We start from the raw sequence: 40745 nt of genomic DNA on the forward strand, positions 1-40745 counted from the left end.
GACACTCTGTTTGTCATGCAGTTTTCAAGGTTCAACTATATCTGAAATGCATTTTTGCAATTCATTTAAAAACCTTTCATTTTAGACTTGACTTTTAATAGTTAGTCTTTCTCCGAGTGCTGCTAATGTTCCGTCTGCTTTCAGCTCTTTCAAAACGGTATTCACTTCATCACGCAGCTGTTCATGGTCATATGCAAATAAATAGTATGCATAATTATTTTCCGCAATCATTTCCGTATCTTCGGGACTTACGTCTGTCGCCTGAAGATCAAAGTTATAGACATCCTGATATGCTTTGAACATCGCATAATCAATGATGACATAATCCACACTTCCATCTTCAATCTGTTGTAAAGTCACCGGTGTTTCCTGCTCGGAATAAGTCAAATTCGTCTGTTTATCCGGATTTTCTTCATTCCATTTTTCTTCCGCAAGGGTAATGGAAACACCGGATGAAACAACTGTTGTCTTGCCTGCTGCCGTTTCAAAAGAATTGATGGAATCATTTCCCTTTTTCGTAACCCATACATAGGAAATCTCATCGTATGGATAGCTGTATAAATAGCTTTTGGAACGCTTTTCACTGTACGAGAAGTTATTGACTGCAATATCGTAAGAACCACTCAATGTCCCTTCAAACATCGAACCGAAATCCGTTGTCACAAACTCTAAGTTATATTGCGGAAGTTTTTTAAATACAGCCTTTAACACATCTATATCATATCCTGTGTTTTCCCCATCATCTCCGATGGTGGTATACGGATTGGTTGTTCCGCTAGTAGCAACTTTAATGGTTGTTTTATCTGTTGCTTCCTGTTTTGCATTGTTACCGCAGCCAGCCAATATTGTTGCTGCAAGTCCTACTGCTAATACTGATTTTAATAAACTTCTTTTCTTCATAATCTGTTCTGCTCCCCCTTTTTTATAATTACTTTTTATTTTTTCTTAAAAACTTTTCTTCCGGCGTTCTGGATAAAAATCTTCTTGTCTGTGGTGTCGACCATAGCTCCTCGAAATCAATCTGATCTACAAATTTGGCGTTATAGGAATTAAAAATCGTACTGTTTTTAGGCTCTCTTGAAAAATCCTTGAAATATGTATTGTTTTTAAATGCAGGAATTTCATATAAATCTCTTGCATAAGCCCAAATGTTTCTGTACTCTGTCATTCGTTTTTTCTGAGGACCTAAATTTCTGTAATAGTAAGAATCCCATCTTGCCAATGTCACAAAGAAACGGACATCGCTATCTGTCACATAATCTCCAAACAGGAAACGGTTATATTCCAGTCTTTCCTCCAGCTTATCCATAGCATTGAAAAAGTCATCATACGCTTCGTTATATGCCGCCAGGCTTTGACTAAATGCCATTCTATAGTGCGCATTATTGATGTTCGGGAACAGCCAGTCGTTCAAGATATCAATTTCTTTTCTCAAATGTTCAGGGTATAAATCCGGCGCATCTTCTGCCTGCCAAGGTTCAAATGCCACTTCAAAATAATTGGTCAGTCTGTGGTAGTCATTGTTCACAATCTTATTCGTCGTTGTATCCACAAGTGATGGAACCGTTGCCCTTCCGTCATAATCCGGATCTGCATTGAAATAAAACTCACTTAGGAATTTTGCTTTTGTTACCGGATCCTCGTGATTTGGCTGATCTTCAAATCCCCATCCGTATTTATTGCTCTGTCCGGTACTCGTCACAATCTGTACACTGATGGCATCCTCCAGCCCTAACAGCTCTCGCACAATAGATGCTCTGTTTGACCAGTGGCACCCCTTTGCCCAAAACAGTCGATATCGTCCCTTTTCCGCTTTTAATTCTCCTTCTTTATCACCAAACGGTGTTCTAAAACGATTTGGTTGTCGGACAAAAGCACCTCTGTTATCAATTTCTGATTTTGTTTCCTGTGGTCTTGGTCTGACATTTCTTTCTTTGGCTTCCAGCTCAATTTCTTCATCTGTCCATACTACTGAATTGTTTTCTACTCCACTCATAATATCATCCTCCTGAAATTAATTTTATGTTTGCAGTATACTCGCAATTTTTCTACTTGTATAATACATAAAATATAAGACCGGTTATAGAGAATAGCTAATGCCCCTATGTTCCATAATTATATCTAATTTTCGATTATCTTTATAAATACTATACTTTCAAGCATTTTAAAGGATAGAAAACACCCATTTTCCCACGAATTTACCACAACTGAATGAGCCTTGATATGATATTAAAAGTCAAAAAAGAAGACCAGATTACTTACTGAAATATCCGGTCTTCTTTTCGATGCTTTAACGAAATCAAATTTAAAACACATTTGTTTTATTTGTAATAATATACCATTTTATAATGATAACCACTTGGTTTTTTCGCCCAATATGTACCGTAATATTGAGGCTGTTTTACATGAATGCTTGTCCATGTTACTTTAAAAGTATGTTTGTCATATAATCTATAAGCTTTCAGTTCGGCTCTTTTAACTTTTCTACCATTGTATGTACTCGGAACTTTTTTTGAACCTGAATGCCCTATTGTATAACTTTTACTAAAACTAAAACCTAATGTTGCTTGAGCTTTTTCTTTTACATTCCACGCAACATTTGAACTTGCAGAAAAGGATGTCGCTTTCATTTGGCTTAAAGAAATAGTTACACCAGGTTCTCCTGAAACAGACTGTCCTGTATATGCTCCTATTTCACTTGAACAATTTAATTTTGTTACTTTATATGTAATATGGCTTCTTGTTTGAATATCAGGTATTTCTTCTGTTTCATCAATAATATTTGTATCAAAAACATCAAATTCTTCAACTACTTCACTATCAGGTAAGTTTTCTTGTTTCGTTTTTGCATGAACACTTAAAGTGTTTCCAGTTAATATTATAGCAACTGCTAACAATAATGATATCGTTTTCTTCATAAATCAGTTCCTCTTTCTGTCAAAAATAAAATACATAGATAACATAAGACACGCAATTCTAATGCTCCATGAATAATTAGAAATTCTGCTTATAGCATATTCAGTAGTAGTTATATCTATACAATCCGAAATAATAGTCGCTATTGGTGTAGAGAGTAAACATATACATACTAATATCACTATTTTTTTCAAATTTCTATTTTGCATTAAAATCCTCCCTTCCTAATTTTCAAGTTAGTTTTATCTAACTACAGATTAATAAAACCAGAACTATTTGTCAACATTTTTCTCTTGACTACCCAATCACAAAAAAGAAAAAGCCTCTTTGAGCTGCTCCAAAGCCTGCTTGAGGATTTTTCTCGGACATGCCACATTAAATCTCTGAAATCCCCTTCCGACATCCCCGAAAATGCACCCGCTATCCAGCCATAGATTTGCTTTTTTCACAACCAGATCTTCTAACTCTTCGTCCGTCAGTCCAAGACCGCTGCAATCTACCCAGACAAGATAGGTTGCCTCTGGATAAATCATTTTTATCTGCGGAATGTTTTCTTTTAAATAGGACATCATAAATTCAATATTGCTTTGAATATATTTTTTGACAGCCTCATACCACTCTTCCCCAGATTGATACGCAGTCTTACAGGCAATCAGTCCGGCTGCATTCAGCTGACTATATCCTGAAGCATCCAATGCCGCCTGAAACTTTTGTCGCAGCTGCTTATTCTTTATCACCAGATTAGATACCTGCAGTCCTGCCAGATTAAATGTTTTACTTGGGGCTGTTGCTGTCACGGCAATCTGCTCAAATCCCCCTTTTGCGGTAAGAAATGCCTGATGTTTTCCTTTCCAGACAAAATCAGCATGAATCTCATCACTGAAAACAATTACTCCATGTTTACTGCAGATTTCCCCAATTTGAATCAGTTCTTCCCTATTCCATGCCCGTCCTACCGGATTATGAGGATTACAAAGCAAAAACAATTTCACTCTGTTTTCCACAATCTTTTTTTCAAAATCGGCAAAGTCAATATGATAGGTCAGATTTTCTTTGTCATATACCAGATCATTGCTGACAAGTTCTCGTTTGTTGTCCAGGATCACACTGCTAAACGGATAATAAACCGGCTGCTGGATTAATACGGCATCACCTGGTCTGGTAAAAGCCTGTATCGCCATACTGATCGCATATACAACACCGGGAGTCTTAACGATTTCCTCTTCCAAAACGTTGTATCCATAATGATTGCCAAGCCATTTGTTTACTGCCTGATAATATTCATCCAAGGTATCTGTATATCCGTAAATCCCATGTTCTACCTGTTCAAAAAGAGCCTCCTGAATATAGGACGAAATCCGGAAGTCCATATCCGCAACCCACAAAGGAAGGACACCTTCCGGCAAACCTCTTTTGGAAGCAAAATCATATTTCAGACAATCGGTTCCGCGTCGTTCAATTACCTGTTCAAAATTCAAATTCTTCTCCGCCATAAAAAGCCTCCTCCAAATCCGCAATTAAGTCCCCTACATTCTCGATTCCCACCGACATACGGAGTGTCCTTTCGGTAATTCCATTCTTTTCCAAAACATCTTTTGGCACATCTGCATGTGTCTGTGTGATCGGATACGTCAACAGCGTCTCCGTACCTCCAAGACTCTCGGCAAACCGGATCAACTGCACGTTTTTAAGCAGTCTTTGAGCGATTTCTTTGTCTTTTACATCAAACGTGAGCATTGCGCCAAATCCCCGTGCCTGTTTTTTCATCACATCATATCCTGGATGCTCTTTTAATCCGGGATATAGCACCTTCGTTACCTCGTCCCGACTCAACAGCCATTCAGAAAGCTTTTGCGCATTTTCCTGAGCTCTATCCATTCTGACAGCAAGTGTCTGGATTCCTCTTAACAAAAGCCAGCTGTCAAACGGTGACAATCCGGCGCCGGTCGTCTTATAAAGAAATCGAAGCCGATCACTCAATTCGTTATCACTCACAATTACAAATCCCGCAATCGTATCATTATGCCCAGACAAATATTTGGTGCCACTGTGTACCACAATATCCGCCCCAAGCGTCAATGGATTTTGCAGATAAGGTGATAAAAATGTATTATCCACAATTAGCAGCAAATGGTTTTCTTTCGTTATCTCTGCCAGTGCTTCAATATCCGTTATATTCATCATAGGATTGGTTGGCGTCTCTATGAAAACCGCCTTCGTATTTTCTCTGATATAAGCCTTCACATCATCTCTACTGCAATTGACATATGTAATCTCGATACCGTTCTTTCGGCTGATATGATCAAACAGTCGGATTGTTCCACCATAAAGATCCGCATCCGCAATCAGATGATCTCCCGGTTTAAACAGCTCCATTACGGTAGTGATCGCTGCCATTCCGGATGAAAAAGCTATACAGTCGCATCCTTTTTCCAAGGCAGCCACCGTCTTTTCTAAATGTTCCCTTGTCGGATTTTGCATGCGCGTATAATCATAACCGGTACTCTCTCCTAATCCCGGATGCGAAAATGTTGCCGTCTGGTAAATTGGAAAACTGATAGCTCCAAAACGGTTTTCTCCATGATCATGTTCCAAATGTATACATCGACTTTCAATACTTAAATCCATTCCTATCTCCTCGCTCTCTTTTCCGATCGTTTCAATCGGATTTATTCTAAAAGCAGTATAACATTCAGGTTATGGAAAAAGCCAATACATATAAACAACCGCCTGTTATAGCCAAAAACTATTACAGACACAGGATTTGTACTATATTTCCCTTATTCCTGTGAAATCAGTGCGCCTACTAACTCTGCTCCTTTTATCAGATCTTCAAGCTCTATATACTCGTTGACTGAATGTGCATTGTTCATTCCGCACGAAAGCACCACTCCCTCTATTCCTTTATTGACAATCACATTATTATCACTTCCGCCAAATGTTTCCGTCAATTCAGCTTCTATCTCGATTTTTTTACATGCATTGCAAAACTTTTGTACTACAGTGGAATTTTCAGCTACCGCATAGGCCTTTATATTGACTTCATGTGAAAAAAACAATTCTGCATCCTTATCCTGTCCCTGTGCATTTTCAATGACATTTTGAAATACATTGTTTATTTTTCCCAGCAGTTCCATAACCTGCTCGTGATGATAACCACGGATTTCTCCTTCACAAACACAGTTTTCAGATACAATATTGGTCATACTTCCCCCACGAATCAAACCAATATTCAGAGTTGTGTCATCTTCCATTCTGCCCTGCCTGATTTTTGAAATGCCCTCTGCCATCAGTGCAATGGCATTGATCCCTTTTTCCGGTGCAAATCCTGCATGTGAAGCCTTCCCTCGGATTTCTATTTTAAAAGAAACAATGGACGGCGCACGCAGCGCTGCCTTCCCGACATGCCCGCTTAAATCCAATACGTATGCCTGTTTTGCCTTTATGTTTGAAAAGTCAAAAGCCTTACTGCCCTTATCATATAATTCTTCTGCGATTGGAAATAAAATCTCAACATCTCCATACGGAATATTGTGCTCCTGAATATAACGGATTCCTTCTATAATCTCTACAATTCCTGCAACATCATCACTTCCCAATATTGTACTTCCATCAGAAGTGATTCTCCCATTTTTATGGAAAACTGCTTTTTTGGATATTCCCGGCTGCACGGTATCCATGTGAGCCACAAACAATGTTGCAGGTCCCGGCACCGTTCCCTTTAAAAATCCATATACATTTCCCGCATTTCCTCCATAAAGTTCTCCGGCGCAATCCTCCATCACTTCAAAACCAGTCTCTCTAAGAATTTCTTTTAAACGATCAGCCATATTTCGCTCCGAAAAGCTTATCGAATCAATAGAAACCAGTTCTGTAAATAGTTCCTTTATCCGTTGTTCATTTGCTCTGATTGTCTGCATAATCTGCTCCTTCCCATTTACAATACGATTACGATAAGTTCATGATGCAACTTTGCGATTAGATCAGCGCCTTATCCTTAAATTTCAGAATTTCTTCCAAATATTTCTGACCCAGTGGGCTGATATTCATTCCCTTACGAATCAGATATCCCACTGTCATAATTTCATCTGAATCCAGTTTCACCGCACAATAGCTCGATCCGTTCAAATCCTCACACAAGATTCCGGAGCAAAGAGTATATCCTTTTAGACCAACCATCAAATTTAACAAGGTTGCCCTGTCATTGGCGCGGATTAACTGTTTGTATTCGTACGTAGATAACACTTCTTCAGCAAAATAAAATGAATTATTGCTGCCCTGATCAAAAGCAAGACACGGATAGTCATTAAGCTGCTCCAGACTGACCAGCTTCTCATTTGCAAGCGGATGTTTTTTCCACATATAAGCATAGATACCACAGTTTAACAGTGCATGAAATTCCAGATTATTCTCCGAAAAAAGCTTGGACAATACATTTCTGTTAAAATCATTCAAATATAAAATTCCAATCTCACTCCTAAAATTTTTGACATCCTCAATCACATCATAGGTTCTTGTTTCATGTATCGCAAATTCATATTCCTCCATACCAAACTGCTTGACCATCTCCGCAAAAGCATTGACCGCAAAGGCGTAATGTTGAGTAGAAACACTGAACTTCTTTTTCAATTCTTTTTTACTGACATACTTCGCTTCCATCAGCTCATACTGCTGTACAGTCTGCTTTGCATATCCGACAAATTCTTTTCCTTCCGGAGTTATCGTAATACCGCGATTCGTTCTTCGAAACAACTCAATCCCAATTTCATTCTCCAATTCTTTAATAGATGCAGATAAACTCGGCTGTGAAATAAACAGTTTTCCAGCCGCTTCGTTCATAGAATTAGATTCCGCAACCGTAATCACATATTTTAATTGTGTAATTGTCATACCATTCTCCTCATCTGATAATAAAAATACCGTTTTCAAAAGCTCCTGCTTCCTGCGTGAAACTGTGGCTGATTATTCAAGCACATGATTTTGATGCAAAACCTTTAAAACCTGCTCTGCAAACACTGCATGACCCGCTTCGTCCATATGTTCTCTGTCCTCGTCACTTGGATTCACAAAATCGGATGCAGCCAAAAAGTGTACCTGCTTTTGTTTTGCAATTTTTTGATATTCCTTTTTCAATCCCTTTGAAATCTCAACCGATTTCTGATCAAATTCGGGATCAAACTGCTCTTCCCACACATCTTCTCCCAAATGAATCGGCGAGACAATTACAATTTTTTCCGGCTCTATGTAATGCAGCAATTCGTCCACACACTGTTCCAATCCCTTGGCAATGATATAAGGCGAATTATGATAACAGGCTTTGCAATCATTGGTTCCAAGCATCAGGACAGCGGCATCAATCGGACATTGCGATTCCAAAACAAGCGGAAGCGTTGCAATCCCTTTTCTGCCTTTTCTGTAGTAGTCCTCAAACACGGTTGTCCTTCCGCACAATCCCTCTTCAATCACATGTACATCTGCATTTCCCAGTTTTTCCTGTAAAATACTGGTCCATCGGATCCCCCACGGATAACGTTCCTTAGTTCCCGGAATTAATCCCCATGTATTTGAATCTCCATAACATAACAACTGCTTCATACCTATTTCCCGCCTTTAAAACTTTTTCTCCAAATTAGTGTTCTCATCTAAATTCAATTTACACTATTTTTTAGTTAAAGGCAACTATATGATTTTTTGAGCTGGTTATAGGTTTTTATTATATCAGAGTATCTATATTTTTTGTTTTTCCCTATGGTAGAAATATAGCCAATGCATTCAGGATTCCCATTTGCGCCTCGATTACCGCATTTTTTATGCGTTTTTTAAATTTTGTATTCTATATCAAGAATAATTTCTGTATGAGGAAGATATGTAACCGTAACCGTTTGCTCAATTTCTTCCAACAGATTATTTTCAGAACGATATCTTTTTTTATTTATATCAAAACTATATTGCTTACCATCCTTGTCATTTCCGCACAGATGATAAAAATTCCGCTTACCTCCACGGTTTACAGTCATATAAGCATTTTCCAACTGTGTCGTTTTCGGATTATCTAAATACCATAAATCTGAAACAGGATTGCGAAATGTAAAAAATACAATAAGTAGCACCACAAATATTAAACCACCTCGTAATATTTTATTTTTTACTACTTTCTTGTATAGAATTACAGGTATCGAAAGCATGCATAAACAATATGCAATTCTTGTTAAAAACGTTCCGATCAATAGCCCGGACATTCCCTCTTGAAAACGTCCATAACTTGACATAACTGCAGCCCCAAAACTCAAAACTACAAGCGTAATTATGGAACCAAACATAAGAATAAGAAGAATTGTATTGAATTTATCCCTTGCCGGACTTACAGGAATATTGGATTTTTTAGAAGATTTTTTATAATTCATTTTTTCTTATATAATCCATTATCATTTTTGATGGATTCTTCTCCTTTCCTTTGAATCTCTTGGGAGTCTATATTTATATATCTACACCCCTTTCTCCATATAATCAAGTGTTTTTTACTGCATAGGATTCCAAAGGATTTTTCTATGTAAAAAGAGTGAAGATAATGTCTCTACCTCTCATCATCTTCACTCTTCTTCAGCGTTCCCTGCGAGAATCGAACTCACAACTAGTGTCTAGAAGCACCATGCTGTCCTGTCAATCCTCGCCAGGAACTGATATACTTTCCAACTTCGTATCCATTTTGATACAAAAGCAATAAAGTCAGTAGTCTGCTCATTCTTTCGTTTTCGTTATTAAATGGATGGATACAAAGGAAATAACAAATCTTTGCTAAATCAATGTCTGAAAGCATACGCTCTTCAATAAAATAATTGATTAGCTCTTTCTTTTGATGATTAATCATATAAATCAAATACCAAATTCCACTACGACTTCATCTGCCTCCGGAATAATCACTATACCCGCGGCTGTTTCTTCTACTTTGGCGGCGCCAGTCACGTTACTTACATTTGTTACATTTTCCAGAACATATCTCATATTCTGATTTTCTCCGGTACTTGTCAATGTTAACTTACTATTCTCGCGGAAAGCTTCCACTGTCAATGCTGTCTGTCCTTTCTGATCTGGCACCAGACAGGAGGTCTTGCATCCATCCTTTACTTCATAAACACGTATCTCCACGCCGTTTGTGAACTCATAATCCGCTGTTTTTTCGTTATTTCCGAGTGCAAGAAGTGTGTTGTCTCTTACATACACTGGAAGTGACATGAAATCATAATTTTCTTTATACCATCTTCCGCCCTGTTTTACTTCCCTACTTAGGAGATGGGTCCATGTACCTTCCGGAAGGTAGTATTCTACATCTCCGTCTGCTGAAAATACCGGTGCAACCAAAATGTTGTCTCCAAGCATATATTGCATATCCAGATACTTAGTTGCCGGATCATCTTCAAATTCCATAACCATAGAACGCATTGTCGGAATTCCTGTATGATGAGAATTTACCGCCATTTGATAAATATATGGCATTAGGCGAAGTTTCAGTTTTGTAAATTTTCGACACACATCTACAGCTTCATCATCAAACAGCCACGGCACTCTGTAACTTTTTGAACCATGCAGGCGGCTGTGAGAAGATAGCAGACCGAACTGTAACCATCTCTTATATACATCAGGGCTTGCTGTCAGCTCAAATCCTCCCATATCATGACTCCAGAATGAGAAACCTGACATTGTAAAGGAAAGTCCGCCTCTTAAACTTTCTGCCATAGATGCATAGGATGCCGAGCTGTCACCGCCCCAGTGTACTGGGAATTGCTGTCCTCCAACTGTAGCACTTCTTGCAAATAATACGGCTTCTCCTTCGCCTTTTTCCTCTTCCAAAAGTTTAAATACAGCCTGGTTATATAACTGTGTATAATAATTGTGCATACACCCAGGATCTGAACCGTCAAAGTACTCTACATCAACAGGAATTCTTTCGCCAAAGTCTGTCTTAAAACAGTCAACACCCATATCCAGCAGTGTACGCAGTTTATCTGTATACCACTTGGTTGCGTCAGGATTTGTAAAATCTACAAGTCCCATTCCAGGCTGCCAGTTATCTACCTGCTTAATGCCCATGCCATCTGCTCTTTTTAACAGATAACCCTTTTCGAGACCTTCACGGAAAAATTCTGTTCCCTGTGCAATATATGGATTGATCCATACACAAATCTTCAGTCCTTTTTCTTTATATCTTTGTAACATTCCCTTTGCATCCGGGAAGATGCGGTTATCCCATTCGAAATCACACCAGTGGAATTCTTTCATCCAGAAACAGTCAAAGTGGAATACTTCTAGTGGAAGATCTCTCTTAGCCATTCCGTTAATGAATGAACTTGTTGTTTTTTCATCATAGTTTGTTGTAAATGAAGTTGTAAGCCAAAGTCCGAATGACCATGTCGGTGGAAGGGCCGGTTTTCCAGTCAGATCTGTATAATTGCGGATTACCTCTTTCATTGTATCCCCATATATCAGATGGAAACGGATTTCCTCTCCCTTTACGGAAAATCCTACATACTCTACTTTCTCGCTTGCGACTTCAAATGATACGTTATCTGTGTGATCCACCAGTACGCCGTAATTCTTATTTGTCATATAGAACGGAATATTTTTATAAGAAATCTGTGACGCAGTTCCACCATCTTCATTCCAGCAATCTACTACTTGACCGTTTTTTACGAAAGAAGTAAATCTCTCTCCCAGACCATAGACACATTCTCCTGGTGCCAGTGACAACTCTGTGGACATATATGGAGTATATTTGGCTGCCATATAATTTTCCTGTGGGAATTTTGTCAGGCATTCTCTGTCATACTGCATATATCCAAGATTGCGGAATCCGCAAGTTGTAAGTTCTTTCCCATCTGCCATATATGTAATCCTGAATTCTTCTCTGTCTATAAGAACCTGCATTCTTCCGGCTGTCATTACCGCTTCTTTTTCATTTATTTCAACGGTCACATCCTGCACATCTGTATTCAGCTGAAATCTTGGTTCTTTCTTCTTATATCCTTCAAAATGCCAGCTTCTTACACTGATGATGTCTTTTCTTGTCGCTGTAAATTCTGTTGTGATTGTTCCTACATCCAACGCACCTGCACGGTCAGTGATTTTATGAAATGGAGCTATCATACGCATACCATTTGGAATCTCTTCTACGATAAATGCCTGCATAGCATGAGAAGCATTGGCGCGTTCACTCTTTTCCCAATATCCTTCTGTAAATTTCATGATTTTTTATCTCCTTAATTCTATAATCGGTATTTCTCAATTGGTATAATTATCTTTATGCTTCTTTTGCACCTTTTCCATTTTTAAGATCTTCGACAATTCCGTCGTATTCTTTATCCAGTTTGTAGAACAACATGATTACAATCTGAAAAATAGCAACTGCAACCGGAATATAAATGAACAGTGCCTTGATTGCCATAACAGAAGATGCACTCTGTACGGAAGCATTTTCCGCATAATTTCCGAGTGCAAGGATCCATCCAAGCATTGCAGATCCAAGACCATTTCCAACTTTGAAGCCAAAACTTGATGCACTATTGATCAAACCTTCTGTACGATATCCGGTCTTCCATTCTCCGTATTCGATCGTATCGGATACAATAGCGAACATACAAGACGAAATACCAGCATTACCAATCCCCTTTAATGCTGATGCAAACATAATTCCAAAATAACTTGTTCCAACGAACTGAAACATTCCAAATCCAAGTCCATATATGATTACGCCTATGATCAGCATATTTTTTTTACCAATACGTTTGATAATAAAAGCTGTGAAGAACATCGCAATAATCTGAACCACACTTGCCACAAGGTTCATCGGTCCAACCAATTTTTCATTGTGAAGAACAACTTTTGCATAATAAACGGCTGCGCCGCCATTTAACGAATATTGGATAAAGATACATACTAGTGTCAGTGTGATCATCATCCAGTACTTATTACAGAATAACACTTTGATTCCCTTAAGGAATGGAAGTTTTTCGTGTTTGCTCTTAGCGGATGGTTTTACTCTTTCTTTCGTTCCTGTAAATGTAATCAGAAAGATTACGATTGACAGCACCCCAAACACAGCAAATGTCTTCGTCCATGCAGATAAATTATCTCCAAAGAACTCTACCAATGGAAGAGTCAGGTTTGTAATAAGCAGTGTTCCTGTTGTTGCAAGCGTCATACGGAAGATACTGAGAACTGATCTTTCGTACTGATCCTGTGTAATCAATGCATTCAATGTTGAATACGGTACGTTGATTGCCGTATATACAACGGATGATACCAGGTTGTATGTAATAAATATGTATACGATTTTTGCCTTATCCCCTAATCCGGAAGGAACTGAGAATAATAGCACTGCTGCGATTGCGAATGGAATCGCCATTCTTAAGATCCATGGACGACATTTTCCAAATCTGGACTTTGTTCTGTCTACGATTACTCCCATAATCAAGTCTGTTACACCGTCAAATAATCTCGAGATCAGCATGATTGTTCCAATTGTCAATGCACTGACTTTTACATAGTCTGTGTAATAAAACAAAAGAAATGAGGACATTGCTGAATAGATAATATTACAGCCAAGGTCCCCACAACCATATGCAAATCGTTCTTTGATACTAATCTTTGTAGTTTCCATTACTTTACTCCTTTGTTTTTTGATAGGTACATTCTATCAGATGTTCTTTGCTCGTATTAGGGGTATAAACTACTATTATTAGGTACATTTCCGACTTTTTATTTAATTACATATTTTTCTGTATTCACAACAACTTCCATTTTGTCAAGTCTCTGCCTGCGAAGCTGGGATGGAGTATAGTGATAACGTCTTTTAAACCACCGCATAGCCACCTTATAATTTGTACATCCATGTCTGGTAAATATCTCACTGACGTAGTCTTCTGTATTCATCAGATCTTGATATACATAATTCATCCGAACTTCATATAGATACTCCATTGTAGTCAGTCCAATCTGTTGCCTCAACATTCTAGAAAGATAGTCTGGGTTATAACCGAATTCTTCTGCGGTCTCCTGTACAGTTATCTGATGTGCATGATTCCTGTCCAGATAACGCAGAATCTGCTTAATCTGCTCACGATTCTTGTTATTTCTGTTTACTTCTTTTTCTATCATTTTCACAGAATATGAATGGATGAGCATGTATAGCAAATCATACAACAGACTTTTAAATTTAAAAAGGTATCCCTCTGGCCGCACCTCATATATCACATACATGTCGTAGCATACTTTTTTCAGCCATTCCAGCTTTGTATTTTCTGTCTCTTTTCCAGGATGCGGATCTACATGAAATTTTACAAGTTCATAGTCTGATATATATTTTTCCAGGAGTTTTTCCGGGACTTGTAATACCAGAGATTTATTCGGAGTACTCCAGAAAGAATGAATCTCTCTTGAATTAATCAGACTGATATCTCCTGCCTGTACGTCCATCTCTTTATTCTCGCACTTTACCTTCATACTGCCTTCCAGCATATATATAATCTCCAGACTGTTATGCCAGTGCGGAGCAACATAGCTTCCCTCATCTACTGACAGATAGAATCTAACATCTACATCGTAATTACTCGATACAATCTCATGCCGGGTTCCGTTTTCCATTATTATTTTCTTCTCATATGCTGTCATGTTCTTTATTTCATCGCCTTCTTTTTGTACTATCATAGCATGAAACACTTTTTTTGTCTATTTTCCACGCAGCCGTCAGAAAATTGTATGATTGAAGATTTAGTTCGCCATGTGTTACATTTCATTCATAAAGGTGGTGAATACTGTGTAGGGATTGGATCGGATTTCGGAATAATCACTATACCCGCGGCTATTTCTTCTTCTTTAGCAACGCTCTTTAGTTATTATACAACGTTCCGGATTAAAGTCGAACTCCTATTTCAAATTTCTAAAAACTATTTGGTGATGTATATAGTCGCTTCTTAGGAGTCCCCGAATGCGGTGTTAATTCCTTGCATAACGTTAACAATTATTTCCTTCTAATATTCCGCATGGAACATCTGAAATCACATCAATTCCGCTGGATTCTCCCAGGTTTTCTGCCTGATGCAACATGTTAATTAAAGTCGTTTTCCCTGTAGCACTATCGCCTTGAATAATTGTAATATTTCTCTTAATCTCAAATTCATAATGCAGACGATTATTTTTTACGACAATTTTATGTTTTCCCTTCATTTATCTCACCTATACATACTCTCCTGCAATATTAACAAATTCCAACATATTATAAACAATATCACCTGCATTGAGAATTTCCATTTCAAAATCTTCTTCTCCAAAATCCATAATATGTCTCAGATTTATTGTTAAATCCTTTGTCTTTGCTATAGACAGAATCCATTTTGCACAATTGTCTCCACATGCGGATGCATTAAATACCTTTCCAGATTGATCAAATGCCATTAGCATTAATGTCTTTACACCACCTCTGATTTATCAACATCTTTAATCATCTTAATTGATAATTCATTTGTAATCCATTCATCCTCATATTGATTATCAAAATAAGTCGGTGGATGAATTTTGCATTAGTTTGTTGTTGTAATAACAGCGGTCATAATAAGAATCATACAAATCTCCATAGCAATAACAAGTGCTAATGTTGAGTTCAGCAAGGCTTGATGGCTTCTAGCGGCTGGTGGTATATGTGTATCCATTACCATAAGTGCTGCATACATTCGTCTTCTTTTCTCTCCCATCGTAAAGTTTCCAAATCCTTTTTTTGTCTTTAAATAGTCATCGGCTTCAATAATTTCTTCTACAATCTGCTCTACCGAACACTCTAACATTGACATTGTCCCCAAAATTGCCAGTTCATATCCTGTACCGAACTTATGCTTTCTCTCTTTTAATGTTGCAAAGATGTCTTGAATACGATTGCATTTCACAACTGTTTTTGACGGATCAATTGCTAATACGTGACTTAAAGACTGAGATGCATTCTTATCAGGAAATGTTTTGATTATCATTTGATAACAGGCCTCCATTTCCTCTATGAGCTGATCAGTGTCTAGATCTGAAACTGCTAGCATTGCCGCAAACGGAAGGTCTTCATCTGAAGTCAACCAAGGGTGGGTTTCTTTCATACCATGAAAAATATTCGTCATCTTATCTATAATAGCGGGTATTGCAAATGAATCCTCATGATCTTGAATTATCATGGCTGCAAGTACTTTATACTCCCCATTCATCCACCTCAAATGTTTCATTTGCTCCACAATACGCTGAACAGATATCAAATAATCTTGTGGCTCTTTGGCAATAGCCATTTTACAAAGAACTGGAATTCTCACATTTCCACGAAACTCTGAAAGCATCTTTGTGTTCTTTTTCAATATCTGTTCACAGTACTTTATCTTGTCTGCATCTGCTTCCACATCTATGCCGACATAAAAAGAACTGCCCGCGAGCATCATCATATCTCCGTCTAATCTAAAAACCTGACGGAGTGTATCTTTATTTTTGATTAGTAAATCGCATTTTTCTCGTACAATTGTGTTCATTTCAAACCTCCCACAATAATCAATCTTTTTAGGATTTATTGGAATTTCCAATTAATATGAATAAATATGATACAAAATGCTCGTTTAAGCTAGACTTTACTTTATGTCTAGCCCAAACGAGCAACCAATTTTTCAACCGTTCCCTGCGAGAATCGAACTCACAACTAGTGCTTAGGAGGCACTTGTTATATCCATTTAACTAAGGGAACATTTTTATTTTCAACATCTCTCATTCTACCACGAATGAGAGATGTTGTGAAGTGTTTTTAAAAATTGATTTTTCCTTGAAGCCAGATATTTCCTTTGAATCGTCTTCCAACTTCCGGAACTCCCATAACTTCTTTTTCAGGAATACACACATCAAATTGTAATTCATTCACATCCAATGTCATTATGTAGAGCGTTTCCTGCGTTACTTTGTTCTGTGTTTTGCGCAAATCTATGATTTCTCCCAAAATCGAATACTCGTCGCATTCCACACCATACGGCATGAAATATGTCTCTACAATCGTAAAAATATCTTCTGTAATCAATCGCTTTGATACTTTGGAATAGGTATCAATGTCATCCAAAGTGAGACTTTCCATTGCCTCCTGATCGCCATTTCTAGCTGCACTCAAAAGCATCATGCGATTGCGCTCCTCTTCTTTTCTTGTCTTTTCCAAATGTTCATCTTTTGAAATCGGGAAAAGAATCATTCCGGAAGATCCAAGTCCGGATAGCGTCACGGATGTTGTTTTCTTTGCAAGTCCGCCAAGCTGCTTTTCTTTCATATACTCAATTGCATTTTGTATATGGAAAATAATACTTGCTCCCACCTTTACATCCTCGCAGATTCCGACATACATCTCTTTTTCAATGCGTCGCTCCACAAGCACATCCGCATAAGTTGTGATTCCTGAGCCTTCAAAATATGGCACATAATATTCCCTCTCGAAGATTTTATCCTGATCCATCTCTCCGTACACAGAAATCCCTACATTGTCACCATATTGTTTTTTTAACTCACAAAATTCTGATGTTCCATCCAAAGATACTGCCCGTTGCGAATCAAATTTGTCTGCGGTCTGCTTTAGTATCTCTCGAATCTCCTGCTTTTTCTTTAACTCTGTAAAACCGATTGCTTTTAAATACTTATGCACGTTTTTACCTTTCTATTATCTAATCTCTGTTTTTCCACCCATGTATGGCTGTAATGCAGCTGGAATCTTTACAGAACCATCTTCCTGTAAATTATTTTCCAAAAATGCAATCAACATTCTCGGCGGAGCAACTACTGTATTATTAAGTGTATGAGCAAAATACTTGCCATCTTTCCCTTTTACACGAATATTTAACCTTCTTGCCTGTGCATCTCCAAGATTTGAGCAGCTTCCTACTTCAAAATACTTTTGCTGTCTTGGTGACCATGCTTCTACATCGACAGATTTCACTTTTAAATCTGCCAAATCTCCTGAACAGCACTCTAAAGTACGAACTGGAATATCTAATGAACGGAACAGATCCACTGTATTCTGCCACATTTTATCATACCATTCCATGCTCTCTTCTGGTTTACACACAACGATCATTTCTTGTTTTTCGAACTGGTGAATACGATATACACCACGTTCTTCAATACCATGAGCACCTTTTTCTTTACGGAAACATGGTGAATATGATGTCAATGTTTTAGGAAGAGTCTCTTCTTCTAACATTGTATCAATAAATTTACCAATCATAGAATGTTCACTTGTTCCAATCAGATACAAATCTTCTCCTTCAATTTTATACATCATGGAATCCATTTCTGCAAAGCTCATAACGCCTGTAACAACGTTACTTCTGATCATATATGGAGGAATACAGTACGTAAATCCTCTGTCAATCATGAAATCACGTGCGTAAGAAATCACTGCTGAATGCAATCTTGCGATATCTCCCATTAAATAGTAGAAACCGTTTCCAGCTACTTTTCCAGCTGCTTCAAGATCAATACCATTAAATTTTTCCATAATTTCTGTATGATATGGGATTTCAAAATCCGGAACAACCGGTTCTCCATATTTCTGCAATTCCACATTTTCGCTGTCATCTTTTCCGATTGGAACAGACGGATCAATAATATTTGGAATTGTCATCATAATTGTTTTGATCTTTTCTTCCACTTCTTTTTCTTCTACAGAAAGCTGTTCAATCTTTTGTCCATCTTCAGCAATACGCTTTTTGACTTCTTCTGCTTCTTCTTTTTTTCCCTGAGCCATCAACGCACCAATTTGTTTTGACACCTTGTTTTTTTCTGCTCTCAGCGCTTCTACTTCCTGTTTGATTTCTCTGTTTCTCAAATCCAGTTCAATCACTTCATCCACAAGTGGTAATTTACTGTCCTGAAATTTATTCTTAATATTTTGTTTTACAATTTCCGGGTTTGCTCTTAAAAATTTAATATCTAACATGTTTTTTCTCCTCTACTCTCTACTTTTTGATATTTTTTAAATCAAGTCCAAATGTTTCTTGATACATTGCTTTTTCCAATGATTCTGCTTCTTCTTCTGACAGTTCGATATAGCTTTGTCCGTTTACAATCTCTTTTACATAATTGTAACAGCCATCTCTGCTATGCATAGAATTTAAAATAAATCCATTATCTTTTCCATCCAACAATGTAATTGTAAAGCTTAGCTTTCCCCCCATCTCATTAAAGGCATCATACTTCACAATTCCCATTTTTTGATAATTTCCTCTGACCTTTTTGTTAAGTTCTCGAATATCTTTATTATTTTTTTCAACAGTCTCTGACATATTATCTAGTTCACTAAACTTCTCAAAAATGCTATCTTCTAAAGTTTTACCATCTTTTCCACGCATAAACGCTACGTAACTGGCTTTTAATCGATTATATTTCATACTAGTGCTAATTGCAATAAAAAATAATACAATTATAAAAAGGCACATCACAATTAAAATAATACCGGGATCAATCCCTATTGTTTCTAATAACTTACTTTCCATATTACAAATTTCCTCTTTTACCCTTATGAATTATTTGTAACAGTCATAATTAACTCGAATATACGTTCGAGCTCTTCATCCGAATAATATTCAATTTCGATTTTTCCTTTTCCCTTTGTTTTTGGATTGACATGAACTTTTGTTCCCATGACTGTTTTCATTCTCTCTTCTAAATCTTTATAAATAAAATCATGTTCTATGACTTTTTTTTCTTTTTCTTTTTTTGGATTTTTTAGCTCCTTAATTAATTTTTCTGTCTCTCGCACACTTAATTTTTCATCAAAAATTTTATTTGACAGATTATATTGTTCTTCATGATCTTCAATTGCAAGCAATGTTCTCGCATGTCCTGTAGAAATCATATCATCTACAATCATCTGTTGAACTCTTTCATCCAACTTTAAAAGACGCATAGAATTTGTAACTGTTGTTCTGCTTTTTGAAACACGCTCTGCTACTTCATCTTGTTTGAGCGAAAATTCTGTCAAAAGTCGTTTGAACGCCATTGCCTCTTCAATTGGATTCAAATTTTCTCTTTGAATATTTTCAATTAAAGCAATCTCAACTGCCTCTCTTTTCGTATATTCTTTAATAATTACCGGAATTTCTTTTATTCCAGCCATTTTTGCAGCTCTCCAACGTCTTTCACCTGCAATAATTTCATAATAATCATGTCTTTTTTGAACAATCAAAGGCTGTAGCACACCAAACTGCTTAATAGAATCAGCAAGTTCCAACAACGAATCTTCTTCAAAATTTCTTCTTGGTTGTTCATGGTTTGGCTCTATTTTATTGATATTAATAAGCTGTTCGCCTTCTTTTTTTTCTTCTACTTCTTGCTTTTTCCTTTCAGTTGTTTTTACGGTCTTATGGTCTGGAATCAGACTATCTAGTCCTTTTCCTAGTCCTCCACGCTTTACTGCCATTATTCTTCTCCTTTATTAATTACCTCTTCTGCCAATAATATATAGCTTTCTGCACCTGCAGACTTTGGGTCATACAAATTAATTGGTAATCCATGACTCGGTGCTTCAGCAAGACGGATATTTCTAGGGATAATTGTTTTATAAATCGCTTGTTGTAAATTGTCTTTTACATTTTCCACTACTTGCAAAGATAAATTTGTTCTGGCATCATACATTGTAAATACAACACCTTCTATTTTTAGTTCTGGATTCAAACGTTCCTTTACCAAATCAATTGTATGTATCAATTGACTTAATCCTTCTAATGCATAATATTCACATTGAATGGGCACCAATACACTATTAGCAGTAGTCATTGCATTAATTGTGAGCATACTTAATGAAGGTGGACAATCAATTATTATAAAATCATAGTTTTCTCTAATTTTATCCACTTCTTTTCGAATAATAAATTCTTTTTCTTCTACTCCTATTAATTCAATTTCTGCAGCTGATAAATCTATATTTGTCGGTAAGATATCAAGATTTTCCAGAGCATTTTTACAGATAACTTTTTTAATATCAACTTGTCCAAGAATTAAATCATAAACAGTATATTTCACCTCATTTTTATCAATCCCTAAACCACTTGTCATATTCCCCTGCGGATCCATGTCTATAGCTAATACTTTTTTTCCCAATGAAGCCAAACATGAAGATAGGTTAATTGCAGTTGTTGTTTTTCCCACACCACCCTTTTGATTGGCTACAGCTATTATTCTTCCCATTTTTTCAGCTACCCCTTTCTGTCCTCAGATAATTATACCACCTTTTTAAATTATAATCTACACAAAATGTTTCACGTGAAACAAAAAAACGGAAAATATTAAATTTGCTGTGAACTGTAACATTAAAAATGTTTCACGTGAAACATTTACTCCATTGTTGTATTGATTTCCTTTGTGTAGTATAATAAAAGAAAAGTATTTATAAGAAAGGTAGGTGCTTTATGAACTGGAAGAAGAAACTGGCAACTTATGCTTCTTTAACTATTTTAGCAACCTTTATCATCCACATTATCAATAAACTTATTTATTTTATGTCCACTATTGATAATTTGCTCGGCAAAAAAGAAGGTCTTTATTATGAATGGAGATTTGGAAAAATTTTCTATACAAAAGAGGGCACTGGCAAACCAATTTTATTAATTCACGATCTTTCAGCGTGCAGTTCAGAATACGAGTGGAATCGAATTGTTTCTGATCTTTCTAAGACAAATACCGTATATACATTAGACTTGTTAGGATGTGGAAAATCTGATAAACCTAATTTTACCTACACAAACTTTTTATATGTGCAATTAGTCACAGACTTTATTAACAATGTTATTGGTGAAAAGGCAGATATCATTGTTACTGGAAACTCTTGTTCTTTTGTATTAATGGCTTGCCATAATAATGACGAAATAATAGATAAAATACTATTGATTAATCCTCCTAGTATTTCCTCTATTTCAAAAGTTCCTACAAAACGAACAAAAATGTTAAAATTTATTATTAACATTCCTTTTATTGGAACTCTTCTGTTCAATCTTTTGCATAGCAAAGACAGTATTGAACAAACTTTTATGACCGAATACTTCTACACTCCTCAATTTGTTGATGATGAAATAGTTAAGACTTACTGTGAATCCGCTCAGATTTCAAAAACGCAATCTAAATATCTATTTGCAAGTATCAAGGGAAAATATACAACTGCAAATATCACAGAATGTTTAACTCATATTGATAATAGTATTTTTATTTTAGTTGGAAGTGGAAACCCTACTTACAAAGAATATGCGCAACAATATCAGTCTTATACTCCTGCAATTGAAGTGCAAACAATTAAAAAAGCAAAATATTTGCCACAATTAGAGGTACCAGAAAAAGTGCTCGAACAGATAAAAATTCTATTTGAATTATAATTATACATAAAAAATCAGCATATCATCTTAGATGATATGCTGATTTTTTATGCTATTGGCTCCTTCGCAGGTAACCCCGCTTTTCTCGGATATTTTTTCGGTGTGTTTTGATATTTTTTTATCTTTACAAAAGAACGACCAATTTCAGTTCCCGGAAGTTGAAACTTCACCACATCCTCAATTTTTCCACCAAGCACATGCACTGCTTTTTTTGCCCCAGTCACCTCTTCCTCAATTTCTCCAGACTTGTAGGGGATAAATCTTCCATCAGTGTGGATATATGGCATGCAATACTCAGAAAGTGTGGATAAGTTTGCCACTGCTCTTGACACACAAAGATCAAATTGTTCCCGATATTCTCCCTTTTTTGCAAAATCTTCTGCTCTTCCGTGAATTGTTTCTATGTCAATCAATCCAAGTTCCTCAATTACTGTATTCAAAAATTTAATTCTTTTATTTAATGAGTCCAACAATACTACTTTCAGATGAGGAAATGCAATCTTTAACGGAATTCCCGGAAAACCAGCCCCCGTTCCAATATCAATCAAGTTATCCACACAATTCATGTCAATCGCCTTTGTTATCGACAAACTATCCACAAAATGTTTTTCATTTACCTCTTCATATTCGGTAATACCAGTCAGATTCATGACCTTATTCCATTCCACCAAGAGTTCATAAAAAGAATCAAATTGACGTTTCTGCTCATCATTTAATACAATGCCAAGCTCTTTTAACTTATTCTCAAATATCTGACTCATTCACAACTACCTCGTTTCATTCTTTCCACTCAAATATACTAACAATACAGAAATATCTGCAGGTGATACTCCTGAAATTCTAGATGCCTGCCCAATGGACAAAGGACGATACTGCTTCAATTTTTGTACTGCCTCGATACGAAGACTCTTAATCACATCATAGTCGATATCTTCTGGAATTCTTTTCTTTTCCAACTTTTTAAACTGCTCTACTTGCTTTTGCTGTCTCTTAATATATCCATCATATTTAATATTGATATTTACTTGCTCTACAACTTCCTGACACAATTTATCTACATTTTCAGGATATTTTTCCGCACATTTTTGTACGATATTTCTTCTCTTATCAATCGGCTCTAATACTTCATAAGAAAGTTCTGGTCTGCGAATCAATTCTGCAAGTGTTGTTCCTGAGTTCAAAGGTGTACTTCCATATTTCACAAGTAAATCCTGTACTTCCTGTGCTGCACCGATATTTGTATGTTCTAATCGTTCTACCTCAAATGCAATAATTCTTTCTTTTTCCAAAAGATACTCGTAACGCTCATCTGAAATCAATCCAATCTCATGTCCAATCTTCGTCAAACGCTGGTCTGCATTATCCTGACGGAGCAACAGACGATATTCCGCACGGGACGTCATCATGCGGTAAGGCTCATGGCTCTCTTTTGTAACCAAATCATCAATCAAAACGCCGATATAAGCCTGCGAACGGTCCAAGACGATCTGTTGCCTGCCTAAGATCTTTAAAGCCGCATTTATCCCCGCTACAAGCCCTTGTGCGGCAGCTTCCTCATATCCGGAACTTCCATTGAATTGTCCTCCACTGTACAAACCTCCAACGTTCTTAAACTCCAATGTTGGGTAGAGCTGTCTGGCATCGATACAGTCGTACTCAATCGCATATGCGTTTCTCACGATTTTTGCATGTTCAAGCCCCGGTACACTGCGGTACATAGCATACTGGACATCCTCCGGCAGCGAGCTTGACATTCCTCCCACATACATCTCATTTGTATCCAGACCTTCCGGCTCAATAAATACCTGATGCTTATTTTTATCCGCAAATTTCACTACCTTATCTTCAATAGATGGACAATATCTCGGTCCGGTTCCTTCTATCATCCCTGAAAATAATGGGGAACGGTCTAGATTTGCCCGAATAATCTCATGTGTCTTTTCGTTTGTGTAAGTCAGCCAACAAGAGGCCTGCTCAATCTGAACATCTTCCGGATTTGTCGTAAAGGAAAACGGAACAACTCTCTCATCACCGAATTGTTCCTCCATCTTTGAAAAATCAATGGATTTTTTATCAATTCTTGCCGGTGTTCCTGTTTTAAAGCGATACATCTCGATTTCGAGTTTTTTCAAGGAATCTGTCAGATAAGTCGCTGCCTGAAGTCCGTTTGGTCCTGTCTCCTGACTGATTTCTCCATAAATACATCTCGCTTTCAAATACGTTCCTGTACACAAAATAACAGCTTTACATTTATAAACTGCTCCGGAGTAGGTCTGCACTCCCTCAATTTTTCCGTCTTTCGTAAGAATATCTGTCACTTCCGCCTGTTTGATTTCAAGATTTTCCTGATTTTCCAAAACCATGCGCATCGTCTTGCTGTAATTTGCTTTATCTGCCTGTGCTCTCAACGAATGTACTGCCGGTCCCTTTGACTTATTTAACATTTTTGACTGGATAAATGTCTGATCGATCACTTTTCCCATCTCACCGCCGAGCGCGTCTACTTCCTTTACCAAATGTCCTTTCGAGCTTCCGCCGATATTTGGATTACAAGGCATCAAAGCAATACTATCCACACTCACTGTAAAAATAATTGTTTTTATTCCCAGTCGTGCACAGGCAAGCGCCGCTTCACAGCCTGCATGCCCTGCTCCGACTACAACTACATCATATTCATCTTTATTTTCCCATACAGAATTTACTGAATATTTCATTTACCAAATCTTCTCCTATCGTCTCGCCGGTAATGCTTCCAAGAGATTCGTACGCATCCAACAAATCAATGGAATAAAAATCCTCCGGCATATTATTTTTTATACTCATATTTACTTTTTCCAAACTATCATAAGCATCCTGAATTGCCGCCTTATGACGAATATTTGTAATATAAACCTCATCATTAAAAGAAATATCTCCATGGAAAAACATATCCTTTAATGTCTCTTCCAACTCTTTGATTCCACTCTCTTCTTTTGCAGATATCTCAATCATCGGCTTTTCAATATATGATTTTAACATATCTTTTGATACAACAGTAGCAAGATCTGATTTATTTAATAAAATCACTGCCTTTTTATCCTGAATCATCTGAATGATCTCCATATCATTCTCATCCAGATTTCTAGATGCATCTACAACATAAATAATTAAATCAGCCTCATTCGCATGCTCTTTTGCTTTGTCCACACCGATTTTTTCCACTATATCCTCTGTATTGCGGATTCCTGCGGTATCCATGATATTCAGACTGATTCCCTGAAGCTGAATGGATTCCTCCAAAACATCTCTCGTTGTCCCTTCAATATCTGTCACAATCGCACGGTCTTCACCGACCAATACATTTAAAAGCGAGGACTTTCCTGCATTTGGTTTTCCGACAATAACCGTCTTAATTCCTTCTTTGATAATCCGTCCATTGTCAGAACTTATCAACAATGCCTTCAGTTCTTCCAGTAGTTTATCCACAACCACCTTCAGTTCTCCACCATATCCATCCACACTGATATGCTCCGGATCATCTAGGGCTGTCTCAATAAACGCAGTGTGATATAAAATTTCTTCTCTTATTTTCTTTATTTTCTGATGAACCGTTCCTTTTAACTGGCTCACAGAACTTTTCAGTGCATACTCATTTTTGGAATGAATGACATCAATGACTGCCTCTGCCTGAGACAAATCCATTCTCCCATTTAAAAATGCACGCTTTGTAAATTCACCTGGATCGGCAGGTCGCGCTCCATATTTGATCACAGTTTCCAAAATACGTTTCATCACATAAACACCGCCATGACAATTGATCTCCACAGTATCTTCACCTGTAAAGCTATGTGGTCCCCGCATGATCATCACAAGCACCTCATCAATTGTCTCTTCACCATCTACAATATATCCATAATGTATTGTGTAACCTTTTTCTTCCTGAAAATATTTTTCTTTTTTTCCTTTATAAATCTTCTGGATAATTTCAAATGCTTCATCACCACTCATTCTGACAATTCCGATTCCTGAATTCGTCATGGCTGTCGCAATTGCTGCAATTGTATCTGTTTTCATATTTTTTCCTCCAAGTGTAACTAAGGACGGGGATGATATGATATCACCCCCGTCCCCAATTCACATTTATTTTCTTGCCAATGTCACTACTACTCTTCTATAAGGTTCTTCACCTTCACTGTGTGTAGACACATATTTATCCGCTTGAAGTGCTGAATGAATAATTCTTCTTTCATAAGGATTCATAGGCTCCAATGAAACAGGTTTCTTTGTTCTCTTTACTTTGTAAGCAATGTTTTTTGCAAGATTTTCTAATGTCTCTTTTCTTCTCTGACGGTAATTTTCTGTATCTAGTTTGACACGCACATAACCATCCTGCATTTTATTCGCTACACGATTTGTCAAATACTGAAGAGAATCCAGAGTCTGTCCACGTTTTCCGATGAGAATTCCCATATGCTCACCCTGCATCTCGATACACAAAGCGCCATCCTGATCAATACTTGAAATAATCTCAACTTCCATTCCCATTGTTTTTAAGACATCATGCAGGAATTTTTCACAAGCTTCTTTTGTATTTTCCTGTACTTCAGAAAGTTTTTCTTCTCTTTTTATAACTTCTTTGACATGTTCTTTTTTAACATGTTCTGTCTTTTTTACATCTTTATAAGGTTCTGTAATGCTTTTTATCTTTTCAGTCTGTTGTTCTGATGAAGTTTTTTTCTCATGCTGAACCTCTGTTCTTATCTCTTCTACAGATTCTTCCTTTACTTTTTTCCAAGCTCTGATAACCGCCTGCTTACTTCCGATTCCTAAAAAACCGGCGCTTCCTTTTTCAATTACCTCATATTCTAATTCACTGCTTGTAACCCCAAGCTGAATACTTGCCTCTGTAATTGCATCACTCACATTTTTTGCTGATACTCTAATCTCATTCATCTTAAACCCTCCTTGACATTCTTATCTTCCTAAAATAAGAATTTTGGTTTAGCCTATTTTTTGTTTTTATTAAAATCGCTTACCATATTCGCTTTTGATGCCAAACTTCCTGGTTTTGCATTTTGCTTATAAGAATCAATATTATTGCTGCTTGTTGTTTTTCTCTTTGGCTCCTCAATGTTCTTTACATTTTTGTGTGCCATCGCATTGATTTCTCTTCCGGAAACGGCATCTTTTTTCTCACGTTTCTTAGCTGCTTTTTTCACATTCTCTTCAATCAGCTCATCCATTGATTTCTTGCTTAAGAATTTATTGATTATAAGCTGCTGAATCGTTCTTACTACCGCACTGGCAATCCAGTAGATACCAAGACCTGCCGGCATTGAGAAACACATAAACACAGAAATCAACGGCATAACATTCATCATTGTCTTCATCTGCGCCGCCATCGGGTTATCATCATCATTTCCTGTTGATGTCGCCTGCTGCATCAGTTTTGCACTGATCCACTGTGAAAGTCCGGATAATACCGGAATTGCAAGTGCAACGATAATCAGACCGATAGAAAAGTTCTTTGTTGCTGTCATAAACATAGATCCCGGTGTCTCTGCAATATTGATTCCAAGAAATGTATTCAAATGTGTTAAACTGTTTTTTGTAGAATCAATTAAATTTGTCAAGTCCGGAAATTTATCTGCAAGTGTATCCCAAGTTCCCGGTCTGAATTTGTATAATACGTCAACGAGTGTATTTGCTTTGCTATAATCATATGTTTCAGGATTGATCATGATCGGACTTGCTTTTCCGATCCCTTCCATGATTTTCTGGTAACCGTCTGTCGCCATAATCTGGTTAACCAAAGGCATATATGCATCTTTAATGCTTGTTACATATGCTGGAATATTTTGAATAACCGGCCATAATGCAAACAAAATAGGGAACTGAATCAGTGAACCAAGACACCCGCCAGTCGGCGATGTTCCATATTTTTCATAAACCAGCTTCGTCTCTTCCTGCATCTTCATCATAGATGCCTGATCTTTTTTATTTTTATATTTTTTCTGAATTTTCTGAATCTCCGGATTCATGACAGCCGACATTCTTGAAAATTTCTGCTGCTTAATCGTCATCGGAATCATCAATGTATATACAATGACTGTAAATATAATGATACTAAGACCAATATTCTCAATACCAATATAACTCAACGCATTAAAAATTCCATTCATGATAAATCCGAGCAGTTTTGCAATACTTCCAATAATAAAAGTATTCGACTGCGTCAATACAATACCCATATTTTTCTCCTCCAAATGTTATTCTTAAGGCACCGGATCATACCCGCCTTTTGAAAATGGATTACAACGTAAAATTCTCCACACTGTAAGCAGTCCACCCTTTAATGCGCCGTATTTTTCAATCGCTTCCAGTCCATACTGGGAACAAGTCGGAAAATATTTGCAGCAACTTGCTGTTTTCAGTCCGGATAAATATTTTCTATAAAACTTAATGAGTCCTATAAATATTCTTTTCAATTTTTACATCTCCAAATGTGAATCTATAATATTATGAAGTTTTCCCAAATGAATCAGTGCACTCTCTATCTCTTTATATGTTCTACCTTTTGCACCTGCTCTCGCAATAATAACAATATCCAATCCATCCTGGAATTTATCTTCTTGTAGTCTATAGCTTTCTCTAATTAATCTTGTTAGCCTGTGTCTTACTACACTATTGCCAACCTTTTTGCTCACTGAAATACCCAAACGATTTCTTTCACTCTGATTCTGATAAATATACATGACCAGATACTTATTAGCATAAGACTGTCCTTTTCTATAAACAATCTGAAAGTCTTTATTTTTTTTCAATGATTCGGAAAAATGCATTCTTCTCTCTCCACTTTTTACATAGAAGAAAAGGCCACATATATGCGGCCTACGCTGATAACTGTTTTCTTCCTTTTGCTCTTCTAGCTGCTAAAACTTTTCTTCCACCAGCTGTGCTCATTCTTGCTCTAAATCCATGAACTTTTGATCTAGATCTCTTTTTTGGTTGGAATGTCATTTTCATTGATATCCACCTCCTTGACTCAAACCTATATATAATTAATATAAGTACATATTTTTTTAGACATCGCACTTAATTATAGTCAATAAATCCCTCTACGTCAAGGGATTCTGGATATATTTTTTTGAGATTTTTTTTATATTTTTAACGACAGTTCATGGCTGAACTGTTTTACAAAGTTTTCCACAAGTTTTCCACATTTTGTGGATAACTTGTGGATTTCCTGTGGATAAACTGTTAATTTAAAATTTATTTTTCTTCTTTTTTACGATTTTACTTTATTTTTTGCTGTCTAAAAAGTTTTCCACATGGATTAGTCATTGCTTATCTACTTATTTTGATGTAGAATAGTGTAGAGATATACTCTGGAGTAGGTATACCTTAAATGTAAAGATTAGGAGTTAACGGAATGAATATTGTAGCAGAAAAATGGGCTGAGATTATCCACAAATTGAAGATCGAATATGGACTTTCTAACGTTTCTTTCCGAACCTGGATTGAACCTTTAGAAGTCTACAATGTATCAGATTCTACGGTTTATATTCTTGTGCCTTTGAAGTCAAGTGTGGATTATATTAGTCAAAAATATCTTTTGCCTTTTCAAGTCTGCATTGCAGAAATAACTGAACAGGAATTTGAAGTAAAATTTATTACAGTTGATGATTCTCAGAATATTAATGTGAAAAATCAAGATGATACTTATAAAAAAAATGTAACTCAAAATAGTATTTTTGAGCAGGCGAATCTGAATCCTAAATATACTTTTGATACATTTGTAGTTGGTGGAAACAACAATTTTGCCCACGCTGCTTCTTTGGCTGTATCAGAATCTCCTGGAGAGATTTATAATCCTCTCTTTTTGTACGGAGGTGTTGGACTTGGAAAGACCCATCTGATGCATTCCATTGCACATTTTATATTAGAAAAAGATCCGACAAAAAAAGTATTGTATGTCACAAGCGAGACCTTTACAAATGAATTGATCGAAGCATTGAAAAGTGGTAAGACAAGCGGTGGCAATGAACTTGCAATGACTGCTTTTCGTGAAAAGTACCGTAACATTGACGTTTTGCTGATCGATGACGTTCAATTTATTATCGGAAAAGAAAGTACACAGGAAGAATTTTTCCATACCTTTAATCATTTACATGTATCAGGTAAACAGATTATTATCTCAAGTGATAAGCCTCCAAAGGATATCGAGACTTTAGAAGCAAGACTTCGAACCCGTTTTGAATGGGGATTGATTGCCGACATTTCTTCACCTGATTATGAGACAAGGATGGCCATTCTTCGAAAAAAAGAAGAGTTAGACGGACTTCAAAAATATCATATTTCAAATGAAGTTATGCAGTATATTGCTACTAATGTCAAATCGAACATCCGTGAGTTGGAAGGTTCACTGAATAAATTGATTGCTCTTCATAAATTAAAAAATGAAGAGATTAATATTATGCTTGCTGCAGAGGCTTTAAAAGATATTGTATCACCAAATAAAAACAGACAGATCACTCCGGAACTGATATTAGAGGTTGTTTCCGAGCATTTTTCTGTCTCTATTGCAGACTTAAAAAGTGGAAAACGTAATGCGAACATTGCAAACTCAAGGCAGATTGCAATGTATTTGTGTCGTACAATGACAGATACTCCTTTAAAATCAATTGGAATTATGCTCGGAGGACGTGACCATTCTACCGTCAGTCATGGAGTAGATAAAGTTACTGAAGATATTAAGACCAATGAAGCATTGAATAATACGATTGAGATTATTAAAAAGAAAATTAATCCTGTTTAAGATTTGTTTATAAGTCGTATAAAGAACGTGAATAAACTGTTGATAACTTGTTCTCAGAATGTGGATAAAAAAATAACCGATTTTTCGTAAAAAGTTGTCCATCTTCTGTCAACGTAAACTTTTTTATTTATCAACACAGTTTTCCTGTCCTTAAATTTCGTTAAAATCGGGGTTTTCTAGGGTTATACACATATCCACACCCCCTAAGACGGATACGGCGGATAACTTTTAATAAATATATACACAAAACAACCCGAAAGGAGTTATACACATGAAAATCATTTGTACAAAATCAAACCTTGTAAAGGGAGTTAATATTGTATCAAAAGCAGTCCCTTCAAAAACAACAATGCCTATTCTTGAATGTATTCTTATAGATGCAACAACAGATATTATTAAGTTGACAGCCAACGATATGGAATTAGGAATTGATACCATTATTGAAGGAGACATTATTCAAAAAGGTGTTATTGCGATAGATGCAAAGATTTTTTCTGAAATTGTCAGAAAACTCCCTGATAATGAGATTACAATTGAATCAGACAGCAATCTTCAGACAATGATTACCTGTGAAAAGGCAAAATTTAGTATTTCTGCCAAATCAGGAGAAGATTTTTCTTATCTTCCATATATTGAAAAAGCAGAATCCATCACTTTATCACAGTTTACATTAAAAGAATTGATTCGTCAGACAATTTTCTCAATTGCAGACAACGATAGCAACAAGTTAATGACCGGTGAATTGTTTGAAATTGATGAAAATATTCTGAAAGTAGTATCGCTTGACGGACACCGTATTTCGATCAGAAAGACAGAATTGACAAAAAAATATCAAACCGGAAAAGTTGTCGTTCCTGGAAAGACATTGGTGGAAGTAAGCAAAATTTTATCAGGTGAGGCTGATAGTACAGTATGTCTGTCGTTCACGGACAACCATGTTATATTTGAATTTGACAATACAGTGGTTGTGTCACGTTTGATTGAAGGAGAGTATTTCCGTATTGATCAGATGTTGTCCAGCGACTATGAAACAAAGGTAAAAATCAATAAAAAAGAACTTTTAAGTTGTATTGACAGAGCAACGCTTCTGGTAAAAGAAGGAGATAAAAAACCAATTATCATCAATATCATGGACGAAATTATGGAATTGAAAATCCAATCTCAGCTAGGTTCTATGAACGAAGAGATTATGATTTCCAAAGAAGGAAAAGATCTTTTGATTGGATTTAATCCAAAATTCTTAATCGATGCACTTCGTGTGATCGAGGATGAGGAAGTTACAATTTATCTTATGAATGCGAAAGCACCATGCTTTATCAGAGATGAGAAAGAAAGCTACGTGTATTTGATTTTGCCGGTTAACTTTAATGCAGGAGTTTAAGAAATGGAAATTATAAAATTAAGAGAAGAATTTATTAAACTTGGTCAGGCTTTGAAAGCGGCAGGACTTGTGGAATCCGGAGTGGAAGCAAAAGAAGTGATTCAGGATGGTTTTGTAAAAGTCAATGGAGAAGTCGATACAAGAAGAGGAAAGAAACTTTATGATGGAGACATCGTATTTTTTGATGGAACAGAGATAAAGATTGAAAAATAGAACATGAATAGTTGGTGTAAGGATGATAGTAAAGTCTTTAAAATTGAAAAATTTTAGAAATTATAATTTGTTAAACATAGAGTTTGATGCAGCTACCAATATTTTTTGTGGAGATAATGCACAGGGAAAAACTAACATTCTCGAATCCATCTATTTATCAGGGACGACGAAATCTCATCGTGGGACAAAAGACCGCGATATGATACAGTTTGGACATGACGAGGCTCATATTGAGACTGTAGTAGAAAAGAATGGAGTTCCTTTTCAGATTGACATGCATTTGAAAAAAAACAGTCCGAAAGGAATTGCAATTAACAAAATTCCAATTCGCAAAGCAAGTGAGTTATTTGGAATTATTAATATCGTGTTTTTCTCGCCGGAAGATTTGAATATTATCAAAAATGGTCCGGCAGAGAGAAGACGATTTATTGATTTGGAACTTGCACAGCTTGATAAATTATATCTCAGCGACCTGTCGAACTATAATCGAATTATTAACCAGAGAAATAAATTGTTAAAAGATGTCTATAACAGGAATGATTTGCTTGAAACGCTTGAAATATGGGATCTTCAGCTTATTCAGTATGGAAATAAGATTATTGAGAGACGAAAGAAGTTTATAGGACAGGTGAATGATATTATTTCAGAAGTACATAAAAAGTTGACTGGTGGGAAAGAAGAGCTAAAGCTTTACTATGAGCCGGGAATCGGAAATTTAGAATTTGAAAAGGCACTTTTAAAAAACAGAGAGCGGGATATCCGGATGAAAAGTACTTCCGTCGGACCTCACAGAGATGATATTTGTTTTATGACGAATGATTTGGATATTCGTAAATTTGGCTCTCAGGGTCAGCAGAGGACGGCGGCGTTATCATTGAAACTATCAGAGATAGAACTTGTAAAAGAGATTATAAAAGATACGCCAATATTATTATTGGATGATGTTTTGTCTGAATTGGATAAACACAGGCAAAACTATTTATTAGACAGCATTCGCGATGTGCAGACTCTAATCACGTGTACAGGATTAGACGATTTTGTGAATCATCGTTTTTCTATAAATAAAGTTTTATATGTAAAACAAGGCGAAGTAAAAGTTCTGAACGAATCGAAAATATAGGAGGATTTATATGAGTGCAGAATATGGTGCAGATCAAATCCAGATACTAGAAGGATTAGAAGCAGTAAGAAAAAGACCGGGAATGTATATTGGAAGTACCTCAATCAGAGGACTTCATCATTTGGTGTATGAGATTGTAGATAACGCAGTAGATGAGGCATTGGCGGGATATTGTGATACGATTTTCGTATCAATTAACGAAGATAATTCCATTACGGTTATTGATAATGGACGTGGAATTCCGGTAGGAATCAACCACAAAGCAGGACTTCCGGCGGTGGAGGTTGTATTTACGGTACTGCATGCCGGAGGAAAATTTGGCGGTGGTGGATATAAAGTGTCTGGAGGACTTCACGGAGTTGGTGCGTCTGTTGTAAATGCACTTTCTGAATGGCTTGAAGTTGAGATTTACAACGAAGGAAAAGTCTATAAGCAGAGATACGAGAGAGGTAAGGTAATCTATAAACTAAAGGTTGTAGATGAATGTGATGCACAAAAGACAGGAACAAAAGTTACATTTCTTCCAGATAAAGAGATTTTTGAGGAGACAGTATTTGATTATGATACATTGAAACAGCGTTTTCGTGAGATGGCATTTTTAACAAAAAATCTTAAAATTGTCCTGAGAGATGAAAGACCGGAGGAGCCGATTGAGAAGACTTTCCACTACGAGGGTGGAATTAAGGAGTTTGTGCAGTACCTGAATAAAAGCAAGACACCTCTTTATGAGCAGATTATTTACTGTGAAGGTGAAAAAGACGGTGTCGCAGTAGAGGTTGCAATGCAGCACAATGACTCTTACAGCGATAACACATATGGATTTGTAAATAATATTACAACACCGGAAGGCGGTACACATGTCGTTGGATTCCGAAATGCTCTGACAAAGACATTCAATGAATATGCGAGAAAAAATAAATTATTAAAAGACAACGAGCCAAATCTTTCCGGAGAAGATATCCGAGAAGGTCTGACGGCGATTATCAGCGTAAAGATTGAAGATCCACAGTTTGAAGGACAGACAAAACAAAAATTAGGAAACAGTGAAGCTCGTGGTGCGGTCGACAATATCGTAAGTACGCAGTTAGAGATTTTCTTAGAGCAGAATCCGAATGTCGCAAAGATGACAGTGGAGAAGTCTGTCATGGCTCAAAGAGCAAGAGAGGCAGCCAGAAAAGCGAGAGATCTGACGAGAAGAAAATCTGCGTTAGAAGGAATGTCACTTCCGGGCAAGCTTGCCGACTGTTCAGATAAGGACCCTGCAAACTGTGAGATTTACATTGTAGAGGGTGATTCTGCGGGGGGGTCTGCAAAGACAGCCAGAGACAGAGCAACACAGGCTATCTTGCCGCTTCGTGGAAAAATCCTGAACGTGGAGAAAGCCAGATTAGATAAAATTTATGCCAATGCAGAGATTAAGGCGATGATCACTGCATTTGGAACGGGAATACACGATGATTTTGATATTTCAAAGCTTCGTTATCACAAGATCATCATCATGACTGATGCCGATGTCGATGGAGCTCACATCAGTACGTTATTATTAACATTCCTGTATCGTTTTATGCCAGAACTGATCAAAGAAGGTTATGTGTATCTGGCACAGCCGCCGCTTTATAAGCTGGAAAAGAACAAAAAAGTATGGTATGCGTACAGTGATGAAGAGCTAAATAAGATTCTTCTGGAAGTTGGAAGAGATGGAAATAACAAGATTCAGCGTTACAAAGGTCTTGGGGAGATGGATGCAGATCAGCTTTGGGAGACAACTATGGATCCGGAGCACAGAATTCTTCTTCGTGTGACAATGGACGAAGAATCCACATCAGAGCTAGATCTTACATTTACAACTTTGATGGGAGACAAAGTAGAACCGAGACGAGAATTTATCGAAGAGAACGCAAAATATGTAAATAACCTGGACATTTAGAGATTGGAGAATAAAAAATGGAAGATAATATTTTTGACAAAGTGCATGACATTGATCTGAAAAAGACAATGGAAGAATCTTATATCGATTATGCGATGAGTGTTATCGCTTCCCGTGCCCTTCCGGATGTCCGGGACGGTTTGAAGCCGGTACAGCGAAGAATTTTATACTCAATGATTGAATTGAACAACGGTCCGGATAAGCCACATCGTAAATGTGCTCGTATCGTCGGTGATACGATGGGTAAATACCACCCGCATGGTGACAGCTCAATCTATGGTGCACTCGTAAATATGGCGCAGGAATGGTCTACAAGATATCCGCTTGTCGATGGACATGGAAACTTTGGTTCTGTAGATGGTGATGGCGCTGCGGCGATGCGTTATACAGAGGCTCGTCTGAGCAAGATTTCGATGGAACTGACGGCTGACATTAACAAGAATACAGTTGATTTTACGCCGAACTTTGATGAGACGGAAAAAGAACCGTCTGTGCTTCCGGCAAGATTTCCGAATCTGCTTGTAAACGGAACATCAGGTATCGCCGTAGGTATGGCGACAAACATTCCACCTCACAATCTGCATGAAGTAATCAGTGCGGTTGTAAAAATCATTGATGATCAAATTGATGAAAATGGTGAGACCACAATTGAAGATATTTTACAGATTATCAAAGGTCCTGATTTTCCAACCGGAGCAATGATTCTCGGAACACGCGGAATTGAGGAAGCATACCGCACCGGACGTGGGAAAATCAGAGTGCGTGCGGTGACAGATATTGAGCCAATGCAGAACGGAAAGAACCGTATTGTAGTGACAGAACTTCCGTACATGGTTAATAAAGCACGTCTGATTGAAAAGATTGCAGAGCTTGTAAGAGATAAAAAGATTGACGGTATCAAAGATTTGAGCGACCAGTCAAACAGAGAAGGCATGAGAATCTGTATCGAACTGCGCCGTGACGTGAATGCAAATGTCATTTTAAATCAGTTATATAAACATACACAGCTTCAGGATACATTTGGTGTTATCATGCTTGCACTCGTAAATAATGAGCCGAAAGTCATGAATATTCTGGATATGCTGAATTATTATTTAAAGCATCAGGAAGAAGTTGTGACAAGAAGAACTCAGTACGAGTTAAATAAGGCAGAAGAGCGCGCCCATATTTTACAGGGGTTACTGATTGCCCTTGATAATATTGACGAAGTAATCCGCATTATCCGCGGTTCAAAAAATACACAGATTGCAAAAGAAGGCTTGATAGAAGCATTTGAACTTACTGAAGTCCAGGCACAGGCGATTGTGGACATGAGACTTCGTGCCCTGACAGGTTTGGAACGTGAAAAACTGGAGACAGAATATGCGGAGTTAATGAAACGAATTGGCGAATTGAGAGCCATCTTAGCAGACAGAAAACTGTTGTTAGGTGTGATCAAGGAAGAGATTTTAATCATTGACGGTAAATACAGTGATGAGAGAAGAACTTCAATCGGATTTGATGAATTTGATATTTCTATGGAAGACTTAATTCCAAGACAGGACGTTGTTATTACAATGACAAAACTTGGATATATTAAACGTATGACAGTAGATACATTTAAGAGTCAGAATCGTGGCGGAAAAGGAATCAAAGGAATGCAGACGATTGATGAAGACTATGTGGAAGAGTTGTTCATGACATCGACACATCACTATATCATGTTCTTTACGAATACGGGACGCGTGTACCGCTTAAAAGGATACGAGATTCCGGAAGCAAGCAGAACGGCAAGAGGAACTGCAATTATCAATCTGCTTCAGTTAATGCCGGATGGAAAGATTACAGCTATGATTCCAATTGATGAGTACAAAGAGGGACAATATCTGTTCATGGCTACTAAGAAAGGTCTCGTGAAGAAAACTCCAATTACAGACTATGCAAATGTAAGAAAGACAGGGCTTGCGGCAATTACACTTCGAGAAGAGGATGAGTTGATTGAAGTGAAATTTACAGATCAGGATCAGGATATCATTCTTGTCACAAAATATGGACAGTGTATTCGATTTAACGAGAAAGATGTCCGTGCAACTGGAAGAACTTCTATGGGCGTTCGCGGCATGAATCTTGCAGATCGTGATGAGGTAGTTGGTATGCAGCTTCATACACAGGGAACACACTTGCTGATCGTATCTGAAAAAGGTATGGGTAAACGCACGGCAATGGAAGAATTTACTCCTCAGAACCGAGGCGGAAAAGGTGTGAAATGCTATAAGATTACAGAAAAGACTGGAAATGTGGTTGGAGTAAAAGCGGTAAATGAAGACAATGAGGTTATGATCATTAACACAGAAGGAATTGTGATTCGTATGGAGTGCAGCACGATATCTGTGCTTGGACGTATCACATCCGGAGTAAAATTAATTAACTTAAATGACAATGCGACAGTTGCAAGTATTGCAAAAGTAAGAGAGACAGAGTAACCAAAAGAACAATGTTTGCATATGCTGATACAGGAGGTGAGAGGATGCTTTCTATCACGAACACAATGCCTGAGGCATATGCAAAGATAAAAGGAAATGGGAAATATCCGAATCTAAAGGGAAATGTTTCTTTTTATGGAGTACATGGAGGGACGATTGTTGTAGCAGAAGTGACAGGACTGCCAGAAAATAATACATTTCATGGATTTCATATACATGAAGGAGAAAATTGTACCGGAACAGAGGCAGAACCATTTCAAAATGCAGGAACGCATTATAATCCCAAAAATACACAACATCCGAATCATGCAGGAGACTTGCCGCCGTTATTGGCAAATCACGGAACTGCATTTGGGGCATTTTATACTGATCGGTTTTATCCGGAAGATGTAATCGGAAGAACGGTTATAGTACATGAAAATGCAGATGATTTTCGGACACAGCCGTCCGGAAATTCAGGGGCGATGATTGCTTGCGGGAAGATAGTAAGAGAATAGTAAGACATTTGTAACAAAACACCTTGAATCGTTGAGATTCAGGGTGTTTTTGCGGTTGTGATTATAATTCTCTCAAGATAATTTCTGCTGTTTTCTTGACGGTAGCAGCAACAAACTTTGTACACTGCTCTTTTCTTTCAGGAGAATTTCTTTCTTTTCCTTTTGTGAGAATACGGCAGCATGTAGCACCGCAGGTTTCTTTGAAAAAATCATGAAGTTCTTTTGTTAATTCAAAACATTTGTTAATTCTAGGATCACCCGGAGTTTTTCTTCCAAAAAAGTATCCAATACACATTGTTCCGCCGGCAAGGGCACCACAAATACAGCCTCCCCCACCAAGTCCCCAGGGAAAACCGGAACTCATTGCAATAGCATCGTCAGACATTTCCAATTCAAAATTTTTCTTAATTGCATAGATTATAGATTCTGAACAGGCAAAGCCCTGATTAAAAATATCCACAGCATCTTTTTGAAGTTGTTTCATATTCACATCCTTTGTCATATCAATTTTCTCCTTTCAATTACGGTGTGATTCTATATCTATTATAATTATAAAAAGCATACATTACAATCATTTTGAGAGGAGAGATATTATGTGCAATTATGCCTATATACGTGTATCCAGTAGAGAGCAAAACGTTGCAAGACAGGTAGAGGCTATGCTGGAGATTGGCATTAAAAAAAGGATATGTTTATTGATAAACAGTCAGGAAAAGATTTCAATCGAGAAAAATACCAAAAATTGTTAAGAAGATTAAAAAGTACAGATGTTGTCTATATCAAATCAATTGATCGACTTGGAAGAAATTATGAAGAAATTATAGAACAATGGAAAGTGATCACAAAAGAAAAAAATGCCGATATTTTTGTATTAGATTTTCCGCTTTTAAATACGACAAACCAAGTTGGCGGTGTTACCGGAAAGTTTCTTGCGGATTTGGTTCTGCAAATTTTATCTTATGTTGCCCAGATTGAAAGAGAAAATATTAAGCAAAGACAGGCGGAAGGGATTCGAGTCGCAAAAAGAAATGGTGTAAGGTTTGGCAGACCTGAAAGAGAAATACCAGAAGAGTGTGATCGAATTTATGAGCTTTGGAAAAATGAAAAAATAAGTAAAAGAGAGGCTGCCAGACAGCTACATACAAATCATAATACGTTTTCAAATTGGATTAAGCGACAGGAAAAAATAGTAGTTGAAAAGTAAAAATTTAAAAATATGGAAAAAATTGGTAAAAATAGTAGACATTTTTTCCCACAACTATTTTTAATAAAAAATGAGAAAAATTGGTATGTTTACTTCTTGCTTAGCATACTATCACATCTGGAAGAAAATGTCTGCTTTTTATACCAAATACATTTTATGAATAAGAGACAGTATATAGGGACTTATATATATTTTCTCTTTGAACAAAACAAACCTATCTAAATCCTGTTTTGAATAAAAATATGCAATTAAGTGTCACTACAGATTATGCAATTCGGGCGACTCTTTACCCGTTAAAAAAAAGAGGAATTGTTCGGTCTTGTGAATTGTCAGAGGAATTAAAAATCCCGAAGAACTATATTCTGAAAGTTACCAAAAAACTGGAAGAGGTTGGAATTGTAAAATGCTATCAAGGAAAAAAAGGTGGAATTGAAATTGTAAAAACAGCGCAGGAAATTACTCTTTGGGATGTGATTGAGGCAACAGAGAACACAACGAAGATTAATAGGTGTTTGGGACAAGAGGGCTATTGTAACAGAGATGAGAGAAGTTCCTGTCCGGTGAGAAAAGTTTACTCTGCATTACAAGAAGCTATGGAAGAGAGGCTGATAACTATAAAAATGAAGGATTTGATGAATGATGAAAAATCTAAAAATGAAAGGGGAAATGAAATTGAAAGTGCGTAAGAGACTCAAAATGTTGGTTGCGCTAGAGCGTGTTTGAAAATTATGAGTTTTTGATTATTTTATCCAAATCAGGATTGAAGCAAGGCATATAAACCCCATATATGTGAATGCCAACTTATCATAACGAGTGGCA

39 protein-coding genes, 1 tRNA gene and 2 pseudogenes are annotated in these 40745 nt (G+C 36.9%); 11 read left to right on the plus strand and 31 right to left on the minus strand.

Translation table 11 applies throughout. The annotated features are described in order from the left end of the window. Positions 1-81: 81 nt before the first annotated feature. The 13 genes and pseudogenes from ACTQXY_RS10055 to ACTQXY_RS10115 all read right to left on the minus strand — a co-directional run bounded on the left by ACTQXY_RS10055 (position 82) and on the right by ACTQXY_RS10115 (position 14616). Positions 82-900: a transporter substrate-binding domain-containing protein gene (locus ACTQXY_RS10055; protein ID WP_441659329.1), complete on the minus strand. Its 819-nt coding sequence runs from the start codon at positions 898-900 to the stop codon at positions 82-84. Between the two features lie 28 nt (positions 901-928). Continuing rightward, complete coding sequence (locus tag ACTQXY_RS10060; RefSeq protein WP_441659330.1) at positions 929-1996, minus strand: glutathione S-transferase C-terminal domain-containing protein; 1068 nt, start codon at positions 1994-1996, stop codon at positions 929-931. Positions 1997-2321: 325 nt separating this feature from the next. After that, positions 2322-2918 (minus strand): hypothetical protein, encoded by a 597-nt coding sequence (locus ACTQXY_RS10065; protein ID WP_441659331.1) that lies wholly within the window; start codon positions 2916-2918, stop codon positions 2322-2324. Positions 2919-3221: 303 nt separating this feature from the next. Beyond that, the gene (locus ACTQXY_RS10070) at positions 3222-4409 is read right to left on the minus strand and encodes a PatB family C-S lyase (RefSeq protein WP_441659332.1); all 1188 of its coding nucleotides are present in this window, start codon (positions 4407-4409) and stop codon (positions 3222-3224) included. After that, a complete protein-coding gene (locus ACTQXY_RS10075; RefSeq protein WP_441659333.1) occupies positions 4384-5544 on the minus strand; it encodes an aminotransferase class I/II-fold pyridoxal phosphate-dependent enzyme in 1161 nt (386 codons plus the stop codon). The genes ACTQXY_RS10070 and ACTQXY_RS10075 overlap by 26 nt, the downstream gene beginning before the upstream one ends. A 152-nt stretch (positions 5545-5696) precedes the next feature. Further along, positions 5697-6836: a M20/M25/M40 family metallo-hydrolase gene (locus tag ACTQXY_RS10080; RefSeq protein ID WP_441659334.1), complete on the minus strand. Its 1140-nt coding sequence runs from the start codon at positions 6834-6836 to the stop codon at positions 5697-5699. 58 nt (positions 6837-6894) lie between these two features. Continuing rightward, positions 6895-7806, minus strand: a complete 912-nt coding sequence (locus tag ACTQXY_RS10085) for a LysR family transcriptional regulator (protein ID WP_373207250.1) — start codon at positions 7804-7806, stop codon at positions 6895-6897. A gap of 72 nt (positions 7807-7878) precedes the next feature. Then, positions 7879-8511, minus strand: coding sequence for a GDSL-type esterase/lipase family protein (locus ACTQXY_RS10090; RefSeq protein ID WP_441659335.1), 633 nt, complete (start codon positions 8509-8511; stop codon positions 7879-7881). A gap of 224 nt (positions 8512-8735) precedes the next feature. Next, complete coding sequence (locus ACTQXY_RS10095) at positions 8736-9320, minus strand: hypothetical protein (RefSeq protein ID WP_441659336.1); 585 nt, start codon at positions 9318-9320, stop codon at positions 8736-8738. A 272-nt stretch (positions 9321-9592) separates the two neighbouring features. Next, positions 9593-9706 (minus strand): annotated as a pseudogene (locus tag ACTQXY_RS10100) (Fic family protein); the annotation flags it as partial. A gap of 83 nt (positions 9707-9789) precedes the next feature. Next, the gene (gene yicI / locus ACTQXY_RS10105) at positions 9790-12156 is read right to left on the minus strand and encodes an alpha-xylosidase (protein ID WP_441659337.1); all 2367 of its coding nucleotides are present in this window, start codon (positions 12154-12156) and stop codon (positions 9790-9792) included. Between the two features lie 55 nt (positions 12157-12211). Then, positions 12212-13570, minus strand: a complete 1359-nt coding sequence (locus tag ACTQXY_RS10110) for an MFS transporter (protein ID WP_156554931.1) — start codon at positions 13568-13570, stop codon at positions 12212-12214. A 98-nt stretch (positions 13571-13668) separates the two neighbouring features. Continuing rightward, positions 13669-14616, minus strand: coding sequence for a helix-turn-helix domain-containing protein (locus tag ACTQXY_RS10115; RefSeq protein WP_441659338.1), 948 nt, complete (start codon positions 14614-14616; stop codon positions 13669-13671). A 3-nt stretch (positions 14617-14619) separates the two neighbouring features. Between ACTQXY_RS10115 and ACTQXY_RS10120 the strand changes: the two genes are divergently transcribed. Beyond that, positions 14620-14886, plus strand: coding sequence for a membrane dipeptidase (locus tag ACTQXY_RS10120; protein WP_441659339.1), 267 nt, complete (start codon positions 14620-14622; stop codon positions 14884-14886). Between the two features lie 36 nt (positions 14887-14922). Here the strand turns inward: ACTQXY_RS10120 and ACTQXY_RS10125 are convergent, their stop codons facing one another. From ACTQXY_RS10125 to ACTQXY_RS10165, 9 genes and pseudogenes are all read right to left on the minus strand, one after another. Next, positions 14923-15135 (minus strand): hypothetical protein, encoded by a 213-nt coding sequence (locus ACTQXY_RS10125; protein ID WP_441659340.1) that lies wholly within the window; start codon positions 15133-15135, stop codon positions 14923-14925. A 9-nt stretch (positions 15136-15144) separates the two neighbouring features. Then, positions 15145-15482, minus strand: a pseudogene (locus ACTQXY_RS10130) (DUF4869 domain-containing protein). Between the two features lie 6 nt (positions 15483-15488). Further along, positions 15489-16463 (minus strand): DUF4003 family protein, encoded by a 975-nt coding sequence (locus tag ACTQXY_RS10135; protein ID WP_441659341.1) that lies wholly within the window; start codon positions 16461-16463, stop codon positions 15489-15491. Between the two features lie 137 nt (positions 16464-16600). Beyond that, positions 16601-16672: transfer RNA gene (locus tag ACTQXY_RS10140), tRNA-Arg, on the minus strand. Positions 16673-16729: 57 nt separating this feature from the next. After that, the gene (locus ACTQXY_RS10145; RefSeq protein WP_441659342.1) at positions 16730-17605 is read right to left on the minus strand and encodes a DUF3881 family protein; all 876 of its coding nucleotides are present in this window, start codon (positions 17603-17605) and stop codon (positions 16730-16732) included. A 15-nt stretch (positions 17606-17620) separates the two neighbouring features. Then, a complete protein-coding gene (gene serS / locus ACTQXY_RS10150; RefSeq protein WP_004613271.1) occupies positions 17621-18898 on the minus strand; it encodes a serine--tRNA ligase in 1278 nt (425 codons plus the stop codon). A 19-nt stretch (positions 18899-18917) separates the two neighbouring features. After that, positions 18918-19454: a DUF4446 family protein gene (locus tag ACTQXY_RS10155; RefSeq protein WP_441659343.1), complete on the minus strand. Its 537-nt coding sequence runs from the start codon at positions 19452-19454 to the stop codon at positions 18918-18920. A gap of 23 nt (positions 19455-19477) precedes the next feature. Next, complete coding sequence (locus ACTQXY_RS10160; RefSeq protein WP_441659344.1) at positions 19478-20380, minus strand: ParB/RepB/Spo0J family partition protein; 903 nt, start codon at positions 20378-20380, stop codon at positions 19478-19480. Then, the gene (locus tag ACTQXY_RS10165; RefSeq protein ID WP_441659345.1) at positions 20380-21147 is read right to left on the minus strand and encodes a ParA family protein; all 768 of its coding nucleotides are present in this window, start codon (positions 21145-21147) and stop codon (positions 20380-20382) included. The genes ACTQXY_RS10160 and ACTQXY_RS10165 overlap by 1 nt, the downstream gene beginning before the upstream one ends. A gap of 221 nt (positions 21148-21368) precedes the next feature. Between ACTQXY_RS10165 and ACTQXY_RS10170 the strand changes: the two genes are divergently transcribed. Then, positions 21369-22325, plus strand: a complete 957-nt coding sequence (locus ACTQXY_RS10170; protein WP_441659346.1) for an alpha/beta fold hydrolase — start codon at positions 21369-21371, stop codon at positions 22323-22325. 47 nt (positions 22326-22372) lie between these two features. Here ACTQXY_RS10170 and rsmG read toward each other — a convergent pair whose 3' ends face one another. The 8 genes from rsmG to rpmH all read right to left on the minus strand — a co-directional run bounded on the left by rsmG (position 22373) and on the right by rpmH (position 29330). After that, a complete protein-coding gene (gene rsmG / locus ACTQXY_RS10175; protein ID WP_441659347.1) occupies positions 22373-23086 on the minus strand; it encodes a 16S rRNA (guanine(527)-N(7))-methyltransferase RsmG in 714 nt (237 codons plus the stop codon). A gap of 6 nt (positions 23087-23092) precedes the next feature. Further along, positions 23093-25039, minus strand: a complete 1947-nt coding sequence (gene mnmG, locus ACTQXY_RS10180; RefSeq protein ID WP_441659348.1) for a tRNA uridine-5-carboxymethylaminomethyl(34) synthesis enzyme MnmG — start codon at positions 25037-25039, stop codon at positions 23093-23095. Further along, entirely contained in the window at positions 25005-26378 is a 1374-nt protein-coding gene (gene mnmE, locus ACTQXY_RS10185; RefSeq protein WP_441659349.1) for a tRNA uridine-5-carboxymethylaminomethyl(34) synthesis GTPase MnmE, read from the minus strand. Before mnmE ends, mnmG begins: the two co-directional genes overlap by 35 nt. 66 nt (positions 26379-26444) lie before the next feature. Then, the gene (gene jag, locus ACTQXY_RS10190) at positions 26445-27257 is read right to left on the minus strand and encodes an RNA-binding cell elongation regulator Jag/EloR (protein ID WP_441659350.1); all 813 of its coding nucleotides are present in this window, start codon (positions 27255-27257) and stop codon (positions 26445-26447) included. 53 nt (positions 27258-27310) lie between these two features. Then, positions 27311-28555 (minus strand): membrane protein insertase YidC, encoded by a 1245-nt coding sequence (locus tag ACTQXY_RS10195; protein ID WP_441659351.1) that lies wholly within the window; start codon positions 28553-28555, stop codon positions 27311-27313. Positions 28556-28579: 24 nt separating this feature from the next. Then, the gene (gene yidD / locus ACTQXY_RS10200) at positions 28580-28792 is read right to left on the minus strand and encodes a membrane protein insertion efficiency factor YidD (protein WP_004613281.1); all 213 of its coding nucleotides are present in this window, start codon (positions 28790-28792) and stop codon (positions 28580-28582) included. Between the two features lie 3 nt (positions 28793-28795). Continuing rightward, complete coding sequence (gene rnpA, locus ACTQXY_RS10205) at positions 28796-29146, minus strand: ribonuclease P protein component (RefSeq protein WP_441659352.1); 351 nt, start codon at positions 29144-29146, stop codon at positions 28796-28798. A gap of 49 nt (positions 29147-29195) precedes the next feature. Continuing rightward, positions 29196-29330 carry a 50S ribosomal protein L34 gene (gene rpmH / locus ACTQXY_RS10210; RefSeq protein ID WP_004613283.1) on the minus strand — a complete coding sequence of 45 codons (135 nt, stop codon included), beginning with the start codon at positions 29328-29330 and terminating at the stop codon, positions 29196-29198. A 406-nt stretch (positions 29331-29736) separates the two neighbouring features. On the opposite strand from rpmH, the gene dnaA reads away from it, so the two are divergent. The 7 genes from dnaA (at position 29737) to ACTQXY_RS10245 (ending at position 38722) form a co-directional block, all read left to right on the plus strand. After that, a complete protein-coding gene (gene dnaA / locus ACTQXY_RS10215) occupies positions 29737-31122 on the plus strand; it encodes a chromosomal replication initiator protein DnaA (RefSeq protein WP_441659353.1) in 1386 nt (461 codons plus the stop codon). A 271-nt stretch (positions 31123-31393) separates the two neighbouring features. Then, on the plus strand, positions 31394-32503 hold the full coding sequence (gene dnaN, locus ACTQXY_RS10220; protein ID WP_441659354.1) for a DNA polymerase III subunit beta: 1110 nt from the start codon (positions 31394-31396) through the stop codon (positions 32501-32503). A 3-nt stretch (positions 32504-32506) separates the two neighbouring features. Further along, positions 32507-32716 (plus strand): RNA-binding S4 domain-containing protein, encoded by a 210-nt coding sequence (locus ACTQXY_RS10225; protein ID WP_441659355.1) that lies wholly within the window; start codon positions 32507-32509, stop codon positions 32714-32716. 22 nt (positions 32717-32738) lie between these two features. Continuing rightward, entirely contained in the window at positions 32739-33836 is a 1098-nt protein-coding gene (gene recF / locus ACTQXY_RS10230) for a DNA replication/repair protein RecF (RefSeq protein ID WP_441659356.1), read from the plus strand. Between the two features lie 10 nt (positions 33837-33846). Continuing rightward, positions 33847-35763: a DNA topoisomerase (ATP-hydrolyzing) subunit B gene (gene gyrB / locus ACTQXY_RS10235; RefSeq protein WP_441659357.1), complete on the plus strand. Its 1917-nt coding sequence runs from the start codon at positions 33847-33849 to the stop codon at positions 35761-35763. Positions 35764-35780: 17 nt separating this feature from the next. Further along, the gene (gene gyrA, locus ACTQXY_RS10240; RefSeq protein WP_441659358.1) at positions 35781-38225 is read left to right on the plus strand and encodes a DNA gyrase subunit A; all 2445 of its coding nucleotides are present in this window, start codon (positions 35781-35783) and stop codon (positions 38223-38225) included. Positions 38226-38269: 44 nt separating this feature from the next. Continuing rightward, positions 38270-38722 carry a superoxide dismutase family protein gene (locus ACTQXY_RS10245; protein ID WP_441659359.1) on the plus strand — a complete coding sequence of 151 codons (453 nt, stop codon included), beginning with the start codon at positions 38270-38272 and terminating at the stop codon, positions 38720-38722. 61 nt (positions 38723-38783) lie between these two features. Here ACTQXY_RS10245 and ACTQXY_RS10250 read toward each other — a convergent pair whose 3' ends face one another. Beyond that, the gene (locus ACTQXY_RS10250; RefSeq protein WP_441659360.1) at positions 38784-39224 is read right to left on the minus strand and encodes a C-GCAxxG-C-C family (seleno)protein; all 441 of its coding nucleotides are present in this window, start codon (positions 39222-39224) and stop codon (positions 38784-38786) included. A gap of 186 nt (positions 39225-39410) precedes the next feature. Between ACTQXY_RS10250 and ACTQXY_RS10255 the strand changes: the two genes are divergently transcribed. After that, positions 39411-39926 carry a recombinase family protein gene (locus ACTQXY_RS10255; RefSeq protein WP_441659361.1) on the plus strand — a complete coding sequence of 172 codons (516 nt, stop codon included), beginning with the start codon at positions 39411-39413 and terminating at the stop codon, positions 39924-39926. Between the two features lie 242 nt (positions 39927-40168). After that, a complete protein-coding gene (locus ACTQXY_RS10260) occupies positions 40169-40612 on the plus strand; it encodes an Rrf2 family transcriptional regulator (RefSeq protein WP_441659362.1) in 444 nt (147 codons plus the stop codon). Positions 40613-40745 lie beyond the last annotated feature (133 nt).

Source organism: Faecalimonas sp. LCP19S3_D12, assembly GCF_052121495.1.
Lineage (GTDB): Bacteria > Bacillota > Clostridia > Lachnospirales > Lachnospiraceae > Faecalimonas.

What these genes read in the sequence shown, in the direction of transcription:
- ACTQXY_RS10055 (WP_441659329.1), bottom strand. Translation starts at nt 900, where the DNA reads ATGAAGAAAAGAAGTTTATTAAAATCAGTATTAGCAGTAGGACTTGCA.
- ACTQXY_RS10060 (WP_441659330.1), bottom strand. Translation starts at nt 1,996, where the DNA reads ATGAGTGGAGTAGAAAACAATTCAGTAGTATGGACAGATGAAGAAATT.
- ACTQXY_RS10065 (WP_441659331.1), bottom strand. Translation starts at nt 2,918, where the DNA reads ATGAAGAAAACGATATCATTATTGTTAGCAGTTGCTATAATATTAACT.
- ACTQXY_RS10070 (WP_441659332.1), bottom strand. Translation starts at nt 4,409, where the DNA reads ATGGCGGAGAAGAATTTGAATTTTGAACAGGTAATTGAACGACGCGGA.
- ACTQXY_RS10075 (WP_441659333.1), bottom strand. Translation starts at nt 5,544, where the DNA reads ATGGATTTAAGTATTGAAAGTCGATGTATACATTTGGAACATGATCAT.
- ACTQXY_RS10080 (WP_441659334.1), bottom strand. Translation starts at nt 6,836, where the DNA reads ATGCAGACAATCAGAGCAAATGAACAACGGATAAAGGAACTATTTACA.
- ACTQXY_RS10085 (WP_373207250.1), bottom strand. Translation starts at nt 7,806, where the DNA reads ATGACAATTACACAATTAAAATATGTGATTACGGTTGCGGAATCTAAT.
- ACTQXY_RS10090 (WP_441659335.1), bottom strand. Translation starts at nt 8,511, where the DNA reads ATGAAGCAGTTGTTATGTTATGGAGATTCAAATACATGGGGATTAATT.
- ACTQXY_RS10095 (WP_441659336.1), bottom strand. Translation starts at nt 9,320, where the DNA reads ATGAATTATAAAAAATCTTCTAAAAAATCCAATATTCCTGTAAGTCCG.
- yicI (WP_441659337.1), bottom strand. Translation starts at nt 12,156, where the DNA reads ATGAAATTTACAGAAGGATATTGGGAAAAGAGTGAACGCGCCAATGCT.
- ACTQXY_RS10110 (WP_156554931.1), bottom strand. Translation starts at nt 13,570, where the DNA reads ATGGAAACTACAAAGATTAGTATCAAAGAACGATTTGCATATGGTTGT.
- ACTQXY_RS10115 (WP_441659338.1), bottom strand. Translation starts at nt 14,616, where the DNA reads ATGATAGTACAAAAAGAAGGCGATGAAATAAAGAACATGACAGCATAT.
- ACTQXY_RS10120 (WP_441659339.1), top strand. Translation starts at nt 14,620, where the DNA reads ATGAAACACTTTTTTTGTCTATTTTCCACGCAGCCGTCAGAAAATTGT.
- ACTQXY_RS10125 (WP_441659340.1), bottom strand. Translation starts at nt 15,135, where the DNA reads ATGAAGGGAAAACATAAAATTGTCGTAAAAAATAATCGTCTGCATTAT.
- ACTQXY_RS10135 (WP_441659341.1), bottom strand. Translation starts at nt 16,463, where the DNA reads ATGAACACAATTGTACGAGAAAAATGCGATTTACTAATCAAAAATAAA.
- serS (WP_004613271.1), bottom strand. Translation starts at nt 18,898, where the DNA reads ATGTTAGATATTAAATTTTTAAGAGCAAACCCGGAAATTGTAAAACAA.
- ACTQXY_RS10155 (WP_441659343.1), bottom strand. Translation starts at nt 19,454, where the DNA reads ATGGAAAGTAAGTTATTAGAAACAATAGGGATTGATCCCGGTATTATT.
- ACTQXY_RS10160 (WP_441659344.1), bottom strand. Translation starts at nt 20,380, where the DNA reads ATGGCAGTAAAGCGTGGAGGACTAGGAAAAGGACTAGATAGTCTGATT.
- ACTQXY_RS10165 (WP_441659345.1), bottom strand. Translation starts at nt 21,147, where the DNA reads ATGGGAAGAATAATAGCTGTAGCCAATCAAAAGGGTGGTGTGGGAAAA.
- ACTQXY_RS10170 (WP_441659346.1), top strand. Translation starts at nt 21,369, where the DNA reads ATGAACTGGAAGAAGAAACTGGCAACTTATGCTTCTTTAACTATTTTA.
- rsmG (WP_441659347.1), bottom strand. Translation starts at nt 23,086, where the DNA reads ATGAGTCAGATATTTGAGAATAAGTTAAAAGAGCTTGGCATTGTATTA.
- mnmG (WP_441659348.1), bottom strand. Translation starts at nt 25,039, where the DNA reads ATGAAATATTCAGTAAATTCTGTATGGGAAAATAAAGATGAATATGAT.
- mnmE (WP_441659349.1), bottom strand. Translation starts at nt 26,378, where the DNA reads ATGAAAACAGATACAATTGCAGCAATTGCGACAGCCATGACGAATTCA.
- jag (WP_441659350.1), bottom strand. Translation starts at nt 27,257, where the DNA reads ATGAATGAGATTAGAGTATCAGCAAAAAATGTGAGTGATGCAATTACA.
- ACTQXY_RS10195 (WP_441659351.1), bottom strand. Translation starts at nt 28,555, where the DNA reads ATGGGTATTGTATTGACGCAGTCGAATACTTTTATTATTGGAAGTATT.
- rnpA (WP_441659352.1), bottom strand. Translation starts at nt 29,146, where the DNA reads ATGCATTTTTCCGAATCATTGAAAAAAAATAAAGACTTTCAGATTGTT.
- rpmH (WP_004613283.1), bottom strand. Translation starts at nt 29,330, where the DNA reads ATGAAAATGACATTCCAACCAAAAAAGAGATCTAGATCAAAAGTTCAT.
- dnaA (WP_441659353.1), top strand. Translation starts at nt 29,737, where the DNA reads ATGAATATTGTAGCAGAAAAATGGGCTGAGATTATCCACAAATTGAAG.
- dnaN (WP_441659354.1), top strand. Translation starts at nt 31,394, where the DNA reads ATGAAAATCATTTGTACAAAATCAAACCTTGTAAAGGGAGTTAATATT.
- ACTQXY_RS10225 (WP_441659355.1), top strand. Translation starts at nt 32,507, where the DNA reads ATGGAAATTATAAAATTAAGAGAAGAATTTATTAAACTTGGTCAGGCT.
- recF (WP_441659356.1), top strand. Translation starts at nt 32,739, where the DNA reads ATGATAGTAAAGTCTTTAAAATTGAAAAATTTTAGAAATTATAATTTG.
- gyrB (WP_441659357.1), top strand. Translation starts at nt 33,847, where the DNA reads ATGAGTGCAGAATATGGTGCAGATCAAATCCAGATACTAGAAGGATTA.
- gyrA (WP_441659358.1), top strand. Translation starts at nt 35,781, where the DNA reads ATGGAAGATAATATTTTTGACAAAGTGCATGACATTGATCTGAAAAAG.
- ACTQXY_RS10245 (WP_441659359.1), top strand. Translation starts at nt 38,270, where the DNA reads ATGCTTTCTATCACGAACACAATGCCTGAGGCATATGCAAAGATAAAA.
- ACTQXY_RS10250 (WP_441659360.1), bottom strand. Translation starts at nt 39,224, where the DNA reads ATGACAAAGGATGTGAATATGAAACAACTTCAAAAAGATGCTGTGGAT.
- ACTQXY_RS10255 (WP_441659361.1), top strand. Translation starts at nt 39,411, where the DNA reads ATGTTTATTGATAAACAGTCAGGAAAAGATTTCAATCGAGAAAAATAC.
- ACTQXY_RS10260 (WP_441659362.1), top strand. Translation starts at nt 40,169, where the DNA reads ATGCAATTAAGTGTCACTACAGATTATGCAATTCGGGCGACTCTTTAC.